Source organism: Pseudoalteromonas sp. ABV4_021 (assembly GCF_056159365.1).
This window is the reverse complement of the sequence record NZ_JBSWVB010000001.1, coordinates 258,014-315,684: the sequence shown is the minus strand read 5'-3', so window position 1 is coordinate 315,684 and position 57,671 is coordinate 258,014. Positions and strand designations below refer to the sequence as shown.

At 40.9% G+C, this 57,671-nt stretch carries 54 protein-coding genes (2 of these 54 running past the window's edge); 11 read left to right on the top strand and 43 right to left on the bottom strand.

Going from position 1 to position 57,671, the window contains the following annotated elements; all coding sequences use genetic code 11:
* The 8 genes in view from ACXAFE_RS01505 to ACXAFE_RS01470 are tightly spaced (each overlapping or abutting the next) and all read right to left on the bottom strand, a layout consistent with a single transcriptional unit that may run on beyond the window.
* A protein-coding gene (locus ACXAFE_RS01505; RefSeq protein ID WP_100912513.1) for a GspE/PulE family protein crosses the window boundary here: on the bottom strand, positions 1 to 919 show its 5' portion. Its footprint begins 791 nt before the window's first position; only the first 919 of its 1,710 coding nucleotides appear in the window; its start codon is at positions 917 to 919; the stop codon falls past the left edge of the window.
* Positions 909 to 2,075: a tetratricopeptide repeat protein gene (locus tag ACXAFE_RS01500; protein ID WP_475147558.1), complete on the bottom strand. Its 1,167-nt coding sequence runs from the start codon at positions 2,073 to 2,075 to the stop codon at positions 909 to 911. The genes ACXAFE_RS01505 and ACXAFE_RS01500 overlap by 11 nt, the downstream gene beginning before the upstream one ends.
* Positions 2,072 to 2,974 carry an ExeA family protein gene (locus tag ACXAFE_RS01495; RefSeq protein WP_475147556.1) on the bottom strand — a complete coding sequence of 301 codons (903 nt, stop codon included), beginning with the start codon at positions 2,972 to 2,974 and terminating at the stop codon, positions 2,072 to 2,074. The genes ACXAFE_RS01500 and ACXAFE_RS01495 overlap by 4 nt, the downstream gene beginning before the upstream one ends.
* On the bottom strand, positions 2,974 to 4,647 hold the full coding sequence (mshL, locus tag ACXAFE_RS01490) for a pilus (MSHA type) biogenesis protein MshL (RefSeq protein ID WP_475147553.1): 1,674 nt from the start codon (positions 4,645 to 4,647) through the stop codon (positions 2,974 to 2,976). The genes ACXAFE_RS01495 and mshL overlap by 1 nt, the downstream gene beginning before the upstream one ends.
* Entirely contained in the window at positions 4,631 to 4,963 is a 333-nt protein-coding gene (locus ACXAFE_RS01485; RefSeq protein ID WP_475147550.1) for a hypothetical protein, read from the bottom strand. Before ACXAFE_RS01485 ends, mshL begins: the two co-directional genes overlap by 17 nt.
* Positions 4,941 to 5,633: a hypothetical protein gene (locus ACXAFE_RS01480; RefSeq protein ID WP_475147547.1), complete on the bottom strand. Its 693-nt coding sequence runs from the start codon at positions 5,631 to 5,633 to the stop codon at positions 4,941 to 4,943. Before ACXAFE_RS01480 ends, ACXAFE_RS01485 begins: the two co-directional genes overlap by 23 nt.
* On the bottom strand, positions 5,633 to 6,229 hold the full coding sequence (locus ACXAFE_RS01475) for a PilN domain-containing protein (protein WP_475147543.1): 597 nt from the start codon (positions 6,227 to 6,229) through the stop codon (positions 5,633 to 5,635). Before ACXAFE_RS01475 ends, ACXAFE_RS01480 begins: the two co-directional genes overlap by 1 nt.
* On the bottom strand, positions 6,213 to 7,154 hold the full coding sequence (locus ACXAFE_RS01470; protein ID WP_475147541.1) for a hypothetical protein: 942 nt from the start codon (positions 7,152 to 7,154) through the stop codon (positions 6,213 to 6,215). The genes ACXAFE_RS01475 and ACXAFE_RS01470 overlap by 17 nt, the downstream gene beginning before the upstream one ends.
* A gap of 88 nt (positions 7,155 to 7,242) precedes the next feature.
* On the opposite strand from ACXAFE_RS01470, the gene ACXAFE_RS01465 reads away from it, so the two are divergent.
* Positions 7,243 to 8,148: a 1-aminocyclopropane-1-carboxylate deaminase/D-cysteine desulfhydrase gene (locus ACXAFE_RS01465; RefSeq protein WP_475147536.1), complete on the top strand. Its 906-nt coding sequence runs from the start codon at positions 7,243 to 7,245 to the stop codon at positions 8,146 to 8,148.
* 18 nt (positions 8,149 to 8,166) lie between these two features.
* Here ACXAFE_RS01465 and ACXAFE_RS01460 read toward each other — a convergent pair whose 3' ends face one another.
* Positions 8,167 to 9,486 carry an EAL domain-containing protein gene (locus ACXAFE_RS01460; RefSeq protein WP_475147532.1) on the bottom strand — a complete coding sequence of 440 codons (1,320 nt, stop codon included), beginning with the start codon at positions 9,484 to 9,486 and terminating at the stop codon, positions 8,167 to 8,169.
* A 75-nt stretch (positions 9,487 to 9,561) separates the two neighbouring features.
* On the bottom strand, positions 9,562 to 10,371 hold the full coding sequence (locus ACXAFE_RS01455) for an ion transporter (RefSeq protein WP_475147528.1): 810 nt from the start codon (positions 10,369 to 10,371) through the stop codon (positions 9,562 to 9,564).
* Between the two features lie 205 nt (positions 10,372 to 10,576).
* Between ACXAFE_RS01455 and sbcD the strand changes: the two genes are divergently transcribed.
* From sbcD to ACXAFE_RS01440, 3 genes are read left to right on the top strand one after another with little or no spacing between them, the layout of a single operon-like run.
* Positions 10,577 to 11,788, top strand: coding sequence for an exonuclease subunit SbcD (gene sbcD / locus ACXAFE_RS01450; protein ID WP_475147525.1), 1,212 nt, complete (start codon positions 10,577 to 10,579; stop codon positions 11,786 to 11,788).
* A complete protein-coding gene (locus ACXAFE_RS01445) occupies positions 11,785 to 15,456 on the top strand; it encodes an AAA family ATPase (protein WP_475147521.1) in 3,672 nt (1,223 codons plus the stop codon). The genes sbcD and ACXAFE_RS01445 overlap by 4 nt, the downstream gene beginning before the upstream one ends.
* Positions 15,457 to 15,467: 11 nt before the next feature.
* Positions 15,468 to 15,932, top strand: a complete 465-nt coding sequence (locus ACXAFE_RS01440) for an RNA-binding S4 domain-containing protein (RefSeq protein WP_475147518.1) — start codon at positions 15,468 to 15,470, stop codon at positions 15,930 to 15,932.
* Positions 15,933 to 16,118: 186 nt separating this feature from the next.
* Here ACXAFE_RS01440 and ACXAFE_RS01435 read toward each other — a convergent pair whose 3' ends face one another.
* On the bottom strand, positions 16,119 to 17,273 hold the full coding sequence (locus ACXAFE_RS01435) for an IS30 family transposase (RefSeq protein ID WP_475146905.1): 1,155 nt from the start codon (positions 17,271 to 17,273) through the stop codon (positions 16,119 to 16,121).
* A 434-nt stretch (positions 17,274 to 17,707) separates the two neighbouring features.
* On the opposite strand from ACXAFE_RS01435, the gene ACXAFE_RS01430 reads away from it, so the two are divergent.
* On the top strand, positions 17,708 to 18,328 hold the full coding sequence (locus ACXAFE_RS01430) for a hypothetical protein (protein WP_475147516.1): 621 nt from the start codon (positions 17,708 to 17,710) through the stop codon (positions 18,326 to 18,328).
* 365 nt (positions 18,329 to 18,693) lie between these two features.
* Here ACXAFE_RS01430 and ACXAFE_RS01425 read toward each other — a convergent pair whose 3' ends face one another.
* The 5 genes from ACXAFE_RS01425 to ACXAFE_RS01405 all read right to left on the bottom strand — a co-directional run bounded on the left by ACXAFE_RS01425 (position 18,694) and on the right by ACXAFE_RS01405 (position 23,097).
* The gene (locus ACXAFE_RS01425; RefSeq protein ID WP_475147513.1) at positions 18,694 to 19,485 is read right to left on the bottom strand and encodes a CLCA_X family protein; all 792 of its coding nucleotides are present in this window, start codon (positions 19,483 to 19,485) and stop codon (positions 18,694 to 18,696) included.
* A gap of 110 nt (positions 19,486 to 19,595) precedes the next feature.
* Complete coding sequence (locus ACXAFE_RS01420) at positions 19,596 to 20,831, bottom strand: cysteine desulfurase-like protein (RefSeq protein ID WP_475147511.1); 1,236 nt, start codon at positions 20,829 to 20,831, stop codon at positions 19,596 to 19,598.
* A gap of 9 nt (positions 20,832 to 20,840) precedes the next feature.
* Positions 20,841 to 21,473 (bottom strand): 2OG-Fe dioxygenase family protein, encoded by a 633-nt coding sequence (locus tag ACXAFE_RS01415; protein WP_010561220.1) that lies wholly within the window; start codon positions 21,471 to 21,473, stop codon positions 20,841 to 20,843.
* A gap of 150 nt (positions 21,474 to 21,623) precedes the next feature.
* The gene (locus tag ACXAFE_RS01410; protein WP_475147508.1) at positions 21,624 to 21,995 is read right to left on the bottom strand and encodes a hypothetical protein; all 372 of its coding nucleotides are present in this window, start codon (positions 21,993 to 21,995) and stop codon (positions 21,624 to 21,626) included.
* Entirely contained in the window at positions 21,982 to 23,097 is a 1,116-nt protein-coding gene (locus tag ACXAFE_RS01405) for a hemolysin family protein (protein ID WP_336434341.1), read from the bottom strand. Before ACXAFE_RS01405 ends, ACXAFE_RS01410 begins: the two co-directional genes overlap by 14 nt.
* Positions 23,098 to 23,355: 258 nt before the next feature.
* On the opposite strand from ACXAFE_RS01405, the gene ACXAFE_RS01400 reads away from it, so the two are divergent.
* Positions 23,356 to 25,821: an alpha/beta hydrolase family protein gene (locus ACXAFE_RS01400; protein WP_475147504.1), complete on the top strand. Its 2,466-nt coding sequence runs from the start codon at positions 23,356 to 23,358 to the stop codon at positions 25,819 to 25,821.
* A 149-nt stretch (positions 25,822 to 25,970) separates the two neighbouring features.
* Positions 25,971 to 26,657, top strand: coding sequence for a response regulator transcription factor (locus ACXAFE_RS01395; protein ID WP_475147502.1), 687 nt, complete (start codon positions 25,971 to 25,973; stop codon positions 26,655 to 26,657).
* A gap of 81 nt (positions 26,658 to 26,738) precedes the next feature.
* On the opposite strand, the gene ACXAFE_RS01390 is transcribed toward ACXAFE_RS01395, so the two are convergent.
* From ACXAFE_RS01390 to ccoG, 13 genes are all read right to left on the bottom strand, one after another.
* Entirely contained in the window at positions 26,739 to 28,451 is a 1,713-nt protein-coding gene (locus ACXAFE_RS01390; RefSeq protein ID WP_475147496.1) for a hypothetical protein, read from the bottom strand.
* A gap of 84 nt (positions 28,452 to 28,535) precedes the next feature.
* Complete coding sequence (locus tag ACXAFE_RS01385; protein ID WP_475147491.1) at positions 28,536 to 30,050, bottom strand: YifB family Mg chelatase-like AAA ATPase; 1,515 nt, start codon at positions 30,048 to 30,050, stop codon at positions 28,536 to 28,538.
* Between the two features lie 59 nt (positions 30,051 to 30,109).
* Positions 30,110 to 30,730: a trimeric intracellular cation channel family protein gene (locus ACXAFE_RS01380; protein WP_054978970.1), complete on the bottom strand. Its 621-nt coding sequence runs from the start codon at positions 30,728 to 30,730 to the stop codon at positions 30,110 to 30,112.
* 2 nt (positions 30,731 to 30,732) lie between these two features.
* On the bottom strand, positions 30,733 to 31,134 hold the full coding sequence (locus tag ACXAFE_RS01375) for an ACT domain-containing protein (protein ID WP_336434337.1): 402 nt from the start codon (positions 31,132 to 31,134) through the stop codon (positions 30,733 to 30,735).
* Between the two features lie 65 nt (positions 31,135 to 31,199).
* Positions 31,200 to 31,799: a 3-isopropylmalate dehydratase small subunit gene (gene leuD / locus ACXAFE_RS01370; RefSeq protein ID WP_475147486.1), complete on the bottom strand. Its 600-nt coding sequence runs from the start codon at positions 31,797 to 31,799 to the stop codon at positions 31,200 to 31,202.
* Positions 31,799 to 33,199: a 3-isopropylmalate dehydratase large subunit gene (gene leuC / locus ACXAFE_RS01365; protein WP_475147484.1), complete on the bottom strand. Its 1,401-nt coding sequence runs from the start codon at positions 33,197 to 33,199 to the stop codon at positions 31,799 to 31,801. The genes leuD and leuC overlap by 1 nt, the downstream gene beginning before the upstream one ends.
* Before the next feature lie 61 nt (positions 33,200 to 33,260).
* Positions 33,261 to 34,340, bottom strand: a complete 1,080-nt coding sequence (leuB, locus tag ACXAFE_RS01360; protein ID WP_475147479.1) for a 3-isopropylmalate dehydrogenase — start codon at positions 34,338 to 34,340, stop codon at positions 33,261 to 33,263.
* A complete protein-coding gene (leuA, locus tag ACXAFE_RS01355) occupies positions 34,337 to 35,884 on the bottom strand; it encodes a 2-isopropylmalate synthase (RefSeq protein ID WP_105171116.1) in 1,548 nt (515 codons plus the stop codon). The genes leuB and leuA overlap by 4 nt, the downstream gene beginning before the upstream one ends.
* Before the next feature lie 366 nt (positions 35,885 to 36,250).
* Positions 36,251 to 37,357, bottom strand: coding sequence for an EAL domain-containing protein (locus tag ACXAFE_RS01350; protein ID WP_475147473.1), 1,107 nt, complete (start codon positions 37,355 to 37,357; stop codon positions 36,251 to 36,253).
* A gap of 242 nt (positions 37,358 to 37,599) precedes the next feature.
* Positions 37,600 to 38,232 (bottom strand): thiol:disulfide interchange protein DsbA/DsbL, encoded by a 633-nt coding sequence (locus tag ACXAFE_RS01345; RefSeq protein ID WP_054978977.1) that lies wholly within the window; start codon positions 38,230 to 38,232, stop codon positions 37,600 to 37,602.
* A gap of 10 nt (positions 38,233 to 38,242) precedes the next feature.
* Positions 38,243 to 38,869, bottom strand: a complete 627-nt coding sequence (locus ACXAFE_RS01340; RefSeq protein WP_475147471.1) for a thiol:disulfide interchange protein DsbA/DsbL — start codon at positions 38,867 to 38,869, stop codon at positions 38,243 to 38,245.
* 9 nt (positions 38,870 to 38,878) lie between these two features.
* A complete protein-coding gene (locus tag ACXAFE_RS01335; protein ID WP_475147466.1) occupies positions 38,879 to 39,853 on the bottom strand; it encodes a serine/threonine protein kinase in 975 nt (324 codons plus the stop codon).
* A complete protein-coding gene (ccoG, locus tag ACXAFE_RS01330; protein ID WP_475147460.1) occupies positions 39,854 to 41,278 on the bottom strand; it encodes a cytochrome c oxidase accessory protein CcoG in 1,425 nt (474 codons plus the stop codon).
* Positions 41,279 to 41,405: 127 nt separating this feature from the next.
* On the opposite strand from ccoG, the gene ACXAFE_RS01325 reads away from it, so the two are divergent.
* On the top strand, positions 41,406 to 41,753 hold the full coding sequence (locus tag ACXAFE_RS01325) for a hypothetical protein (RefSeq protein ID WP_475147457.1): 348 nt from the start codon (positions 41,406 to 41,408) through the stop codon (positions 41,751 to 41,753).
* 253 nt (positions 41,754 to 42,006) lie between these two features.
* Here the strand turns inward: ACXAFE_RS01325 and ACXAFE_RS01320 are convergent, their stop codons facing one another.
* From ACXAFE_RS01320 to gspC, 13 genes are read right to left on the bottom strand one after another with little or no spacing between them, the layout of a single operon-like run.
* Positions 42,007 to 42,600 (bottom strand): UPF0149 family protein, encoded by a 594-nt coding sequence (locus ACXAFE_RS01320; RefSeq protein WP_475147449.1) that lies wholly within the window; start codon positions 42,598 to 42,600, stop codon positions 42,007 to 42,009.
* A gap of 9 nt (positions 42,601 to 42,609) precedes the next feature.
* Positions 42,610 to 43,377 (bottom strand): type II secretion system protein N, encoded by a 768-nt coding sequence (locus tag ACXAFE_RS01315; protein WP_475147442.1) that lies wholly within the window; start codon positions 43,375 to 43,377, stop codon positions 42,610 to 42,612.
* A 1-nt stretch (position 43,378) separates the two neighbouring features.
* Positions 43,379 to 43,849: a type II secretion system protein GspM gene (gspM, locus tag ACXAFE_RS01310; protein ID WP_100912482.1), complete on the bottom strand. Its 471-nt coding sequence runs from the start codon at positions 43,847 to 43,849 to the stop codon at positions 43,379 to 43,381.
* Positions 43,846 to 45,042, bottom strand: coding sequence for a type II secretion system protein GspL (gene gspL / locus ACXAFE_RS01305; RefSeq protein ID WP_475147434.1), 1,197 nt, complete (start codon positions 45,040 to 45,042; stop codon positions 43,846 to 43,848). Before gspL ends, gspM begins: the two co-directional genes overlap by 4 nt.
* A complete protein-coding gene (gspK, locus tag ACXAFE_RS01300) occupies positions 45,039 to 46,022 on the bottom strand; it encodes a type II secretion system minor pseudopilin GspK (RefSeq protein ID WP_475147430.1) in 984 nt (327 codons plus the stop codon). Before gspK ends, gspL begins: the two co-directional genes overlap by 4 nt.
* A complete protein-coding gene (gene gspJ / locus ACXAFE_RS01295) occupies positions 46,022 to 46,642 on the bottom strand; it encodes a type II secretion system minor pseudopilin GspJ (RefSeq protein WP_475147424.1) in 621 nt (206 codons plus the stop codon). Before gspJ ends, gspK begins: the two co-directional genes overlap by 1 nt.
* On the bottom strand, positions 46,643 to 47,017 hold the full coding sequence (gene gspI, locus ACXAFE_RS01290) for a type II secretion system minor pseudopilin GspI (RefSeq protein ID WP_054978989.1): 375 nt from the start codon (positions 47,015 to 47,017) through the stop codon (positions 46,643 to 46,645).
* Positions 47,010 to 47,594: a prepilin-type N-terminal cleavage/methylation domain-containing protein gene (locus ACXAFE_RS01285; RefSeq protein ID WP_475147416.1), complete on the bottom strand. Its 585-nt coding sequence runs from the start codon at positions 47,592 to 47,594 to the stop codon at positions 47,010 to 47,012. Before ACXAFE_RS01285 ends, gspI begins: the two co-directional genes overlap by 8 nt.
* 21 nt (positions 47,595 to 47,615) lie before the next feature.
* Complete coding sequence (gene gspG / locus ACXAFE_RS01280; protein WP_010561248.1) at positions 47,616 to 48,041, bottom strand: type II secretion system major pseudopilin GspG; 426 nt, start codon at positions 48,039 to 48,041, stop codon at positions 47,616 to 47,618.
* A gap of 25 nt (positions 48,042 to 48,066) precedes the next feature.
* Positions 48,067 to 49,287, bottom strand: coding sequence for a type II secretion system inner membrane protein GspF (gspF, locus tag ACXAFE_RS01275; RefSeq protein ID WP_394228362.1), 1,221 nt, complete (start codon positions 49,285 to 49,287; stop codon positions 48,067 to 48,069).
* A 2-nt stretch (positions 49,288 to 49,289) separates the two neighbouring features.
* A complete protein-coding gene (gene gspE, locus ACXAFE_RS01270) occupies positions 49,290 to 50,798 on the bottom strand; it encodes a type II secretion system ATPase GspE (RefSeq protein ID WP_475147409.1) in 1,509 nt (502 codons plus the stop codon).
* Positions 50,791 to 52,860: a type II secretion system secretin GspD gene (gene gspD / locus ACXAFE_RS01265; protein WP_475147404.1), complete on the bottom strand. Its 2,070-nt coding sequence runs from the start codon at positions 52,858 to 52,860 to the stop codon at positions 50,791 to 50,793. The genes gspE and gspD overlap by 8 nt, the downstream gene beginning before the upstream one ends.
* Positions 52,861 to 52,882: 22 nt before the next feature.
* The gene (gspC, locus tag ACXAFE_RS01260) at positions 52,883 to 53,815 is read right to left on the bottom strand and encodes a type II secretion system protein GspC (RefSeq protein WP_475147401.1); all 933 of its coding nucleotides are present in this window, start codon (positions 53,813 to 53,815) and stop codon (positions 52,883 to 52,885) included.
* A 230-nt stretch (positions 53,816 to 54,045) separates the two neighbouring features.
* On the opposite strand from gspC, the gene hslR reads away from it, so the two are divergent.
* The 3 genes from hslR (at position 54,046) to pckA (ending at position 57,310) form a co-directional block, all read left to right on the top strand.
* Entirely contained in the window at positions 54,046 to 54,468 is a 423-nt protein-coding gene (gene hslR, locus ACXAFE_RS01255; RefSeq protein WP_475147398.1) for a ribosome-associated heat shock protein Hsp15, read from the top strand.
* A 40-nt stretch (positions 54,469 to 54,508) separates the two neighbouring features.
* Positions 54,509 to 55,348, top strand: coding sequence for an Hsp33 family molecular chaperone HslO (gene hslO, locus ACXAFE_RS01250; RefSeq protein ID WP_475147397.1), 840 nt, complete (start codon positions 54,509 to 54,511; stop codon positions 55,346 to 55,348).
* Positions 55,349 to 55,699: 351 nt separating this feature from the next.
* On the top strand, positions 55,700 to 57,310 hold the full coding sequence (gene pckA, locus ACXAFE_RS01245) for a phosphoenolpyruvate carboxykinase (ATP) (protein WP_010561255.1): 1,611 nt from the start codon (positions 55,700 to 55,702) through the stop codon (positions 57,308 to 57,310).
* A gap of 144 nt (positions 57,311 to 57,454) precedes the next feature.
* Here the strand turns inward: pckA and ACXAFE_RS01240 are convergent, their stop codons facing one another.
* Positions 57,455 to 57,671: the 3' portion of a DUF6768 family protein gene (locus ACXAFE_RS01240; protein WP_475147393.1), read on the bottom strand. Its footprint extends 164 nt past the window's final position; only the last 217 of its 381 coding nucleotides appear in the window; its start codon lies beyond the right edge, outside the window; the stop codon is at positions 57,455 to 57,457.

Here is a 57,671-nt window from a genome sequence, read left to right as displayed (position 1 = left end):
TTTTATTGAGTACTTTTAGAGGCATACCGGTTTCATCTAACGTTAATAGACCCGCCGACTGATCGAGCAAACGCATTACCACTGACTCACCATGCTGTACCGGCATGGTTGAAACACGCACATCAATATTGTGACCTTTGATGGTGATATTAAAGCGACCATCTTGCGGTAAACGCTTCTCTGAAATATCAAGGCCCGACATTAACTTAAGGCGCAATACCAATGCCGCTGAAATAGCTACTTGATCAAGGGTGTTTTCATGCAAAATGCCATCTATACGCTGACGAATGCGTAAAATTCCTTCATCAGGTTCAATATGAATATCCGACGCACGCATTTGCACTGCATCTTCAAAAATCGATTGCAGTAATTTTACAACCGTGGCATCTGAGGTGTTTTCGTCAAGCGCGTTAAGCTCAAACTCTTCGGTTTCTTGATACTCTTCTTGCAGCTGAGATGCAAAGCTTTCAATGTCTTGCGTGCGGCGATATAAATTATCGAACGCATTAAGAATTTGCTTCTCTTGTGCTACAACGATTTCAATTTGTTTTGGTGCAACAATAGGCGCTAGCTGATCTAAACTCGATAAATCAGCCGGATCACTCATCGCAATTTGAATCGACTCACCAAGGTCTGCTAATGCCAGCGCTCTAAAACGACGAGCGTAAACCTCAGGGATCAGCTTAACCACCTTTGGATCGAGCTTTTCATTGTCTAAGTTTACAAACGCAACATTAAGTTGCTGCGCTAAAAAGCGTAGTAACTGAGTTTCTTCAATCACTTGCTGTTCAATCAATGTAGCACCGAGCTTTCGCCCCGTTATTTTTTGTGCTTGAAGCGCATCGTTGAGTTGTTGTTCCGAGATGATATGTTCATGAACCAACAAATCACCTAATCGCATTTTTAACCTAGGACGCATCGAGTCGACCTCTTATAAACTGTAAACGCTCAACAGCATAACGCTGTGATGCAGGCGACAAATTGCCAATTTGCGTCGCTGTTGTGTAATATTGCATCGCATTTTGCCACTGTTGTAGAAATTCAGCGGAACGCGCCATTGCTAACCACCACTTACCTTGTTCTGGCTGTGATAGTGTTAATTTTTTAAAACTGCGCAAAGCCACTTCGTGTTGCTCTAATTGCTGCGCAGCTAAGCCTTTTAATATCCAAAAATCTTTATCACCTTGGCTTTCATAGCGCTGCGGCAATACACTCAGTACTTCGCTATATTGTTTATTGTCCGCGTAAATGCGCGCCAGCAGAGTTCGCCACTCCATACTGTCGGGTTTTAAACTTAAACCTTGTTCCAGTACATTACTGGCTTTCACGGTGTCTTGGCGGCCGTAAAACGCTGCGGCCAATAGGCTACGACACTCAATATGTTCATTTAGTACTGCAATACACTGCTCTAACGCAGCAATTGCTTCACCTACCAAACCAAACGTGAAGGCTTTTTTTCCGGCTTGAAAATGCTCATTTGCCTGTTGCGTTGCTGTTATCTTAGTAACTTGCTTCATCGTCGCCTGACGTTCAGTTGGTCGCGCTTTTTCGCGCTCTACAAGCTGAACGGGTGATGCTTCTTCTGCAGCTGGCACCACTTTTTGTGGCGCTAAGCGGGTAGCTTGTGTCGCAGTTGTATCATTACCCACCTCGATAGTTTGTATTACTTTCTCTGCTTGCGGTAATGATTGAGACGTTAACGATTTAGATTGGTCAGTTACTTGCTCGTTTCCTTGCTGATTTGCTTGTTCATTTTCCTGTTCAAGCATGCGATTTGTCGTTTCACTTGTTGGCTCATTTACAGCTGGTTTGTCGTTATTAGCAGTAGCCACAGGAACATTTTCAGTAGGATTTGGCGATTTTACAAAAAAATGCTGCACCAAATCTTTTGAATAAACCACATAAGCAACAAGCGATAATGCCACCACAGCTAACACTGGAATCGCTAACTTATGCAATTTTTCACCGATATCTGAGATTGGTGTTACGCGTACTGTTTGTTCTCGCTCTGCGCTCGATGCAGCTTCTGTTTGCCTTTGCTCTAACCCCTTGAGCGTTTTATTCAGTACACTCATAGTTGTTCCTTAACAATTAACCATGTCGCCGTACCGATTACTAGCAACAAAGCTAAGTACATTGGCCAAATACGTGAACGGGATAAACGGCAATCTTCTGTATCTTGCGCGGCGCTATACACATAAGCTACTTTGGCTTTTTGAATACCTTCACCATAGCCTTGAATAAGCACTTTATGACTTAACAAATTAACTAAACGCGGAATACCACGACTCGCTTTTGCAATAAGCAAACACACCTTATTGGAAAAAAGCTCTTTGGGCTGCTCAACTCCAGCAAGTTCTAATCGATGACGAATGTAATAAGCCACTTCAGCATTAGTCATAGGGCGCAAAGTGTATGAAAAACTAATTCGCTGCCTTAACTGACGCACTTTTTGATTCGCTAAGCGGCTATCGAGCTCAGGCTGGCCAAATAACACAACCTGAATTAACTTACGTGTTTCGGTTTCTAAATTAGTAAATAAGCGCACTGCTTCCAACGCATCCCAACTTAAGCACTGTGCTTCATCAATAATTAAAACAACGCGTTTACCTTGATGATTTAATGCTAACAGTTGGTCTTGAATTTTCTGGCTAAGCGATTGCTGATCTAAATCGCTGCTAATATCAATTTGTAATTCGTTAGCAATCGCATAACGCAACTCATCGGGGCTTAAATACGAATTGGCGATATACGCGACTATGGTTGAGTCATCAAAGCTGTTTAGCAGCTTTCGGCATAACAATGTTTTTCCGGTACCTACTTCACCCGTAACTTTTATAAAGCCCTCACCCATATTGAGCGCAGTAATCAGTACATCCATGGCTTCATTATGAGGAGCTAACGCGCAATAAAACTGCGTATTGGGCGTTAACGAAAAGGGTAACTCGGTCAAACCGAAGTGCGATAAATACATTACTTACCGTACCAAGAATTCAACAATTTAAGGCTACGTTGCTGCTGTTGTTGCCAAGTATCTGCCATCACCACGGTTGGGCGAATAAGAATGACAAGCTCTTTTTTATTTTGCACACGACGCACGCTTTTGAATAGATTTCCTAAAATTGGCATATCGCCTAAAACTGGCGTTTTCGATTCTTGATCTGTGGTTAAAGTTTGCATTAAGCCACCAATAATCACAATTTCGCCACTACCTGCGCGGATCACGGTATCGGATTCACGAATATTACTTTGCGCAAGCGGTAAAACATAGTCTTGGTCGTTTAGTGTCACGACTTTGTTTTGCTCTTCGGTTTCGGTCACCGATGGGTGAACATGTAAAATAACCGAGCCAAACTCATCAATTTGCGGAGTTACATCAAGCGCAATACCTGAGAAAAACGGCGTTAGTTCAATTTCTGGTGACGTGGTTGTCGCATTGCCCGTTACCGTAGTGCTCGATACTTCCGTAACAAAATACTCGTCTTCACCCACTTTAATCACTGCTTTTTGATTATTCGTTGCAGTTACACGTGGGTTAGATAGCATTTGCACATCACCCTGTGTCTCAAGCAAGTTAATCACACCGCTAAAATCAGCATTTTTAAAGACTAAGTTAGTCACACCACCTAATTGAGATGAGATAGTATTGCCAACTTGCGCTGCAGCAGTGGTTGAGAAAGTTAGATCAGTCGCGCCAATATGGCCTAACACTTCGGACCAATTAACCCCTTGCTGATATTCATCGTTTAAGGTTACTTCAATTATTTTAGCTTCAAGCACAACTTGGCGCTGCAAGCTGTCTTCACTGGCTTTTAAAAACTCTTTTAGCGCGGCAATTTCACTTGGTAACGCATTAACAGTTACTAAGCTTGCTTGCGGACTAACAATAACAAAACGGCCACTGCCCTTACCAATTAAGGATTCCATCGCCAGCTTCAGATCTTTCCAAAAGTCAGTTTCACTGCTGGTTTGAATGCTTGCACCATTAATTTGCATATTAGAGCCACCACCAAAGGTGTTATTACCACCCATATTTTGGTTATTGCTCGAATTATTGTTACCTGAATTACCATTACCGCCCGAGCCACCTTGATCAAACTGGCTCACGCCACCAGCAACAACGCTTACCGTAGATAATCCGCTACGCTTCATCATTAAATAGTTTACCGGGATCGACTCAGTACGCATTTTCGCCGGTAATACTTGCACCACTTTGCCTTCGCGAAATACATCAATACCGTATAAACGCGATACAATTTTTGTCACTTCATCCATAGTGACATCTTTTAACGTAAGTGAAATTTCACCTTCCACCTCTGGGTGTAAAGCAACACTATACGGCGTATCGGCAACCAATCCCGCGAAGAATTCATTAATAGACACTTTATTGGCATTTACATCAAAACGTGTCATTTCAAACTCTTTCGGTAATGAAACGCTGGTTCCTACGGAGGCCAGTAATTCATCTTCAAAACCTTCAGGTGCTTGTTCGGTAGGTAACTGCTCGTTTGCAGTACTTTGCGGTTTCGCATTGAGTTCTTGTTGAATATGCGGCTTTAATGTTGGCTCTGACGTAAGCTCACAACCAGACACCAATAACGCTGAAACTGCCAGCCAACTTTTTAGAATGTTATTTTTTAATTTCATGCTGATAAAGTCTCAATACCTTGTTAGTTTGACCTTGCTCTAGTGTCACCGAGTCCGGTGTTATTTTTATCACTTTATAGCCTTGAACTTGGTCACCAATTCTTACCATTTTCCCAGCAACAACCGCAAGGTTGCCTGAATCTTTTACAAACACCGATTGCAGCACCAGTGCGTTATCTGCTTGCGTACTGTTAGCAACCACACTACTCTCTTCAAGTGTTTTTGGTCGTGTTGGATCTTGCAGGCTTTTTGCCGACAGCGAAAAGCCACAACACGTGCAGATTAAAATAAGGTTATAACGCAATAAATTTATCATTCGCACTTACAGTAGCAATGGTTAATGTCAATTTACCTGTCGGATACTCGTCCACTTGGTAATCAAATTCTTGAATAAATAACTTTTCTTCAATCTTCTTAATTTGTTTTAAATAACTTAATAGCGCGAAATATTCACCCTCTAGCTCTATCAACATAGTGTGTTGATAAAACGCGACTTCTCGCGGCGCTAGAGGCTCTTCCCCCTGAGGGTCTTGTGCCGTAGCAGGAGTGCTTGAAGTGACATAAATCGCTTCTACTGGGTTTATTTTAAAACGCGAAAGTTGAATATTTTTATGCTTACGCAGAATTTTTTGCAATACCAATGCCATATCTTCAGGCGAGATGTAGGTAAGGCTAAAATCAGCCAGTTGCTGATTAATTTGCCGCAATTCACTTTCAAGAGATTGCTCTTGTTGCAACAACTCTTGCACATAACTTTTGCTAAGCGCATCTTTCAGCACCACTAATTGTCGCTCGCTGTTTTGCTGTTGATTAGTTAAATTAGTAATTCGCTGCTGATTGTTTGAATATGCAGTTTGCAGCGGCGAAATTACAAACCAAATGGTTAAGTAACCAATCAAAAACAAGCCAACTGAAAATACCAGCACCTTTTCACGTTGCTCTAGCGTGCTGAGTTTTTCTGACCACTGCTGCCAAGTATCCTTCATTATTGCACTCCTTGGCCGCTATATTGGGTGGCAATTTGAAACTCAACACCGGTTTCTTGCTTATCAAATTCAAGTAACGAAAAGGTTTTTGCCTCAAAATATTCTGAGCGCTTCAGGCCATTCAACCATTCAGGAATAGCCGAGCCATGTGTCGCCTCGCCAATTAATTGAATATCGTTACCAACAAAATGGAACGATTTAAGCCATATTTCGTTGTGCGTATTACTGGCTAAATCGACCATCACTTGTGCGTAGTCAAATTCAGCTTGCTTTGATTTCGCTTGCATAAAATGCAGCAACTTTTGCATTTCAAGTTTGTCGTGTTTTTTCTTATCAATACGGCGTAATACTGGCGATTTATCTTGTTTTCGTTCTAGCTCTCGCTGCACTTGAGTAAGCTCAGCTTTAGTGCGGTCTAATTCGCTTTGAAGCGATAATAGCTGTTGTTTAGATGTATGTTCAAAACGCGCGAATAATATACTAACAAGCACCAACACAATAATTAGAGCCCCCCAGCACATCACAATATTATTAAGCGTAAAAAACTCACGCTTCGGTTTTAGCTCATCTAAGTATAAGTTAATGCGAGTCTTCATTGTCACCTCGCAAGTCCTGAGATAATGCCGCCGCAATCGCTAGCTGCACTTCAGTATTTTGCTGTAAACAGAGCGCTAAGCGTGGTTCAAACGCGAGTACTTTTGCTGGAAAAAACTGACTCAACTCTTGCGCTATGCCGTTAATTTCAAAATTTGGAATTGCCAACTGCAAACTTTTGATTGGAGGTTGCTTTAGCTGGCTTTCAAAATAATCGAGTGAGCGCTGTAATTCCAACCCTAGTGCATCAAGTAGCCCGAGTTTCAATTGATTTAATGGTTGCTCAGCCAGTGGAATTAAGCCTCGCAGCTTACGCGATAACAATAGCTCGCCATCACGAATAATATGAATGCTTGGCTCGTTGCCCAATTGCTGCGAAACCAACATATGCGCTGCGTTGTCTTGCGTTACTAAGTCGCAAAACATCATTTCTGGAGTGGTAATAGTGTGCAGGTCAATATCGTTGTCGTTAATTAATTTAAGCATTGGCATTAACAAGGTGCGGCTTGTTACCACCACATTAATTTTATTTTGCCCACCTTGTTTTAACGATGCATCATAATAATCGGCGATAATATCGGAAGGCTCTAAACTAACTAGCTCTTTAATCGTCCAAGGTAACGATGTCACGATATCTTGTTCTGGTAAGTTGGGCTTTTCAATCTGCACCCACTGGTATGCGCTTTCGGGCATAGCTAAACACACTTGCGCACCCGTGGGGAGTTTTTCCAATACTCGGTTAAATGCCGGAAGTTTTTCCGTTTCACTTTGAAACGCCTCAACCACTGTATGCTTGATTTCGAAACTATCTGAAACGCGATGCAGAATAACAGATACAACTTTATCGCTCGCAATATAGATGCCAGCTAACAGTGAGCCATCATTATTCTTATTAAACCACGGAATTCGAGCCAATAAATTCTTCATATTTGTTATTATTTAATATGTTATCTATCAAACGCGCTATTGCTCTTAGTGTAGCAAGCAAACCAACCTAAGCAAGGAGTTTCGTGCTTTGAGCATTGATTTCCAACTAAATATTGATCAAACACCGGTGCAAAAAATTGCGCATCCCATATTAGCTGAAAATAACATCACTCTATTTGTGAAGCGCGATGATCTTACACACCCACTGATCAGCGGCAATAAATGGCGCAAACTTAAATACAATCTTCACTATGCCCACCAAAACAAAGTTAAAAATTTACTGAGTTTTTCAGGGGCTTTTTCAAACCATTTATATGCGTTAGCGGGCGCGTCGCGCTTATTTGGGTTTAACACAGAAGTAATTGTACGCGGGCCAGAACTTGATGCTAGCAACCCCTGTTTAAAATTTGCCAGCGCTTGTGGCGTAACACTAACACCTGTTAATCGTATAACTTACCGAAAACGCTATGAGCAAGACTATTTATCTGAATTACAAACACAACGTCCACACAGCCTAATAATCCCAGAAGGTGGCAGCAACCAACTCGCAATGAAAGGCGTTATAGAACTCGCACAAAGCTTGCCACCCACAGATCAAGTTTGGTGTGCTGTTGGTAGTGGCGGAACCTTAGCAGGATTGATTGAAGGCCTGCCTAATAGCACTCAAATTTATGGTGTTGCGGTATTAAAACAAGCAAATTATTTAACCGATGAAATCCAAAAGCTTAGTCTTAAAGCTAACCAACAAGATAATTGGCATTTATTCACCGAATATCACTATGGAGGCTACGGTAAATTTACAGATGAATTGTGGCAGTGTTGCCAAAGCATGCGCGCGCAGTTGCCACTTGAGCCCATTTATACTGGAAAATTACTATTCACAATTTTCAGCCGAATAAAGCAAGGTAGTATTAAACCAAACACCCGTATCATGGCGATTCACACCGGTGGCTTACAAGGATTAACAGGACTAAAATACCGAAAGCTAATTTAACAACCTCAATTAGGGGATTTAGTTTAATCCCAGCGCAATATTGCTTTCGCCTTGCTGAAAGTAACGCCCACTAGCACCGGAAAAATGATGTTCTGCAAGTAAGTTAAGTTGGTATTTATTTGCTACGCCATTTGCGTATAACTGCAACTGGTATTGATTGGCAAAATGGGCAACGGCGGTCAGTAAGCTCTCTTGTTGTTCATGCAGCAGCTGAAAGCAATCGCTATCTAAACTTATTCCTGTTAAATAGTTAACGCCTTTTTGCACCGCTAATAATGCGCCATGACAATGCTCCAGCAAAATAGCAATATTATGCTTTTTAACAAATTTAAATTGTGCTGAGATTTTCTCAAATTCGTTAACAAATACGCTTTCAGGTAATGAAAAACGGATCACTTGGGTAAACCCCGCTTGCTCAACAAGTTCCACTAGCTCATTTACTGCTGTATAACTTTGCCAGGTAGAGAGATCTAAACACAAAGAGACAGGTTCGCTCCCTGGGTCTTGTGCAAGTGTTTTAATTAGCTGCTGCATTAAATGCAAATCGAGCGCAATTAACTTATCTGGCTCAATACAGCCTAATAGACACTGTTTTGCATCACACAATCCGATTTTTTGATGGCGAATGGTGATACCAACTTGATGAAATAACAAAGCTTCACCATGCACGCTAAACACCGGCTCAAAAACCAATAAAAACTGCTTATTTAACAAGTCACTCAGCATATCTGGCAGCGAATATTGCAACAGCGCAAGATTAGTTTGATTGAGCTTTAAGGTGTGGCAAAGGTCGTGCTGTTTTGTTTTCGCGATAGCTAATGCAAGCTCTGCTAGTTGATATACATTCAGCTGCTGACACGGCTCGCGATACAAACAAGCGCCAAATGCAATGTCGGTATGCTGCGCCATAACCTCACTAAAAAGTGTATTAAATCGCCTTTCATCGCACACATTTGGGCATTTAATAGTAATACTGATACGTTCGCCTTTAAGTTGCTTGCAAGATACAAAGTCACTAGCAAATGCTTTTTTTAAGCGAACAACTAGCCCCTGCAAATTATCAATAGGCGCACCACTTACCAACACAAATACATCAAACGCATTGCTGTTTAATGCATAAACAGGTGCAGCTTGACGTTTAAATGAAATATGCGGGGGCAGTTTTAATAGTGCGCCGGATGACGCGCGATGGATAAATAACAGAAGTAATATGGCGGCAATTGCACCGCACACAATAACAGCGGTAAGACTTTCTAACAACCAATAAGCAACAAAACACGCCCAAAGCGCACAAACAACGTAGAGTATATTAAGAATACGACTAAAGTTGTTCCACATTGCACATCCGCCACACCTACTCACTATACATAAGTGTTAACGAGGTTAGCGAGATGCGCAAGTGAGCAGTGGCGGTTACTTCAGCCGTTCACTGAGTATTTTATTAAGCTCAACAATTTGCGCTTTTAACTCAAGCACTTCACCTTTGGTCGCAGGCTCATCTAATTCATCAGTATTTTCTTTAACAAAGTTATCGTGCTCTTGCGTCATCACTTCAAGCACCACACCCACCATCATATTTAAGAAAATAAACGCAGTTAAAAAGATAAACGACAAATAGTAAATCCAACTAAGTGGGTGCACCGCCATGGTTTCATACATTACATCTGTCCAATCTTCAAAGGTTGCTACACGGAACAGCGTCAACATTGAAATTGATACATCGCGCCAAAGCGTTGGGTTAATTTCGCTAAACATCATGCTGCCAACCGCGGCATAAATGTAGAAAATCACAAACATGAGTAGTGCGATGTAGCCCATGCGCGGAATCGCTTTAATCAGCGCATTCACCAGCATACGTAGTTCAGGCACCATAGAAACCAAACGCAGCACACGGAAAATACGCAGTAAACGCGCAATAAACACCGTTGAACCCGCAACCGGTAATAAGCTACCAATCACAATTATGGTGTCGAAAATATTCCAACCCTTAGAGAAAAACGCTTTAGGCCCTTTCGAAGCAATAAAACGAATTGCAATTTCTACCGCAAAAAATACTGTAATGCCTTTATCCAACAGCAGTAAGAGATTTTCCATCCACACAGGCAAGGCGTAAGTATGCGCACCAACACTCAGTGCTGATATCACAATGACAAAAATAACAAAGGCTTGAAACGCTTTACTGTCGTCGATTCGTTGAAATTGGCTTTGCAAGGCCGTGAACATACTGAATTACTCTTACTGGTTAGCAAAATAAAAAACGCATTATAACCATCCATTAAGCGAAGATCTAACGGATAAATTAGCGCACTGTAACAACATGTTATGCGTTGAAAGCAGCTGTTATAAATTATGCTTAATGCAACTTATTGCCCTTTATGAGTTTAATTAAAAAGTGATAAAGTGAGTTTTTTTGCTATCAAGAACTCTTATGCGCATTATTCACACATCTGACTGGCATCTCGGCCAGAGCTTTTTTAATCAGTCTCGGCAAAAAGAGCACCATTTATTAATAAAATGGCTAGCTGAGCAAGTTAAAACGCAGCAAGTAGATGCGGTGATTATCGCAGGCGATATTTTTGATACTGGCACGCCACCAAGTTATGCTCGCAGCCTCTACAGTGAGCTTATTTTGGCAATGCAAGCGGCAAATTGTCAGTTGATTGTTACCGCAGGCAATCACGATTCTGTCGCCACCCTTAACGAGATTAAAAGCTTAGTAAAAGCGCTAAACTGCCATGTGGTATCGCAAGCAAGTGAAAATGTCGCAGAGCAAGTCGTCGCTATCACTAAAGCCGAAAAAACACTAGGTTATGTTTGTGCCATTCCATTTTTACGCAGTAAAGACATTATCACCAGCCGCGCCGACGAAAGTATAAAAGAAAAACAAGACAACCTTGCCAAAGGCATTTACGAGCACTTTGAAAACACCTTTCAAGCCGCGCAAACATTAAAAGCAAAGCAAGATATACCGATTATTATGACGGGCCATTTAACTGCGGTAGGCGCATCTAGCTCAGAGTCAGTGCGCGATATTTATATCGGCCATCTTTCGGGCATAAACGCACATCAACTGCCAAACGCAGATTACATCGCCCTTGGTCATATTCATGGCGCTCAAAAGGTTGGCAAAGAAGGTAATGTGTTTTATAGCGGCTCACCAATCGCCCTTAGTTTTGATGAATTAAAACACGCAAAATCGGTCAACTTAGTTGAATTTGAAGGGCAAAATGTTAAGCAAATTAGTCAACTTGAAATCCCGTGCTTTCAAGCAATGCACACCATAAAAGGCAACCTCGCTGAAATTAAAAACGCATTAACCGTATTTGCAGAGCAAACTGACACTACCTGGCTGAGCATTGAAGTTAGCACCGACGACTACATTAGCGACCTGCAAAATACCGTGTTAGATCTCACCAAAGATCTACCAGTTGAAGTATTACAACTAAAACGTGCACGCAAACAAGTGGCTAAACTTAGCCAACAAAAGCAAGAAAACCTGTCTGAAATAACCCCTTTAGAGGTTTTTGAGAAAAGATTAGCACTTGAAGAGTTTACGACGGACGACGAGCTTGCTCGCAAGGAGCGCCTAACCCAGCACTTTACATCTTTGCTTAATACGGCAAAAGGAGCACAGTCATGAAAATATTGTCGCTGCGTTTTGCCAATTTAAACTCGCTTAAAGGCGAATGGAAAATCGACTTTAGCAAAGCACCGTTTTCCGAAAGTGGTATTTTTGCAATCACTGGGCCTACTGGCGCCGGTAAAAGCACTATTTTAGATGCCATTTGCTTAGCGCTTTATAACAGCACACCAAGGCTTGGTGCAATCACGGCAAGTAGCAATGAAATAATGACCCGTGGCACCAGTTATTGTTTAGCGGAAGTTGAATTTGCCGTAAACCAAGGTGTGTATCGTGCCTTTTGGTCAATGCGCCGCGCCCGCAATAAGCCAGACGGTAACTTACAACCAGCGGAAGTAGAGCTGGTTGAAGTGACGAGCAACAAACCTATTGCTTCGCAAATTAAAAAGAAAGATCAGCTAATCGAGTCGCTAACTGGCCTTAACTTTGCCCGCTTCACAAAATCCATGATGTTGTCGCAAGGGCAGTTTGCCGCATTTTTACAAGCCAAAGAAGCTGACCGCGCCGAATTATTAGAAGAGCTTACAGGTACCGAAATTTACGGACAAATTTCACAATTAGTACACCAACGTTTTGGTGAAGCGCGCGATGCGCTTAATGTACTAAACGCTAAAACAGAATCGCTCGAACTGTTACCTGAAGAACGCATAAATGAAATAAACCAGCAAATTGGCGAACTACAAACACAACAAACTAATTTAAAAAGCGAACTTACAAGTCTACAAGCAAAACGCGATTGGCATAACCAGCTTATACAAAATCAACATCGTTTAGAAAAGCTGCAAAAGCAAAAAATTCAGCTTGAAAATGAACTTGCTGAAAAACAACCAGCGCTAACGCGCCTTGAAACTGCCCTGCCCGCACAAAAACTCGCGGTTGATTTAGATAAACTCTCATCGTTAAACGCCGCCAAGCAAAACCAAATTGCCAATATTAAAAGCTATCAACAGCAAGCAAACTTGCGTGCAAGCGAGCAAGCAAAAGTAGTTGAGTTAAATTATTCCCTCGCCACTAAACTCGATACTGCCAAGCAAGCGCAAAAAGAATTATTTGAGCTTATTGATAACCAAGTAACGCCTCTCGATAACCAACTTTCACATAGCAAAAGCAAATTAAGCGAGTTAAATCAGCAGCTAGAAAACTTGTATATACAAGAGAAGGAGCAAACTGAAGCGCTACAACAAAGTGAAAGTAACCTTCATAACCTAGAAGCTGAAAAGCAGCAGCTGGCTGCAAGTTTTGATCAAACCATCAATATAGAGCAATTTGAACATCAGCTTTCAACATGGCTTGATGAGCACGCAAAACTGCAACTAAACGCACAGTCTTTGCAGCAGCAACAAAACCAGTTAACCGAGTTAGCCGAAAGCAAAACCGCCTTAAACCAAGCAATTAGCGAGCAACAAACAGGTATCGCAAAAGAGCAAGCAAAGCGTGAACAGCATCAACTACAGATTACTCAGTTACAAACACAACTAAGCAAATTGGGTGATAACAGTGATATTGATGTGTGTGAAAACACAATCGAGTCGCTTAAACAAGCGGTAGATAAAGCCAAAACGGCAAAGCACCAGCAAACTCAATGGCAGCAAATAACAAACGAAATCTTTGCGGATAAAACCCAGATTCAAGTTTTACAAAATGCCCAGCCTGAATTAGAAGCCGAGCTTGCTTCACAAAATGCACTACTGAAAGCGCAGCAGCAAAGCTTAGATACCTCACTTCGCTTACAAGATGCCGAAGCACAATTAGTACTGCTAAGACAAGATTTAGAAGAAGATACCCCTTGCCCGCTTTGCGGTAGTGCTCAGCACGACTTAAGTCATTTTGAGGTTGGCCACACGTCAGGTACTGAGAACACACAAATCGCGACGCTTAAACAAGAGATAAGTGACTTACAACAAAACATAATTAAACTTTCCGCAACACTTAGCAGCAACGCCCAGCAAATTGATGCATTAAATAGCGCAATCGCGATAAAAACTAAGCAACTAGATTCAATCGCGACAACTTGGGCGATTGAGCATGTTGATATTAGTGATGAAACCGCTTTGCTAACGCTTATTGCAGAAACAGAGCAACATCTTGCAACCGCGTTACAAAACCATGAGCAAGTTAAAGCAATAAATACTCAGTTAACCGAGGCGCAACACGCTGAGCGCGAGTTAAACCATCAAATACAATTGCTGAGCGAAAAACTTAATAGCACGACAGAACAATTACAAAACGTAACTGACAAAGATAAAAAGCTATTAACAACCTTTAGTGAGCAGCAAGAGCTATATAAATCAGCACTTACAGAGCTTGTATATACAATTAATAACAATGGTTATTCATGCCAAGAAGCCGATTTAGCCAACTGGTTTAACGAACAGAAACAGCAATTAAATACACTTAAAACACAGCATAAGAAATATCAACAAGTACAACAGCAACTCGCTCTAGCACAGCAGGCTCGCAACCATTTAACACAGCAACAAATGGATATTGCAAAACAGCTGAGTGAATTAAAAAATCAATATGAAACCACACAGCAGGAAGTTGCAGAGCAAGCACACACACGCCAACAGCTGTTTGGAGATAAATCAACCGCAACTGAAAAGCAAATATCACAAGCGCACTTAGAAGCGCTTCATACTGAAGTAAAAACAGCCGAAGCAAATGCTCAGCAGTTACACGCTGCACTGACTAAGCTCAATGGTCAACTGAGTGAAAAGCAAGATCAACTTAATGATACCAATGTGCAATTGAATGAAGTGCAAACCAAGCTAAGCCAATTATTGGAGCTAACGCCTTATGCGACCATTGAGGAGGCGCAACAAGCACGTTTACCAGTTGATGAGTTTGAGAAATTAGCCGAGCTTAAACGCCAATTAGATGCTGCACTTACACTTAATAACGAGCAAATAAATACTGTTTCAAATGAATTGAAAGCCCAACAAGCACACGAATTTAATACGCTAAACTTAAATAGCCAACAACTACAAAGTGCCTTTGACGAACTAAACGAAACACTTGGTCAAACCAACCAACAACTAGGGTTACTGAGCAATCAAATAAATGAAAATGCAGCGCGACAAGACAAGCTAAAAGATTTAAAACACGAGCTCGATTTACTTAACCGCGAGTACCAAGATTGGCATTATTTACACGGTTTAATTGGCTCGCAAAAAGGCGATAAATTTAGAAAATTTGCCCAAGGCCTAACGCTTGATAATTTGATTTACCTTGCCAATCGACAACTTGAAAAGCTCACTGGCCGCTACCTATTAAAACGCAAAGAAGATCAATCATTAGAAATGCAGATCATTGACCTTTGGCAGGGCGAGCAAGTACGCGATACCAATACCCTGTCTGGCGGTGAAAGCTTTTTAGTTAGCCTTGCTTTGGCGCTCGCGCTTTCTGATTTGGTTAGTCATAAAGTGAGTATTGACTCACTGTTTCTAGATGAAGGTTTTGGCACACTTGATAAAGAAACACTCGATATTGCCCTTGATGCGCTCGATAACCTACATGCCAGCGGCAAAACCATTGGCGTAATAAGCCATATTGATGCGATGAAAGAACGCATTCCTGTGCAAATTAAAGTGCGTAAAAAATCCGGTTTAGGCATCAGCGAACTCGACCGCACCTATAAGTTTGATACAATAGCCAGCGAAACCAGTTAAGAGATTTATCCATGTCACAAGCTTTTGTTGTAGAACTTGAAGAGCAACCGATTGAATTATGTAACTTACTAAAGCTACTCGATCTTGTTGAGTCTGGCGGCCAAGCAAAAATGCTAATTGCCGACGGCTATGTTGCTCTTAATGGTGAAATTTGCCTACAAAAACGCAAAAAAGTATACGCTGGTGACACGGTAGAATTCGACGGTCAACTATTCCAAGTTGCCGAATTTTCAGGTGAAAGCCCTGAAAGTCACTACCAAGAAAACGAGTCATTTGAAGACGACGTTCAAGATGATGACGCAGCTGAATATCAGCCAGTAACTGAAGCGCCTGAAGTAGTTGAAGAGCCAAAAGCAACAACACCTACAAATAACAAAGCTTCGTCAAAAGCGAAAAAAGCGGATAAAAAACCAGCCGCTAAAAACGCGAAAACCAAAGATAAAAAGACTGGCAGAAAACCAATCTCGTTTGGGTAAAGATAAAGGGTTCGATTTTAAGTGTCATTTGCTTGGTTATTTATTTACTCTTAGCCTTAGAGTGAATTGATAGCCTAGTGATCGTGCTAGCAACATCATCTTTGAATTGCGATTAAAGCGTTGCCTCCCTGCATTTATCTTGCGTCATCCATGACGCACTCGTTCATTCTTTTTAAACGTGTGTGATCAATCAGTCAATGCAACACACTCTTTAAATTTGTCTAACGGTGTACAAAATCCAAGAGTTTTTCTCGGTCGACTATTAAGTGCTTGTGCTACATCATCTAATTCCTCCTGAGAATATATTGATAAATTTGTACCCTTCGGGAAGTATTGTCTTAACAATCTATTAGTATTCTCATTTGAGCCTCGTTGCCAAGGACTTTGAGGATCGCAAAAGTACACATCAATATTTGTTTGTTCTGAAAACGTTTTATGACCTTTGAGCTCTGTACCTCGATCCCAAGTCAACGATTTATATAAACTACTAGGTAATTTTTGAGCATGCTTTATTAGTTGAGGAATGACATTATGCGTGCTTTTATTTTTTACTTTAACAAGACATACATACCTAGTTTGCCTTTCAACTAATGTTGCTATATAGCTTTTTTGACTACCTTCAATAAGGTCACCTTCCCAATGACCTGGTATAGCCCTATCTTCAATCGAAGCGGGGCGTTCACTAATTGAAATTAGCTCTTGAATATGACCTCTTTGGTTTTTTTCTTTAGTTCTAGCTCCTCTTATTCTTGGCTTGGAGCGAAGGCATTTAAGTAACTCTTTTTTCAATACTCCCCTAGTTTGGATATATAAGCTTTTATAGATTGTTTCGTGAGACACGTGCCAACTCTTATCATTTGGGTATTGTAACTTTAGCCAACCAGCTATTTGTTCAGGTGACCACAAATTTTTTAACTTATCAGCTATTAATAATGCGAGTTCTTGATTTAATTTTAGTTTACAAAGTTTAGGTCTTTTAGCACGTTTCCAAGCTTTATCGTCAGCGGCACAAGCCCTGTATTTATGAATACCGCCGTTACGTGATACTTCTCTACTTATAGACGAAGGCGCTCGTTTGAGTTCTTTAGCAATTACCCTAAAAGACTTATTTTGAGCTATACCTCGTGATATTTCTTCTCGTTCATTTAAAGACAGATGATTCTTAGAGCGTTTTCGTTTAAACCGTTTTACACCACCATATTTAGATAAAACATGATAAATTGAAGGCGCTTTGCGTCCCAATATATTGCCGATAGCACTCAAAGATTCACCAGACTTCCATCTTCGCCAAACTTCATCTTTTTCTTTATCGGTAAAACGAACAGCTGAACTATTACTCATTAACAGGCTCCACTTTTATGAATAAATAAAGTGTTGCACTGATTAATTGAATCTACACGGCCAAAAAGAACGAACCAAGAAAAAGCCGCCCCAAAATCAAACTAATCTTCAAAAGAAATTTAAATGTGAACATAAACGCCATGAAGCAACATCCCTGTTGTACATGGCTTGCTCGACCGCTTCGCTCCCTGTCTCGCATTATTCATTTAAATCCCTTTTTCAGGTTTGATTAAAAGGGAAATAGAATTAATCCAAACTATAGAGCTCCTCATTTACTAATCGTGATAGCTCATACTTAAAAACAATCTATTTATTTCACTTACCATCTGATTTAATATGAGTTTTCACTTTTAAAACGACGAAAATGAGTTACCACAACCTTACAAAGTAAGCGACCTTGTAATGTCTCACTAAAAGTTGTTATAGGTACATGAATGATTGAGCAATATGTAAATTTCAGAATGGTTCAAAGTGATCTTAACTGTATAAGTGAATCTTTTAAGGGACACCCTACTCTGGCAAGCAGGGTACTGCTTATTAAATCTAGCTTAACCTGTTTAACAAATTTACTTGATAGCGCATCTAAAATAAGGCTTGCTTATAAAGAAAGTGGCATGCTTTCGAAAAAGTTTAGTGAGATAAAAAAAGGCTTACAGTTTTGTAAATATTTAAGAAATGTATTTGCAGCGCATATAGATAAAGATTTACTTTCACTCGCACTACAATGGAAACCAGAACTAAAAGTTATGTTAGCTGAATTTGGTTCTGAAGCTGAGAGCTACCTAATAAGCGTTTTCGTTTTAGAAACTGCAATTAATTCATATTCTGATGAGAGTGGTCATCGTTTTTTTAGTTCTGAAATTGATTTGGTTTTCGATCATCACCAGTTTTCTAATTTCTTAATCGACCTGATTAATAGCTCATTAGATTATTTAGAGTCATTGATAGTCATTTTACGAGATTTATCTGAAATTGGTAAATTCCAAGATTTAACAATGGAGTGTTTTACTAGAGCAGCAGAAGTCGAATTCAAAAAAATCAAGAAAGGGCGATAGTACGAAGGATAACACTGGCGTCATCAGAGACATTGAAACTACATGAGTAATTTTTTTATTAAAAATACACTTTCGAGTATCACTCCCTCCCCTTAAATCAAACCTGAAAACGATTTTTTAAATGAATAATGCGAGACAGGGAGCGAAGCCGTCGAGCAAGCCATGTAGCGACATGGATGTTGCTTGATGGCGTTTATGTTCACATTTAAAAATACGTTTGAAGATTAGTTTGATTTCGGGGCGCCGAGGGATTCCAAAGGGAGGCCGGCGTTAGCCTCCCTTTGGCTGCTGTCGCCAGCGCGACATACAATCTATCTGCAATCTTTAATGCTAAGATTAAACTCTCATCTCAATCATCAACCAACTCACTTACTCAATGCCATCCCCAATGGCTTAAAATACGCCAGCAACGCCTCATAAATTCTTTGCCGATGGGTTAAGTCAGGAAAAACCGGCATTACATCAGGGTTTGTTGTGCCCGCAACCAAATAACTGTTTTCAATATCAGGGCAAGCCTCAACCGCGGCTTCAAAAGCCCGAGCCATCATTTCGGTGGGTAGTGAAAAGTAGTTTCTTGATAAGGCTAAGTCGGCTTTTACACTGCGGGCAACAAAGTCGTTTTTATCTTGGCCGTCGTCACTTAACAGCATGGCGCTAAAAATATTTATCAGACGATCATTTAACGGGTGGGCAACTTGTGATTTGTTTTTCAGCCAGCAGTCACTGGCAAATAAAATGCGGTTTGGAAAAATTTCTGCATCATTAATATCAAAAGCTTTGTCGGCGATGTAATGATCAAAGGCATGCCAAAACTCATGGGCAAGTGCCCCTGCTCCCGCGTTTTTAGCCAGTGCCAGCTCGCGATAATGAGGTGCGTAATGCGCTTGCACGCCCTTTCGCCCGCCGCTACCAAAGGCAAGGTTTAAGTTGCCACGCAGCCCTATTGCTTGTGGCGGTAATGCCAAGATGTATGCTAAATCGGCCAGTGCATCGAATACTAAATTAGCGGCAAGGTCTTTTTCTTCACGCGTTACCCAGCTACCCACACGAATATTACCCATGCCAAAGGTGTGTTTTATATCTAAAAACGACACTTGTTCACCATGACGATAGTCTGGCCCTTTGCGAGTTTTGTATTTAAAGCTGGTTAACTTCAAGTTGGCTCTAATCTATTTAATCCGAATTCGGCTTATTTACTTTGATGCTGCCATTATCCAATAAAAAAGGGTAACTCAGTTACCCTTTTTCAAATTCATGTATTGTGAGCTTATGCAAGTAGCGGCTCTAATACATCAAAAAAGCGTTCTAGCTCTTCGATTGTATTGTAGTGCATACAACCAATGCGAATAACACCGCCGTTATCTAACACATTAAGCTGCTGGCATAAGCCTTTAGCGTAGAAGTTACCGTCCCACACACAGATATGCTCTTTACCTAAGTGCTCAGACACCTGGCGTGGCGTTACGCCCGCAATAGTAATTGCAAAGGTAGGTGTACGCTCAGCTAAGCGAGACAGATCAGAAATACCGTATAAGGTTACTGATTTATACTTTGCGATACGCTCAAGGAAATATTTCGAAAGCGCATCTTCATGCTGTTTAGCATTGGCAAAAGCAGCTTCTAAACGTTTGCGCAGTGGCTCACTTTCATCAAGTTCGCTTAGGCTTGCAATGTATTCAACGGCTTGAATAAAACCTGCCATAGCTTCAAAACTTTGCGTACCCGTTTCCCAACGACCTGGAATTAAATCGGTTGCTGGCTCTACTTTATATGGCGTAAAACCTTCTAGGTGTTCACGTTTACCGTAAACCATACCTAAATGTGGGCCAAAGAATTTATACGCAGAGCACGCTAAAAAGTCACAATCAAGTGCTTGTACATCCACCAGCATGTGCGGTGCATAATGCACAGCATCTACATACACTAGCGCACCTACTTGGTGTGCCATATCAACAATCGCTTTAATATCGTTGATAGTACCAGTAGTGTTTGATGCGTAAGTTACTGCAACAAGCTTAGTGTTTTCATTAAGTAATGATTTTAACTGCACTAAATCAAGGCTACAGTCTGCTGTATCCACTTCTAATGCGTGAACTTTTACGCCTTTATCGTCTGCCGCTTGCTGCCAGCTAGATACGTTTGAGAAGTGATCTGCATTAGTTACGATAATTTCGTCGCCCGCTTGCCAATCACGGCTAACCGCACGGCTAAAGCTAAAGGTTAGACTGGTCATATTCGGACCAAACACAATTTGCTCTTTGCTTGGTGCATTTAACAATGTTGCGGCACTTTCGCGTGCTTTATTTACTAGGTCAACCGTTTGGTGGCTTGAGAAAAATGCGCCACCTAAGTTTGAATTATAACGACCTAAATAAGCTGACATGGCAGTTAAAACACTTTGCGGTACTTGTGAGCCACCAGGGCCATCTAAAAATACCGGTGATTTACCTGCTACTTCCTGCATTAACGCTGGAAACTGCTTACGGATTTTAGTTAATTGCATTATCAGTTCCTACGCTGTTAATACAAAGCAGTCTAGGTAGCCTACTTTATCGTTGTCGATTTTGTTCATTGGTGTCGCGTTGTGCCATACCTGACGGTCATTCACCATGGCAAACATGCCGTCTTTAATTTCCATTTTGAAACATGGCTCTGCATCGCGTGATTCGTAAACTAGTAGCTCACCACCTTCAATATTACTGTGCGACACACCTGCAACACAAACATGGTCAAAACCATCTTGATGCACACCTTCTGGTGCTGGTGGTGTATCTGCATCAATCGCTAACATACGGAATTGGTGAATTTCGATATCAGTATCGCTAGCAATGCCTGACATTTCGATAAATTGGTTAACTAAATGCTGCATACCGTCAGTCGCTAACAGCGACTCTTCAAGATTTTCGTAAGTACGCTCAATGTTACCTTGGAATTGGTTAATTGAGTCATCTTGAACAAATGCTTTAGTTGGTTGCAGGCTTAATTTGCCATCAACAAGTTTAATTACAGAGTAACGGCGTAAACGAAATGCACCGTCGGCATATGGGTTTGCCGGTAAGTTATCAAAAGAAGGTTTTAGCTGCTCGATAAATGCTTGCTCAATAAAACGCAATTGCAGCAGATTCTGGTTGTTTACTTTCGTCATAACACGCTCGCAGATGATGAATTATAAATCGCGGAGATCTTAGACGGTTTTAACAGGTTTTTTGTGGTTTATATTTCATGAATGAAGGACTAATTGGATTAAAAAATCCAATTTAAGCGTAGAAATTAAATATTACATTCAATTTAAAATTTAACTACTGAAAACGCTTATTAAGCGAAGCGTTAAATATAGGGTAACAGCGACCATTAATACAAAAATTAGAGTAAGAATTCTAATAAAAATCTTAGCTAATTTATGTTTAACACGTGAGAACCATGATGCATTGGCGGGAATATGCCCATCATACAAGCTAAAGCTGGCGATAAAAAAATAACCGAGCAAACTCCAGCCAAGTAGCAAAATAAAGCCCACTTGGTAGTTGTTCATTTGTGGATTGTCTATTAGCAGCGAAGCACCTAACAAGGCGCCACTAATAAAAGCTAATAACACCATAATACCTCGCCAAGCATTTAAACGCTTAGCGAGGTTTACAAAATGATGCTGTAGCTTAGTTACACTCATCGCTGAGCGACTTTTTGTCAACTTCAGGTGTTTTGCTATCTACGCCGTGTTCATCGTTCTTAATCAGGTTTTCATGATTATCAACACGTTGCTGCCACTTTTCCTTAGCCATGGTCTGCATATTAAAGGTTTGGTCGCGCTCATCCACAATTTCCATACCCATTAGGCTTTCAATCATGTCTTCTAACGTCACAATACCTTGTACATCACCGTATTCATCTACGATTAGGCTGATATGAATGCGTTTTTCTAATAACGTGTGTAGCAAAGTGTGAACGTGCAAGGTTTCAGGCACGGTATAAATTGGTTTTACCAGCTTGGCAATTTTGTAGTCTTCACCTAAACGGTGGTACGCCAGCATGATGTCATTTTTGTGCACAAAACCAATAATGTCGTCTGAGTCTTGGTCAAACACGAGTACGCGTGAAAACGCCACGCTACCGTGTTGTTTAAGATACTCATCTACTGTTAAGTCTTTGTGTACTTTAAATAATACTGTGCGCGGGGTTAATAAGGTGTCCAACTTTAAATGACGGAATTTTAACAGGCTGCGAATCAGCTCGCTTTCTTCTTGATGAAGTGCGCCAGCTTCGCTACCCATTTCAGCCATCGCTTCAATTTCAGCACGGATATAGTGGCTTTCGCTTTGCTTGCTGCCGAGCATTTTCGTAATGATGTCTGAAAGCCAAATAAACGGCTTTAATAAGCGAACCATTACAACAAGTGACGACGATACAATTGGCGTAAGCTGACGCCAATAGTTTGCACCTAACGTTTTAGGAATAATTTCAGACAACACTAACACCAGTAGTGTCATTACCGCAGAAGCAATACCAATTGCCGCATCACCAAATACCGCGGCAGCTTGTGCACCAACACCTGCAGCACCGGCTGTGTGTGCAACCGTATTTAAAGTTAGGATCGCTGCTAACGGCTGATCTACTTTTTCTTTTAATGAGTTAATGCGCGCAGCCAATTTTGGTTTTTGCTTTTTTAAACTGGCGACATAGCTTGGGGTAATACTTAGTAATACCGCTTCCATTATTGAACATACAAACGAAATGCCTATAGCTAACAGCATATAGGTAATTAACAAAGCCACAGTAACCTCTCGAATCATGGCGAATAATAATTTCAGTCACTAGTTTACCCAATTAAACCAGTGCTGCGTACAACAACCGCATTTTAATTGTATTAATTTATAAACAGCGATAAACCATCACAATTAAAGCCCGTTACAAAATCAATTAACAATCGTTTTCGTTGTTCACCATAATTGGGCTGCAACTCAACGAGTTCAAGCATACATTCATACTTTTTTTCGCTATGATTTCGTCACGCATTTTCATAAGGACTCACAATGAAAAAATCATTTTTAGCAGCAATGCTCGGCGCTTATTTTATTTCTCCTGTGGCGCATGCTGAAGCAATTGATGCAAGCAAGATTAATTACTTAGGCCCAATTGCGCCGCAAAACGCACTCAAGCCATTTGAAACAAACCGTAAAAACGCCATTTTAACCAACCTAAAGCAAAGCTTAACAGCCGACCAAAAGTCAGTTTCGTTTTTTGGTAATACACTAAAATGGCAAAGCTTAAGCAAGGTAAATGCATTAACTGAACCTGGCCTACAAGCCCTTAAGTTCACATTAACAACAACGCGCTTTACACCTGCAACACTTAAGTTAGATGGTGTTAAAGAGGCGAGTTTTTATCTTAATGGCGAGTTGCTCTCTAAAAAAGGCGACGCTTATAAACTACCGCTAACAACAGGACAACACCAAGTAATCATTATTACTGAAAGTGTTGAAGATTGGGGCAAGGTAGCTTTAGATTTAACCAGCGAAATTGAAGAGAGCAAAATAGGCGTTTCTAGTGATGCGCCAAACACGCTAAGCGCAAAACAATTATTTGATAGCAAAACCGTTAGTAACCTAAGCATTTCACCAAACGGTAAGCACTTAATTTGGCAAACGCGCAGCTATAACGATAAAAATGCAAATAAGGCTATTAGAGAAACTGTTATCAAGTCGGTTAAAGACAACGAGATTGTTTACTCATTACCAGCTAACGCCAGCAATTTTGCTTGGTCAGACGATAACACTTATCTTGTATACACAAGCAATAAAGTGCTATATAAACTATACCTTAAAACGCTAACCACCAGCGCATTAAGTGAAGATCTATTTGGCATCAGCAATGTTGATTTTTATGATAATTACACGCTTATTTTTACTTGGGTAAAGCGCCCTGAAAAGTCGACATCGCTTACGAAGTATTATCATGGTTTAGAAGATCGCTGGTCGTATGCACGCAATAAAACCAGTGTTTACTTATACGATGTTAATTCAGGCTTAATGCGCCAAGTAAGTCCTGCTGAATTTAGTGTTAGCTTACAGGATTTTGATAGCAAACGCGGAACGCTGTTATTAAGCCGTTCTATTTCAGATTATGCTGCACCGCCACATATGCTAACAGAACTGCTGGAATACAACTTAAAAGACAATAGCCAAACAACTATTGGTAAGTACCGTACTTTTAATAGTGCGCAGTATTCTAGTGATGGTTTATATATTACCGCTGGCCCTGAATTCGGTGAAAAAGCAGGAAAAACGGTTGCAGACTCTCAGCTTAGTAACAATTACGACACGCAACTGTATTCAGTAAGCTACGATGGTAAAAACATCACTGCGTTATCAAAAACATTTGATCCAAGCATTGGTCAATTTAGCGTATTAAAAAATGACGATGTGATTTTAAATGTGGGTGAAGAAGACAAACGCCAGCTATATGTATTTGATGAAAGTAAAAAACGCTTTAATAAAGTAAAAACGAATCTTGACGTAATTGAACGCTTTAGTGTTTCTAATGAGAAGTCACCTACCCTTGTTTTCGCTGGCACTGGCGCACAATTACCACAACAAGTGCAGTTAAAAACTAAACTCTCTAATACTAAGTCAAAAACCTTATTTAATAGCAAAAAAGCATTCTACGCTAATACCCAATTGCCAAGTTTAGAAGAATTTAATTTCACTAATGAGCAAGGTACTGAAATTAAAGGGCGCGTTTACCTACCAAGTAACCTTGATAAACAAAAGCAATACCCTGCATTAGTTTACTACTATGGCGGTACTTCACCTGTAAATCGCGCATTTACCGGCCGCTACCCATTTAATTTATGGGCCGAAAATGGCTATGTGGTTTACGTATTACAACCAACCGGTGCAACTGGCTTTGGCCAAGATTTCTCAGCTAAACACGTAAATGCATGGGGTGAATACACAGCAAATGACATTATTAAAGGTACAAACGCATTCTTAAATAAATACAGCTTTGTTGATAAAACTAAAGTAGGTAATTTAGGTGCATCGTACGGTGGCTTTATGACTATGTTGTTGGCAACCAAAACAGATATGTTTAGCGCGTCTATTTCCCATGCAGGTATTTCAAATATTACCTCTTACTGGGGCCAAGGTTGGTGGGGTTATTTATATTCGGGTGAAGCCTCTAAAAACAGCTTTCCTTGGAATAACGCAAAGCTTTATTCAGAGCACAGCCCTGTATTTAACGCTGATAAAGTAAAAACACCGTTATTACTGATCCATGGCGATGCTGATACCAATGTACCTGTGGGCGAAAGCCACACTATGTACACAGCCTTAAAGCTACTAGGTCAAGATGTTGAATTGGTTGAATACAAAGGCGCAGACCACCAAATTTTTGCGCGTGATAAACGCTTCCATTGGTGGAATACCATGCTTGCGTATTTCGACAAACATCTAAAAGAACAACCACAATGGTGGAACGACTTATATACACAAAAATAAGATTTAAGTACTAGTAAATAATAACGGCCCACAATGGGCCGTTATTATTTCTGTACACAAGCATTTTGTGACATAACATTTCTATTTTTCATTCAGTGCAAAATTGGTGATAATATTGCTTCGGGCAGAAAAACACATTAACGAGCATTATGACAATACAAGTACTTCTAGTTGAAGATGACTCCTTGCTAGTAAGGCGCATTCAATCACATTTTAGCAATAGTGATTTTAGTTTTGTGGTAGACGAAACCGGTGCAAATGCAGCTGAAATCATTCGTTCAAACCACGAAATCAAACTAGTGATTGTTGATATTGTACTGCCGCAGGTAGACGGCCTAGTGCTCGCTAAAGAGATAAATCTAATTTCAGATATCGGTGTGGTCGTACTTTCAAGCCGCGATTCGCAAGAAGATCGCATTTTAGGGTTAGCACAAGGTGTAGATGACTACATTTGTAAGCCAGTTGATTTACTTGAGCTAGAGCTAAGATTAAAAGCGCTTGCTAAGCGTCTTAACTTGTTTCAAACCAATGACGAATACATTGAATATTCAGATATCAAAGTGCACCCAGAACATCGCACGCTTATCATTGCCAGTGGCGACGAAATACGCTTAACTGAAGCAGAACATAAAGTACTGATTTCATTAATAGGTAATGCTGGTAAACCAACTAGCCGTGAAAAGCTATCGGAAGAAATCGGTCAATCTGACTGGAGCCCATCAGACAGAACCGTAGATGTATTAGTTGGTCGCCTACGCAAGAAATTAGGCGATGAAAAAGAACAAAAGCGTATTGTTACGGTACGTGGCAAAGGCTATATGATTGCCCTAGGTTAATAATAACAATTTACTTAACTAGCGAATAAACATATAAAAGGCCGCTTTTGCGGCCTTTTTTAATTGATTAATATTAGCTTTTTACCACGTACCTAGCTTTGAATTTTCGTAAGCTGCTAAGCGCGCTTTTGCTGCATCAACAAAGTAATCTTTGTCCCATGCTTCTTCAACTGCTTTTTCTTGCATATCAATGGCTTCTTCAAATTGACCTAATTTAGCATACGCCGCAGCCATATATTCATATGCCCATGGATCATCTTTCTCATCAACCACTTTTTTAGTTAACTCAATCGCGTAATTTAGTTCACCTTGATTATGTGAGTCGCGCGCATAAACGCCGGCAAGTTCACGCATTGCAATATAATCGCCCTGTTCCGAAGCCGCTGTTAGCCACTCTTTCGCTTGATTAAGCTGGTCTTTATTTGCGTTCGTTTTTTGTAAAACACATTTTGCAGCCAAGGTTTGCGCTGGCGTATGGCCAAGATCCGCTGCAGTACCTAAAATACGTAAGTTGCAGCCCGAACCTAACAACATAAGTGATGCAAAATCACCGCCTTGTGCTGCTTTTAAACGCCAGTAACTCGGCATCTCTTCACGCGGCTTGGCAATAATCTTTTTCAATTTTACGTTTTGACGATTAAGGTAGTTTGAGTAAGTACTATTTCGCGCTTCATTGTTATAGAAAAACTCAGCTAAAAATGGACCATATTCGGCTTGCTCATCGCCGCTGACCAATACGTGCCAGTTATTCATAGTTTTAACTGCTAGTTCATCGAGCTCTTTCGGTGCTTTATAATCACCGGTTGCCTCAAAGCGAAGCGTGTTACCTTGCTTATCTAACCATACTAAGTATGCAAAGTTATAAAAATCTTCTTCGAGCTGAATATTATTTGAAAAGTTATCGGCATTGCTCGCTAGTAAGTTCGCCTCACCTTGTGAACTTGAAACCGTGTCGTCTGGTAAATAAGCCACCTTTAACATATTGTCGTCGCTCATTAACTCTAACATATCAGCTAATTCTGCTTGGGCTTTGCTGTTGCCACGCTTTGCTTTAGCAAGTAATTGTTTGTGTTTGCTCGCTAGTTTTTTACGCGTTTCTTCTGGAATATCTGTGCGTTTAAACATGCCGCTAAACTGCGCTTGGCTAAACTTTCGTAACGTACCGCCTACTTTTAAGATTTGGTAACGTGAATTTTCAAGTTTTTCACGAACGCTCTGCGCAAATTCATCTGTAGGATAGCTTTGTAACAACTGCATATCTCGTACAATACCATTGCGGTCGATATCAAATAGATATCGTGCCATACCTGGAATACCCTCTTTAAACAAACTACCTGGGTACTTGGCTTCTGGGTTTTCTGTGCGTTTAGGTGGCGGGTTATACGCACGGCCAAATGGCAATGCATAGCGAATATTCTTGCTACCAGCTTTACCGTAAAAACCGATTAATTCATCTGCTTTCGCTTTTGCTGCTTTGGTTTGTGCTGGGGTTAAACGGCGTTCAACGGTTTTTAAAGCTTGTCTTGCTGTTAGAAAGCCATTTTCAATCGCCACTGCTAAGTAAGCGTATGCTAAAACTGGGTCTTGCGGTACACCTTGCCCGCGTAAGTATTGAACACCCAAATTAAATTGGCTTTTACCATGACCGAGATGAGCTGTTTTTTGAAAAAGTTTAAAGGCTTGCGCGTAGTCTTGATTGAGATAGAGATCCATCGCACGATCAGCATTTGCGCTTGCTGAAAAGCTTTGACCCACCAATAAAATGCCGGCTATTACACTCGCTAACTTTTTCATTTCAACTCCTGTCAATTGCACCAAACTTCATGTTAACAGCTGGTTAATAGTGGTGCAACTGAGGAAACGCCTAAGCTGCAGTATTTATACACGTGTAAGCGTATTTAATAGCCGCTCAAACGCGCGGTAACTAATCGCCTCTTTAATATGATTTAGCGCAACTGTTTTTTCAGAGGCTAAATCAGCAATGGTGCGCGCCACTTTTAGCACACGATGATACGAGCGCGGTGATAAATCGAGCTTATCAGTAACCAGTGCCATAAACGCCAAACTTTCATTATCGAGGGTAACGACTTGGTCAAGTTCGTTATTACTCAGCAATGCATTTAACTTGCCCTGCCTTTGGTATTGCCGCTGCTGCGCTACAACCACTCGATTACGAATAACCTCAGAGCTTTCGCCTTGCTGTGTTGACTGTAATTCGTGGGTTTTTAGTTTAGGTAATTCTACTTGCAAATCGATTCGATCCAGAAATGGTCCTGATACACGACTCAAGTATTTAAGAATTTGTTCTGGCGAGGCGCGATTATCACGATGACACCCTGTCGGGCTGGGGTTTAGCGCACAAATAAGCTGAAAGTTAGCCGGAAACTCTGACTGCCTTGCAGCGCGCGATATCGTGACTTTTCGTGTTTCTAATGGTTCGCGCAAACTGTCTAATACTTTGCGTTCGAACTCAGTAAGTTCATCCAAAAATAACACGCCATTATGCGCGAGACTAATTTCACCTGGTTTAGGGTTTGAAGAGCCGCCAACTAAAGCAACCGCTGAGCAAGTATGATGGGGCGCGCGAAACGGTCTTACTTGCCACTCGCTGTTGTTGATGGTTTTACCGATAATTGAATAGACAGTAGCGGTTTCAAGCGCCTCAGACTCGGTAAGTGGCGGCATAATGGTCGCCATTCGTGCTGCCAACATGGATTTTCCTGTGCCAGGCGGGCCAAGAAACATTACATTGTGTTTTCCTGCTGCGGCTATTTCCAGTGCGCGCTTAGCTTGAGCTTGACCTTTTACTTCTGCCATATCAATTGTGTAGCGTGAAGTTAACGCTTCAGCTTGTGGGCTGTTTAAAGTATATTCAATCGCTTGCTGGCCCGTTAAGTCTTGGCAAACCTGATTTAAACTACTGGCATGCTTGGTATTACAGTTTGTTACCAACGCAGCTTCACTGGCATTGAACGCTGAAATATAAACCGTTTTGCCACTATTAACGTTAGCGATTAACGACGATAGCAGCCCCTGCACCGGACGAATTTCTCCACTTAAAGAAAGTTCGCCAAAAAATTCGAGTTGTCGTAAATCGAGCTGGCCCAATTGATTAGAAGCCAACAAAATACCAACTGCAATGGCTAAATCGAAACGGCCACCTTCCTTCGGTAAGTCGGCAGGCGCTAAATTTACAGTGATGCGTTCTTGCGGAAACTTAAATTGGCTGTTGATAATTGCGCTGCGCACACGATCTTTAGCTTCTTTAACTGATGCCTCAGGCAAACCGACTATGGTAAATTTAGGTAGGCCACTGGTGATATGTATTTCTATGGTAACAAGCGGGGCATCCATCGCGACTTGTGCACGAGAATAAACACAGGCAAAAGACATTCCATTGTCCTTAATTTATTTCTTTCTTTTAGTGTAGCGTATATTTAGCGCTCAGCTGCTTACTTTTCTTTATTGTATTTGAACACGTGTAGGCTCCAGCCCCACTTTATTGCGCCCATACGTAAGCTTAATGTACCTAGCATTCCCACCAACATGGCAAGATTGGTTGGTACGCCTAAATTCAAACTTTGAGTATACAAAATACCACCGAAAATACAGGTAGTTGCGTACAACTCACTTTTTAAAACCATAGGTGTGGTACGCGCCAGTACGTCACGGATCATGCCGCCAAAACAGCCGGTAATTGTGCCCATTACAATTGCGGTTAAGTCTGGCATACCTAAACTTAAGGCTTTTTGCACCCCCATCACCACAAAAAATGCCAACCCTAATGCATCTGCTATTTCAAGCAATACCTGTGGAAATCCGCGTTGACGATTAAGCCATACAATAGTGATGGCGCTAGCGATAAAAATCGAAATCAAATACGTAGGATCTTTTAACCAAAAAACCGGCACATCTAAAATCACATCGCGCGTTGTACCACCGCCTATTGCAGTCGCAGATGCTAAAACCACTACGCCAAAGCCATCTAGTTTCTTTTTATAAGCGACAAGTGCACCAGAGATCGCAAACACGGCAACACCAAATAAATCAATCCAGTGGAATAACGAATCCATAATTAACCTGCTTGCTGCGCTAATGTTTCAAGCACATCGATAGCTTTGTTTGCATCTTGCTTGGCAACTAAAACATGGTCATGGTAAAAGCCTGCAATCACATTTGCGCTAATCCCATGCTTTGCTAACGCACTTGAAAATGCTGCCGTTAATCCTACCGCATCAAGGCTTGAGTGAATTCGCAGGGTTATTAACGAAAACTCTGAAACATATTCTAACTGCCATTCAACGGCTTGTTGTTTGGTGAGAATCAAGGTCGCCCCTTCTGGCTCGTTGATGCGCGCAAATACCTTATCCATATCAAACGCTTCAACATTTGATACAGACACAAATACATAGCTTTGCGGCTGTAACAGCGGTCGCATATTTTTTATCAGTAGTTGTAAATTCGTTTCGCCAAACATAATTATTTTCCTGTATAAAAAAAGGCTGTTAACACAGCCTTTTTCATTCTAATTTCATCTGGCAGTTATTGCCAAGCCCTTTGGCTTGTAAGTTGTTGTTCAAAGGCATCAATCTTATCGTTTAGTGTTTCTGTAACACCAATAAAATCTAATCCTGATAACAAGCGCTGTTTAATATCGGGACGAATATCAAACTTAATATCATCAAAGTCATTGCTTTTAATAACCTGATTTTGCAAATCAATTTCAACATTTACTTGAGAAATTTGCTCTGTTACGTGAAATAGATGATCGAGTGTTTCGCTCGGTAATGCGATAGCAAGCATCTGATTATTCGTACAGTTATTAAAAAAGATATCGGCAAAGCTCTCAGCTAAGATTACCGTAAAACCATACTGCTTTAATGCCCATGGCGCGTGCTCACGCGATGAACCACAACCAAAATTATCGCGTGTTAACAACACGCTAGCCCCTTGATATCGCGCTTCATTTAAAATGAACTCAGGGTTCGCATCGCCATTATCTAAATAACGCCAATCGTAAAAAAGCGCCTTATCAAAGCCATCACGACTTGTTGACGTTAAGAACTGCTTCGGAATAATTTGGTCTGTATCTACATTATTTTTATCAAGTGGTGCCATTAAGCCGGTGTGATAATTACTCATTAGATGCCTCCTCGAATATCAACAAATCGACCATGAATAGCCGCGGCTGCTGCCATTGCTGGACTTACTAAGTGAGTGCGACCACCTCGGCCTTGGCGACCTTCAAAATTACGGTTAGATGTCGACGCACAGCGTTTGCCCGCGCCTAAGCGATCATCATTCATAGCTAAGCACATTGAACATCCCGGCTCTCGCCATTCAAAGCCTGCTTGCATGAAAATATCAGCAAGGCCTTCGTCTTCCGCTTGTTTTTTAACTAAGCCTGAGCCTGGTACCACTAACGCTTCAACGCCCACCGCGACTTGCTTACCTTTAACGAGCGAGGCTGCCGCACGTAAATCCTCAATACGACTATTTGTGCAACTACCAATAAATACCGTGTCGACCGAAAGATCTGAAATCTTTTGGCCCGGCTTTAAGTCCATATAAGCCAACGCACGACGAATCGCATCAGCTTTAATCAAGTCACTTTGTTCATCTGGGTCAGGGATTAATTGGTCAATACCAATCACTTGCTCTGGACTTGTACCCCAAGTAACCTGTGGTTGAATATCCGCAGCATTCAATACAACGGTGTGATCAAACACTGCATCATCATCGCTCTTTAGGGTTTGCCAATACGCAACTGCTTGCTGCCAATCATCGCCTTTTGGTGCAAACGGACGCCCTTCTAAGTAGTCGTAAGTTGCTTTATCCGGTGCTATTAAGCCTGCTTTAGCACCCATTTCAATGCTCATATTACAAAGTGTCATGCGCGCTTCCATTGAAAGCGCACTAATTGCTTCACCGCAAAACTCTGCAACATAACCTGTACCACCCGCGGTACCTAATTTACCGATAACCGCTAAAATAATGTCTTTTGCGGTAACGCCAAGGTTAATTTGGCCATCAATTTGAATTTTTAAACTCTTGGCTTTTTTCTGCTGTAATGTTTGTGTTGCTAATACATGCTCTACTTCAGAAGTACCAATGCCATGCGCTAGCGCGCCAAACGCACCATGGGTCGAAGTATGGCTATCGCCACATACAATGGTTGTACCTGGCAAGGTAATACCTTGTTCAGGCCCCATTACATGGACAATACCTTGGTTAATTGAATTAAGATCGTAAAGCACAATGCCAAACTCTTCACAGTTTTGCTTTAGTGCAATTAATTGGTTTTTTGAAACTTCACTTGCAGCATCTAATGAGCGGCTTTTTGTCGATACGTTATGGTCCATTGTTGCAAACGTTTTTTCAGGACAACGTACTTTACGGTTTGCTTCACGCAGGCCTGCAAATGCCTGTGGTGATGTAACTTCGTGTACTAAGTGTCGATCAATGTAAAGTAAATCACTTTCTTCATTAATGGCAGTAACTTTGTGAGCCTGCCAAATTTTATCGTATAAGGTCTGAGCCACGTCATTCCCCTTGCTATTATCGGTGACGGAGGCCTGTTAAATTCAGGCCTAAAATTTAAAATTAAATACGCGCAATAATTTCTTTTGCAACGTCTAACGTGGTGTAACCCGCGGTAGGGAAAATATCTGGTGTTCCCACTCCGGCAGCTACAGCTTCTGCCACTGCCTTTTCAATCGTGCGTGCGGCTTCATCTTGCTTAAGTGAGTAACGCAGCATTAAGGCCGCACTTAGAATTTGTGCGATTGGGTTAGCAATGCCTTTTCCAGCAATATCCGGTGCAGAGCCACCAGCAGGTTCATACAAGCCAAAACCAGTTTGATTTAAGCTTGCCGATGGTAATAGCCCCATCGATCCTGTGATCATTGCGCATTCGTCAGATAAAATATCGCCAAATAAGTTATCGCATAGCAATACATCAAATTGGCTTGGTTCTTTTACAAGCTGCATCGTTGCGTTATCGATATAAATATAATCAAGTGCCACGTCTGGATAATCTTTACTTACTTCAGTTACCACTTCACGCCACAACACGCTCGATGCCAACACATTTGCTTTATCAACCGAAGTAACTTTATTTGCACGCAACTTAGCGGCTTCAAACGCAAAGCGCGCAATGCGTTCAATTTCTTTACGTGAATATCTTTGCGTATCGAATGCGTATTCATCAGCACCTTCTCCGCTACGGCCTTTATCGCCAAAATAAATACCACCGGTAAGTTCACGTACACATAAAATATCAAAGCCTTTTGAACTAATATCTGCACGCAGTGGCGATGCAGCACTCAATGCAGGTAATAATTGTGCTGGGCGCAAGTTGCAAAACAAGCCAAAATGTTTACGAAGTGGCAATAACGACGCACGCTCAGGCTGCTCTGATGGTGGTAAGCCTTCCCATTTCGGACCGCCAACTGAACCGAACAAAATAGCATCAGCTTGTTCGCACGCGGCTAGCGTAGTATCTGGCAGTGCCTTGCCAAATTGATCAATCGCTGCACCACCAATAGCGTGATGATTTAAGCTCAATGAAAAATTAAACTTTTCACTAACCGCATTTAATACGTCGATTGCGGCGCTCATCACCTCAGGTCCAATACCGTCGCCGGCTAATACTGCGATGTCGTAATTTGACTGGCTGCTCATACTGCTTTCCTTTGTAGTTTTAGATCAGACACTTGCTGCGCCCGATAAATTAAATTGTGAACTCGAACCAAAGCGCGTACCGACGCTTCTACTATATCTGCTGCCAAACCTGCGCCGTGATACTGACGTCCGTCAAACTTAGCAATAATATCAACCTGACCAAGCGACCCCTCGCCTTGCCCTGTTGCGTCTAAATTATATTCAATTATTTCAACATCCATATTAGTCATACGTTTAATAGCTTTGAATGATGCTTCAACCGGACCGTTACCCGTAGCAGCTTCAGTTACTTCTTTACCGCCTATGGTCATGCCAATACTGCTGCTAGCGATTGACTGAGAATTTGATGTTGAATGAACAAATGACAATTGATAGAAATCGCTTTCATCCGATTGATTATTAAAATAAATCATCGCTTCAAGGTCATAGTCATAAACCGTGCCTTTCTGATCGGCTAACGCTAAGAAGCTTTTGTATAACGCATCCATATCGTAATCTTCAGCTTGATACCCTAATTCGCTTAAACGATGCTGGATAACATGACGACCTGAACGCGAAGTCATATTTAACTGGTTGTTTGGTACACCGACTGTTTCTGGCGCCATAATTTCGTAAGTGTTTTGCGCCTTTAATACGCCGTCTTGGTGAATGCCCGAACTGTGGGCAAACGCATTTTCACCAACAATGGCTTTATTTGGTTGCACTGGCATATTGCAAATTTGACTGACTTGTCGTGATGCTCGATAAATTTCTTCGCTGACAATATCGGTATGTAATTTAAGGTGATCTTCACGCATTTTTAAGATCATCGACACTTCTTCAAGAGAGCAATTACCCGCGCGTTCACCTATACCATTAACCGTACACTCGATTTGACGCGCGCCCGCTTGCACTGCGGCAATTGAGTTAGCAACGGCTAAACCTAAGTCATTGTGACAGTGCACACTTAAACGTGCTTTATCGATATTTGGCACGTTATTCATTAAATGTGTGATCATTGCGGCATATTCATCTGGCGTTACATAACCAACGGTATCAGGCAAGTTAATAGTTGACGCTCCTGCATTAATCGCAGCTTCAACAATACGGCATAAATCGCTATGCGGTGTACGCCCTGCATCTTCACAAGAAAACTCTACGTCATCAGTGTAGTTTCGCGCTTGCTTAATCGAACGCACCGCCATTGCTGTTGCGTCATCAAGACTCATGCGTAATTTATGCTCAAGATGCAATGGACTGGTTGCGATAAAGGTATGAATACGACTTTTTTCAGCTGGTCTTAATGCTAAACCGCATGCTTCAATGTCTTTTTCAACGGCACGCGCTAAACCACAAATTGATGGTCCTTTAACTTCACGGGCGATGCGTTCTACGGCTCTAAAATCAGCTGGACTAGAAACCGGAAACCCAACTTCCATAACATCAACGTTTAGTCGACTTATTGCATGAGCCAGCTGAAGCTTATCGTCCTCTGTAAGGCTTGCTTTTAATGCTTGCTCACCATCGCGTAACGTCGTATCAAATATCCAAATTTTATCGCTCATACCTGCACCTTTGCCCTAATATAAAAAAACCCCGCATTTAGCGGGGTTTTTGCAAACTTTTCAGTCAAATACACTAAGCCCCGCTTCTGCAATTACGCAGTAAGAGGTTGTTTAGAAGTAGGCTAATCGTGTTTTTTGACATTTTTATTTAGTTTCCATCATTAACTAAGGCAATTTAACCATTAGCAAAAGAACAAAACAAGCATAAAAAATCCAAAAAATCGGTATCAAAGGCAATCAAAAAGGAATTTAAATACCAAAAAGCAATATTTATTGAAATATATTTTCACTTTTGACGGATTTAGAAAAATATTAGTCAATCGTGATAAGTGTTATGCATAAAAAATAAAATTAAAAATGAGCAAATTAAATACGATTATTTTTTAACATCTCAAAAACTTGGTTTACAGGGATCGGTGGCGCTAAATAATATCCTTGCATAAAACTACATGAGAAATTGTTTTGCACGAGCTTCTGCTGTTGGTAACTTTCAATGCGCGCAAATATGTAATTAATTGAATGGTAGTGATAGGCTTGCGATACCTTATCCATTTGCTGTTTATCTAAATGCTGAAGTTGCGCAACTGGTACTTTTACTTCATCAATCACTAATGGCAACTTTTCAATATTACTAAGCACATCATCATCGCCATCAATCGCTAAACTAAAACCCAATTCTTTAAGCCCAGTTAATAATTCAATGACCTTAGCATTTGAGCTATAGAACGCATCCAGCGGGAACTCAAAAACGATTTGTTCAGGATTAATACCCGCGATATCTAGGTGCTGGCTCATCACTTTGAGTAAGTCATACTGTTCAAGATCGATAAGCGATAGATTAATCGCAAGACGCACGCTGCTAAATGCGGGTAATACTTCGGCAATGCGCTTAAAGAATACGTCGCTAAAGGTCGCGATCATCTGATGATTTTCGATAGCGTTCATTACTTCGCGCGTGCTCAACTGAATACCGTTTTCTTGAAAACGCACAAGACATTCAAACCCTGATAGTTTTTCGTTTTGGCTGCGAAATTCCGGCTGAAAATCGAGATTAATACAATCTCGTCGTGAGAGAAGTGAAACCAGTATGTCTTTATCGATGATTTTTTCAGTCACCGAACGCTGACTAAACACTTGGTTAAAATCGCTTAATTTTACCGGTTTATTAATTTGTGCGACGAGTTCACAAGGTAAAAATAATGGCACCGCATCTTCATCATTCAGCAGTAAGACTAAACGACCTTTAAAACCTGTGCCAAGCAACCAGCTCGACATATCAACATCAGTAAACTCGCTAACCGTGATAACTAAAGTGTCGTCACTGGTACCCTGTACGACTTCACTTTGTAAACTAGCGAGATTACCAGTAGTGAAAATTCTGCCAGCCCATAGGTATTCTATACACTTTTGTGTAGCAGCCCGTTGTTCTTCACTACTATCAAATATGTATACGGTTTGTTCTTTTAATTCCATGATAAAAACCATTTAAATGTGTAATTTAAGTCAAGCATAAAAAAATTAATTTACCAGTTGCACGAAGTCAGCAAATTGCGCGAATTAATCTCAACCGCAACTTAAAACAATGCTTACTCGTACTCATATTTGAGCTTAAATTACTGAGTTAAAATTATGGTTTATGCAACCATCCCTGAGATAAAGCAAAATTTAAACACAAAAAAAGCGCCTAAACAGCGCTTTTTAACTAATTGCGTAAGTTATTTTTGAGCAAGGTAATTGATAAGGTTCGCCATATCTTCAGCACTTGAAATGCCTGACTTACGGCCAAAGTTAACTTTGTACTTACCATTAACGATAAAGGTTGGTACTGAGCCTAATGCACCTTTGCTCTTAAAGAATTCTTGTTCTTTGCTCATTTTCTTCGCTTTAGTGCGTACGCCGAAGCTCTTGTAATATTTATCGAATGTTGCAGCCTCAACACCTTTAGCTACAAATACATCTTTTACGTCTGCAACTTCATTAAAGCTTTTACGCTCACCGTGAATATGGTTAAAAATACCTGCAATCACTTGGTCTTTTTGCGGCAGCGCTTCGGCTGTTGCTAACGCTTGTGACAACATTTCTTGATTTTCTTTTGAACGACCGCCCATAAAGTTAACGTGCGCTTTTTTAAATGCCACGCCATCTTTTAGTAAAGGTTTAATGTCGTAAATCACGTTTTCCATGTTGTTACATGCTGGGCAGTAGAATGAGAAAAACTCAGTTACTTCCGGCTTTTTAGTTGCGCGATCTGAGATCACTTCATAGTGCACGCCTTCTTCAAACTGGTTGGCAATTGCCACAACAGGCAGTGCTAAAGCTAAAAGAGCAGCTTTAAAAAATGCTTTCATTATTACTCCGTTATTTTTCTAATAGATAGTCAACGAGCGCTTTTAGCTCATCGTATGATTTGATACTGGTTAATTCGATACGGTAAATATCGTTAACAATAAATGTTGGTACGCCAGTCAACGCGCGCAGTTCTGAAAAACGCTTTTGCTGTTCAACCATGTACTGTTCTTGCGCAGCAATTGCCATGCTGCCGGCTAGCTGGTCAAATTTTTCTTCTGTTACAATATCGTTTAATACAAATAAGCGACGCACATCACCGATTGTTGCGAAGCTGCCGCGATTACGATGAATAAATGAGAAGATAGCGTCGCTCGCTTCACTCGCTTTACCTGCTTGTTTTGCAACTAAGTAACCAACAGAAAGTAACGATTGAGTTTTTGGGTCAATGCCGTTTAAAAAGTTTACATGACTTTTAACAAAAGTATCTGCTGGTAGCTCTTTATTTAATCGCTGGGCGATCATTTCAAAATTGTAGCAATGCGGGCAGTAGTATGAGAAAAACTCGGTTACTTGTGGTTTTTCAGATTTTTCAGTTTCAATACGCGAAAAGTGCTTCCCCTCTTCAAACGTAAACTCCTTAGCAAATAGTGCTAACGGAAAAATTAATGCAACAATTAAAAATAACTTCTTAGTCATAGGGTTCTCTTATGGCAAAAGCTTTAGCGGTGCTTCGTGCAACGCAGCCAATTGCTCCTTTAAACTTAATATTTGTTGTTCCCAGTATTTGTCTGATGCAAACCACGAAAAGTTCCGTTGAAATGCTAAATCATTCCAACGTTTTGCAAGCCAGCCCATATAATTAATCATACGTAAGGCGCGCAAAGGTTCGATCAGCTTCAGTTCTTGTAAATCCAGTGATGAGAATTCGTCATATGCACACAATAATGTATCCATTTGCATGCGTTGTTCACTTTCATCACCGCTTAACATCATCCATAAGTCTTGAACTGCTGGCCCCTGACGAGCGTCATCTAAATCAACGAAAGTCAGTTCATTGCCTGTCCACAGAATATTGCCAATATGGCAATCACCATGCAAGCGGATCTCGTTAATTGGCGAATATTTCTCTTCAGTTAACGTTATAACCTGTTGCAAAACAGTCATAAATGGCGTTTCTAAACTTGGCGATATTAAATTACTATCTATTAGAGAACGTTTGGCGTCGTGCAAAAACTCTTGGCAACTAATTGTTGGCCTAACGGCAAACTGTTTAGTTTTAGCCACATTATGTAAACGACCGATAAAACGACCTAAAACTTCCAGGTGATCGTAATTATCTGCTTCAAACGTTCTACCACCTACGCTCGGAAACAACGCAAAACGGTAACCTTGGTATTCAAATAAACTAGTATTGTCGCGTTTTATTGGCGCGACAACAGGCACTTCACCGTCAACCAGTTCATAACTAAAATCATGCTCTTCTTGTATTTGCAATGAGCTCCAACGCTCTGGGCGATAAAACTTCACTACATAACGTTTGTTATCCTCCGCCACAAACTGATAAACGCGGTTTTCATAGCTGTTTAGCGCTAAAAGCCCTGATATAGGGTAAATACCAATGCTTTCAACTGCGTCTAAAATACGTTCAGGCGTTAAATCACTAAAATCAAAAGTCGACATTTAACGTCCTTTAAAGAACTTACTTGGCTGTGCAAGTTGCGTCTGCGTTTGATCTGCACGCTGCAAGACAAAATTAAATTCGGTAATTGGCGATTTCAAATCATACGGGTCAATTGCAATTGACAACGGCAGGCTATACGACTCACCGGAACGAATATTCACCTGTGTTTTGCCAATAATATTAAAATTATTTAGTCCCTCAACCGCGATGGTGTATTCGTGGTCTTGCTGTGATTTATTAAGAATTTTTAAAGTATATGTGTTTTCAACTAAACCTTCATTAGTTACGCGGTAAAGCTGATTTCGGTCGCGAATAATATCAAGGTCCATAGGAATACGAGTCATCACATCTGCAACAAAAATACCGCAAATAACAAGCATTACAACCAAGTAGCCAATAATTTTCGGACGAAACGCGTGGGTCTTTTTATCAGATGTTAAGTTACGCTCTGTGGTATATGAAATAAGCCCTTTGTCATAATTCATTTTATCCATCACTTCGTCACACGCATCGATACATGCACCACAGTTAATGCATTCGTACTGTAATCCATTACGGATATCAATGCCTGTCGGGCAGACATGCACACACATTTTACAATCAATACAATCGCCTAACCCAAGCTCTTTTGGATCTTGTTTTCTGCCGCGTGGTCCACGGTTTTCACCGCGCTTTTCGTCATAGCTAACAGTGAAGGTATCTTGGTCGAACATCGCTGATTGAAAACGCGAATAAGGACACATATGTAAACACATGATTTCGCGCATCCAGCCTGCATTGCCATAGGTACAAAAAGTAAAAAACAATACGCCACCAACAGCATAGGCCGTTGCTTCAAAAGTGAAAAAATCCACCATGAGTTCACGAATAGGTGTGAAATAACCAACAAAGGTTAACGAGGTAAAAAGTGAGAAACCAACCCAACTTAAATGTTTCGCTGATTTTCGCCAAAACTTATCAAAGTCCATTTTACGCTGATCGAGTTTTTTGCGCTGATTCGCGCTGCCTTCGATTTTTTCTTCAAACCAAATAAAAATAAAAGTCCACACTGTTTGCGGACACATGTAGCCACACCAAACCCGACCATAAAAAGTCGTTACTAAAAACAGAGCAAAAGCGCCAATCATAAAAATCCAGGCAAGAATGGTTAAATCTTGCGGCCATAATGTCATGCCGAAAATATTGAATTTTTGATTGAAGATATCGAAAAGAACCGCTTGATGACCGTTGAAACTCACCCATGGCAGTAACATAAAACTAAGCATGGCAATAAAACCAAGGTACTTACGTAACTTTTGATGTAAACCTGTTACAGCCCGAACATAGATGCGGTTTCGCGGGTTAAAGCGATCAAATTTTTCCGCGTCAGGCTTATGTACCTTTACTTCGGTTGGGATATTTTTTACTTTAATTTGCTTGTCCATGGCGCCCCTAGGTGTGCAAACTTGTAGATAAGTTGCTTAATTATAACAATTGTCTTTGCTAGTGCGATGCATTTTATTAAACTAAATACACAGCAAATTAGTGCTAAATCAAAAAAAAGAAAAGTTTATGAAAAATTACTTCTTATTTGTATTGGTCATTCTTATCTTAGCCAGTGTTGATCACCCAAGCATTGCTAAGCCGCGACAAGAACTTTATGACAAGATTATGGGCGTACTGAGTGATTCGAGCAAAGTAAAAACAGATCAAGAAGCTGCTCGTTCATTAAAGCGTGCCAAAGAAAAACTTCGCTTATCACAAACTGCGGAAGACTATTTAACTAAGCAGCTTGCCACTAACCAAAAAATGTCATCGTTTAAAACCCGTTACTGTGTACAAAAAGAGCTTAACTCTTACTTTTACGGGGATGATTTAAGACAAATTTGTAAGATTATTGCGGAAGAATCTAAACGTTAATTATGGATTTTTCACAGCTTAATAAAAAGTTTGCCAAAAACTTTAATGATCAAAAAGCCGTTTTAAAAAAGCTCTTAAAAGGCGGTACAGTTAATTGTGATACGTGTAACAAACCTCTTAGCGTAACACTTAACGACAAAGATGATGAGTTTATTATAAGTTGCGGATCTGGCTGTACTCAGATCACCCTTGAGATAGATTAGTTACCTCAAGCTAACAAAAGCAAACTTTAGTTGTGAGTATTTAGATGATCTCATTCGAGATCATCTAAATCATCTTCTTCAATTAGTCCTGCATCCAGCACACATGCTTCAATAAGCTCTGCATACCCCTCAGCAAATGGTTCAAGCAAGCTGATAACATCATCACACAATGAAGCGTCGTTATTTAGATCTGCAAAAAAGCATAAATAACCTAACGTCATTGCCAGTGCTTCGCTTAGTTCCCCATTGAGATTATTCGCCGATACAATTGGCTCTATATAATGCTTAATGCCTTGAGTAAAACCTAGCGCCCATAAATGAAGCTCGCCGTTTTTTGATAAATTAGCAGCGCTCGGTTGCATCATGCTGATGCGAGAAGATAGCGCATAGCCTTTTTCAAAAACATGATCGCTAACATCATTGTGAAAGGCCATAAGTGCAAACAGGTTATCGTCGGCTAGTTCCTCGCTTTTATTACCGAGCGCTTCATTTACCCAAATATCTTCAATGATCGGAGCTGGCGCCGCTATAAGCGCAAATAAATACCCTTCCAGCTGGGAGAGTGGCATCGCATAAGGTGCCATTTCACTGCTTGCTAACCAGCTCGCCAACGCGTGCTTATCTGTTTGTGTAAATTCAATCATGTTTTGTACTTAGAATTTAAACGGGTAGCGCCCGCTATTGTCAGGCTTGCCCAAAAACTTAACGGCGTCATGAACTTGCTTTGGTAAACTTGCATCTGGCTTAACAAAGCCACTAACACTCATTAAGCGCAAACCATATTGCGCTTCTAGCTGCAGCCCAAGTTGATTTTCTTCGCTAATATTTAAACTTAGCGACCCATTGTCACACCCAAGCTTACCCTTGATAGTGTCAAACTCAATCCAACCTTGTAGACCTTGCACCGATAAATTGTGCGTTTCAGCATTACCAGCTAAAACATGACATAACTTATCTTTTGCTACTAATGGCAATTCAGCGTTACTCACTTTTACTTTTAAATTACCTTTAGTTGGCAACGCCATTGGCAATTTAACATTATCCATAATATTTGATGTCGCAACGCGGATATTAGCACGGCTTAACTGTACCGTTTCCGCTGAAAATGGCAAAGAAACTGACGCTTTGCCATACGGCGTATCAAACCCGCGTAAGCTACCAAATTTAATATCAGCACTCACCTTGCCAGTTAACAGACTAGCTGGTTTTAACTGCCACTCTAGCTTATCGATAAGCTGTTGATTAATTTGAGCCTGAGCGATGCGACCTTGCCAAATCGTGCCAGACACACCTACAACTTTAATATTTTTTGGTAAGTGACTTTGTGCAAAGCCAAGCACAACCGAGGCTGGTGCAAGGTAAATAACAAATGCAATAAATGCGACAATAAATAACAAGATAAGAGATATCGTTTTTTTCATATTACTTCTCAACCACCAAACGACTTATGCTTACCATGCCAGGCTCGGCACCTCGATTAATATCAATCGCAGAGATCGTTAAACCACTTTCTTCCACAAGTGATTCAAGCCAAATAAGTAGTTTATTAAATTCAACTGATTCGATGGTAAGACGCAGTGTCTCATCTTTTGGCTGCATTTTGCTGATGCTGATTTGCGCACGACGGCTCGACACATTAATAATCTGACTTAAGCTGCCACTCACTGCGCGTTTGCCTTGTCCGCTGCCATTAATTTTTGCTGCGCTTTGTTTTACAAATTGCGCTAATTCTTGCTGTTGCTGCAAGGTTTTTTCCGCTTTTTCAATTTTATTGTTTAGTGGACGAATAATTAACATCACAATAATAAACAAGGTAAAAATTACCGCAGCGCATTTCAGCAGTAGCTGTTCATTTGGTTTAAGATTCTGCCAATATGTTTCTAACTGGTTCATGAACCCGCCTTAATTTTTATTTCGCCTACCACCAAATTACCTGAGTTGCTAAGTGATCCTTGCTCGACTTGCAACGCTGAACGTTCCAGACGTTGTTTTACTACATTAAAACTTTGGAAATCTTTTGCACTGGCGCGTAAGCGTAGCTCACCGCGTTTACTGTCAAAACGCAATGTTTCAGGTGTAAAACCTTCAACATCTTTAAATACAGGCGTTAGGTGGTGCAGTAAAAACAAAAAGCCCGCTTCGCCACCAGACGATACTTGTGACAATTTAGACTGAATTTGACGGCGAATTAGATTTGGTCGCACTTTTGAACCAGGAAACGCTTGTTGATACGCTTCAATTGTCTCAGCTTTTGCAACAGCAACTTTCTGCTCCAATTGGTACGCGGTTACCGCTTTCAAAACAAGGCCAAACATTAAAGCTACACCTGCGGCAATAGCAGGCACTTGCCATACAGGCCACACACCTTTACTTTGTTTTTTAACCTGAAATGCACCTTGCAACATATTAAATGGTTGCGTCGCAAGCTGTTTGGTAAAAATCGCTAGCGGTAAGTCATAGTGTTCTAATTTTTTTACCGCGTTGTCATATCCAAACCCTAAATCGCTTAGATGCGCGAGCGATTGTGCATCTAGGGTTGCAGTAAATTCGTTTATCCAACTTGTTTCCACCTCGGCAATGCGCCAAGCATCAAGCCTAAACAACCAGTTGTTTTCAAGCGCTGTTACGGTTACATCGGCGTCATCAAATTGCGGTAGTAACAGCGCATCAGGCAGCGCACGCGTTGGCGATAGCTCTGCTGTTTTTAAAATATCCAACCAGTTTTCAAACCACGCTCGCTGACAAACAGCCACTTGTAATGCGTGCTTTTCGCCCAACATGCAAGGTTCACCGATACTGATCTGTACATCGTCCAACTCACACGCAAGTTCTTCTTCTAGCATAAATGGCAATGCTGACTCTAACTTACGGTTGTATTTAGTCGGCAAAACCACCGTTTTAAGCTGTACTTTACTAGCAGGAAATAGCGCGATAACTTCCCGTGATTGCGCTTTTTCAGCTAATTCTTCAAGTACCAAGCTATTATCAATTCGGCCACTTGCTATGGTTTCATTCGCATTGCTTATAAGCCAATGAATTGGATCATTAACCGATTGCCCTAAGCGAATAATTAAGGTTTCTTTCACTGTACGCCTCCAAATCTACGCGCCAGTACACTAACTTTTTGATTATCTGTTATATGTATTATGGATTTCATCGCAAAATTCGTTTCAAAGAAGCTTGCCTTTATTTGCGCTTCAAAATAATTACTGTTTATCACAAAGCGTTTATCTTTATCGTCTAACGATTTAGCGCCATTTTGTTTGGCATCATTAATGAATTTATTAAGGTCATCCCAGCCCTCATTCGGACGCTGACTTATTATTGTTTCTGCTTGGCTCTCTGAAATATCCAGCATTGCAGCCAATAACAAACTCTGTTCAGGTTGCAGTGTATTCACATTCACTTTAAATTCGTCATATTGGGGAATAACGCAAACATAGGGCTTTAATTTTTCCATGACGATCGGATTAAAGCCACGAATTAACCGCAGTTCCGATACGCTAGCAAATAAGTTATTGGCTGTCATATAGGGAATACTGTAAGACATATACTCCCCTTCCTCGACACCCTGCCTTTTTGGCATGCTATCTTCATCCAGCCAATCAAATACGCTATCTGCAAGTGCTTCTTTCGATTCTTCCATCGGTAAATCAGGAATAATATCGAGTAACGCTTCTAATGTTTTATGTGCTTCATTAAAATTTCGAGTACTGGCATTATTGGGATCAACAAACCGCAGTGCATTAAGGTTTAAACACGCCTGTAAATCAATAATTTTACCTTCAACCGTACCATCTTCAACAGGGTAAGGCGGTGTTTCAACAGCCCACTTTTGCGATAAATCGATACGGTCTTTATCTTGTTTTTTTACATCAATCAGCAATCGTTTTGCCAGAGCTTCACCCGCCATGGCATACCAACGTGCTTGCTGCTGTAATACGAGATTACTTGAACGCTGTACTTCCACCATCAAGCGCGCATTCATTTTAACTGCCAAAGATGCTGCTAGTGCCACGACAAACAGCACGATAATTAACGCTGCGCCCTTTTGCTTTTGCATCATCAGGTCGCCTCACTCTCTGGCAGCAGTAAAATGCGACTTACGATCATTTCATCGGCTAACGCAATTTCTACTTTGATGGCTTTAGGCAAACTAGGATTAGTCCAATTTTCTTCCCATTTGTCATTTTCGCCACGAAAGCTAATGGTGAAGTCTTTAATGTCTTCCAGTAAAACTTGGCTTTTAGGTTCAGTGCCATCAAGCGAATCGACATAAATGCGATATTTACGCACTAAGTTATCTTCTTCGACAACATAACTGAATAACTGTAATTCACTGCGCGGCAATAAGTTAACTGGGTTACTCCAACCATCTCGCACGCCGGCAACACCATGATATTGACTATCAAACAAAAAACGGTCGGCAATTAAAAACTGCTCTAAACTATCACCCGATTCATTGCGCGTGTTACGTAGCGCTAATTGGGTAAAATCTTGCTGCATCATACGGAAAACCGTATTCATAGCGCCTATTTCAGCTACTTTTTGTTTTGAATTTTGATTGGCATTAATCGCGGTCGATAAAATTTGATGACTTGCCAGCGTTACCATTGCTAATACCGCGAGTGCCACCAGCACCTCAATTAAAGTAAACCCTAGATAATCATTACGCTGAGTGACCACTTACTTACCCTCATTTTTGGCAATGTAAGTAATTAGCTCATACACATCGTGTTTACGTGCTTCATCTGAATAAACTAACACTCTTGCTTCAAGCAAGTCGGGGCTTTCGGTTTTGGTAATTTTGTGACGCCAGTAAAACTTAATTCCCGCCTGCTCTTCATCACCAGTTTTATTATCCGCTGGCGGCCAATTGGTAGTAAGCGTTAATTCAGCTAATTGATTCTCAGCAACCCAGCTTGCAAGCTGTTGCTCTTCGATATTAGATAGGTGATTAATGTGATCACCAACCGCTTTCATTGCGGCAATGCCTGCAAGTGCACAAATGGCCATTGCAATCATCACTTCTAATAACGTAAAACCGCGTACTCTAGGCATCGTCATCCAATTCCTGAGACAATTCAACCGGCGCCATTAACTCACCCTTAATGTAATAAGGACGCGCCTTTTCGTTATCAGTTAGTGTTAGTACAAGTTGAAAAGGACTCACTTCACCGGAAGACAGCAATAAAACCTGTGGAATTTTCATTTTCTCAAGTTCCAATAAGCTTTCTTCATCTTCACTGTTAAGAAGCTGGCGCCAATCGACTTGCTGCAACAAGTTTTCCTCACCCCACGGCAAATCTTCAAGTGCCATTTCAACATTAATAAATTCACTGAACTGATGTGGTTTAAATACTTCAGGTTCTGTAATTGCAACCCACTTTTCGCTATCAAACGCCAGCAGCTCAAAGGTATTAGTATTTTTATCAATATGAAAGCCCAGCTCAAGCTGGTTCATAACGGCAAATTCAGAGGCAAGATTAATCATGGTGTGAAGCTTAAGTGCTTCGGTTTCAAGTTGTTCTTCTTGCTGATCATTAAGCGTAAGAACAACAAGGTTCATGGCAAAGCCGATAATTACCAATACCGCTAAAATTTCGAGTAAGCTAAATCCGCTTTGCCACTTTTTCATAATTTAAACTAACGTTAACGATTAACGCTCGTCTTCGTCATCCCAGTTACCAATATCATCTTCTGTACCAGCAACACCGTCTGGACCCATTGAGAAAATATCAATTTTGCTAAATTCGCCAGGGCTTACTAGCTGATATGGGCTTTCCCATGGATCAACTGGTAGCTTTTCAATAAAACCACCTTCAGGAAAGCGTTTTGGTAACGGCTCAATCGTTGTTTCTTCAACTAACGCCTCAAGGCCTTGTTCTGTTGTTGGGTAACGATTGTTACGCAGCTTGTACATATTCATAGCATCTTCTAATGCGCTGATATCAATACGTGCTTTGTCAATTTTTGCTTCTTCTTGTTGACCCATAATATTCGGCGCAACTATGGCCATGATCATGCCAATAATTACCAGAACTACCATGATTTCAAGTAATGAAAATCCACTTTGCTTTTTCATTTAACACCTCTATAAAACTTAACGCTTATCCGATCGCGTTATTCATCGCCATAATTGGCTGTAAAATTGCCATTACAATAAACATGACAATGATTGCCATAAGCGCAATCATTAATGGCTCTAGTAGCTTTAGTGAAATATTCACTAACGCTTCAAACTCTTTATCTTGGTTATCAGCCGAGCGCTCTAACATTTGTTCAAGCTCACCTGACTTTTCACCACTGGCTATCATATGCAGCATCATAGGTGGGAACAGTTTAGTTTGATCAAGTGACGCTTTCAGGCTGGCACCTTCACTGACTTTTACTGCTGCCTCAGCGACTGCTGCTTTCATTTTTTCATTTGCTAAAACTTCGCCCGAAATTCGCATGCCTTCTAACAGCGGCACAGAGCTCGATGACAAAATACTTAGCGTTCTTGCAAATCGTGCTGTATTAAGACCACGCGCTACTTTACCGATAAATGGAAACTGCAATACACGGGCATCGAACCAAAAACGTATTTTCGGTTTTTTTAACGCATTCTTAATGGCAAAGATACTGCCAAAAATGGCTATTAATGAAAACAGCCAATAATTTTGAATAAAGTTACTTGCCGCTATTACTGTTTCAGTGGTCCAAGGCAATGCCAGCTTTGAACTTTGAAACGACTTAACGATGGTCGGTACTACCGTGCCCAGTAAAATAGACACAATTGCAACAGCAAATACCACAAGAATAATTGGATAAACCATAGCTTGCGTTATTTGACTGCGCATATGCTGTCTTTGTTCAGTGTAATCAGCCAAACGCACCAGTACTTGATCAAGGTGCCCCGACTTTTCGCCTGCGGCAACCATAGCGCGATATAGATGGTCAAAAATATGCGGAAACTCAGCAAGACCTTCAGCCAAACTGTAACCTTCTACCACTTTTGAACGCACTGACATCAACATGCTTTTTAAACGTGGCTTTTCGCACTGCTCTGCCACAGCAAGAACTGCCGCTTCAACAGGCAACGCCGATTGCACAAGTGTTGCTAATTGACGCGTGATCAGTGATAACTCATGAGCCGATATTTTGGCTTTAAACAATCCGCCGCTATTTTTAACTTGCTGCTTTTCTTTATCTGCAGCTTGCACCACCTCTAGCGGCGTAAGCCCTTTTTCCCGCAGCATTTGGCGAATTTGCTTTGCGGTATCAGCCTCTAAAATACCTTTTTTATTTTTACCGCGACCATCGAGCGCTTTATATTCAAACGCAGCCACGATTAACTTTCCTCACGCGTCACGCGAAGCACTTCTTCAAGTGACGTTTGCCCCGCAAGTACTCGGTTACAACCGTCTTGGCGAATACTCGGTGTGGTTTTACGTACGTATTTTTCAACCGCTTGTTCGCCTTTGCCATCGTGAATAAGTTCGCGTACAGCTTCATCAACCACCAGCAATTCATGAATACCAGTACGGCCTTTATAACCGTTGTGATTACATTCGCTACAGCCGACAGGGCGACAAATTTCTACACCTTTACCGTGTTCTATACCAAGCAATTCACATTCTCTTTCATCGGCTACATGCGACTCTTTACAGTCACATAACGTTCTAACTAGGCGTTGCGATAGTACGCCAAGTAGTGACGAAGAAAGTAAGAATGGTTCAACACCCATATCTTCCATACGAGTAATCGCACCGGCTGCCGTGTTAGTGTGCAGCGTTGATAATACTAAGTGACCGGTTAATGACGCTTGTACACCAATTTGTGCGGTTTCTAAATCTCGAATTTCACCAACCATCACCACATCAGGGTCTTGACGTAAGATAGCGCGTAAACCGCGGGCAAAAGTCATATCTACTTTAGGGTTAACCTGCGTTTGACCTATACCAGGGATTTCATATTCAATTGGGTCTTCAACCGTTAGGATATTACGGTCTCGGGTATTAATTTCGGTCATGCCTGCATACAAGGTGGTACTTTTACCTGAACCTGTTGGGCCTGTAACCAAAATAATGCCATGCGGTTTACGAATTAATTCGGCGAATGTTCTGCGGTTGTGCTCTGACATACCGAGATCTTCCAAATCCAAACGTGCATTGTTTTTATCAAGTAAACGTAATACAACACGTTCACCAAAGCTTGATGGCATAGTTGAAACACGCACATCAACCGCGCGCCCTGCAATACGTAAACTAATACGACCATCTTGCGGAACACGTTTTTCCGCGATGTCGAGCTTTGCCATTACTTTAATACGTGAGACAAGTAATGATGCGAGTTTACGATTTGGCTCTAAAACTTCTTTTAAAACACCATCAACACGGAAACGAATCACCAAGTTTTGCTCGAACGTTTCAATGTGAATATCCGATGCACCTTCTTTAATCGCTTCACCTAACATGGCGTTGATTAGTTTGATAATTGGCGCATCATCTTCCGAGGCAAGTAAGTCTTCTGTTTGCGGTAACTCTTCTGCCAGCGAGAACAAATCGACCTCATTGCCGATATCTTCCATAATCTGCTGTGTTTCTGAGCTATCGCGTTGGTAAGCCACCTCTAACAGTAACTCAAACTCATCTTTAGTCACTTGCTTAAGCGAAAAGGTGCTTGCAACAACACGCCTTACTTCAAGTAATGCCTGTTGGTTTAAATCGCCCGCGTAACTTACTACTAACTCGTTGTTTTGTGTTTGCATCAAGATGCTGTAGCGCTTAGCAAAACTGAATGGTAAACGCTTAACAGGCACTACGGGTGCAACACTAACCTCAGAAACTATCTCAGTCATCTTGCTGATTCTTTTTGTTTTCGCCGTGTAAGAACTCTTGATACGTTGGTGGTAACACAAGCGCATCGTTCCACTCAGGTAGTACTGGTGGTACTTCGTTTGGCATTAAGTTAATGCCATCGTCTTTGCGTTTTACCTGCTCGCCACGAATAAAGTTATACTTACCATGACTTAGCTTGTTCATGCTTACACTGTCACGCAAAATAGTTGGACGAATAAATACTAATAAGTTACGTTTTTGCTTGGTTGACGACGTTGATTTAAATAAGTGACCAAGCACTGGAATATCACCTAGCAATGGTACTTTTTGCACGCTTTCTTGTACATTTTCGTCAATTAAACCACCGAGAATCACCATGCTACCGTCATCGGCCAGTACAGTGTTGCTAATCGAACGCTTATTAATTGAGATATCAACCGCTGTTGCACCTGATACACTTGAGACTTCTTGTTCGATTTTTAATTGAACCGCTGTACCTTCGTTGATTTGTGGCGTTACTTTTAGTTTTACACCCACTTCTTTACGTTCTACCGTTTGGAATGGGTTAGTATTGTTACTGCTTGACGTTGAACCTGTAAGAATTGGCACTTCTTGACCAACTAGCATCGACGCTTCTTCGTTATCCATAGTGGTTACAGAAGGTGTTGCTAGAATATTTGAGTTAGTATCTGATGATACTGCCTGCACAATCGCAGCCCAATCGTTTTTCGCGATACCCACCGCTAAGCCGCTAATACTGCTAAGTAGACCAGCTAACGGCTCAATATTACCTTCAACGGTTTCATCGTACTGTGTGCCTGTGCCCGTTTCTGAACCAATTACATTTTTCTTAACGGTTTTATCACGAGCTAACTCTGCCGCCGCAGCAATAGAACCAATTGGTGCGCTGCTACCGTTGTTAAACTGTACCATGCCGCCTTGTTCTGAAATCCACTGCAGACCAAAGTTAACGCCATCACCTTCAAGTACTTCAACAATAATTGCTTCAACCAGTACTTGTGCACGGCGCACATCAAGATCTTTGATCACTTTTTCAAGCGAACGCATCACATCGGGATTTGCTGTTATAACAACTGAGTTTGTGTCTTCGTGCGCTTCAATACTAATTTGATCTTTGTTAGCTGAACGACCAGATGTTTTGCCTTGGTTCTTTTCGTCATTAATTGACTTACTCACACCTTGTAGCACTTTCACTAAGTCTTCTGCTTTAGCGTAACTTAGGTAAAACACTTTGGTGTTACCTTGTGTTTCAAGCTCGTTATCAAGACGCTTAATTAGGGTAATCGCTCTGTCGCGCGCTTCCCCTTCGCCACTTACGATGACACTATTCGTGCGCTCATCGGCAACTACTTTAGGAATAAGGAAAGCTGGAATGTTGTTTTTTCCACCTGACGCAGGCTTGTAGATAGTTTCAACTACAGAAACAACATCTGACGCTGTTGCATAGCTCAGTTTAACAATATCAACTGATTGATCACCTGCGCGGTCAACTTGTTTAATTACCTGTACAAGGCGATTAACCGTTGCCGCGTGACCCGTTAACATCATTACATTTGATGCCGTATATTGTGCCACGTGGCTACCGCCTTTTTGGTCACTAAACTGACGAACAACTGGACCAAGCTCTTGTACGCTGACGTTTTTTACACGCACAACGCGGGTGATCATTACATCGCCGGTCACTTCTTCATCGTCATCCAGTACGGGAACATTCTTTTTACGACCGTCGGCACTTTTATCAATTTTGATAAAACCGGTTTCCATTTCAATTGCGGTATAGCCGTATACTTCTAGTACATTTAAAAAGAACTCGTAATACAGCTCTTCATCCATCGCCTCATAACTGCGCACATTAATTTTGCCGCGCACGTTAGGGTTAATGATGATGGTTTTCTTTAAGTCTTTACCAACAACATTAATGAATTCAGTGATTTCTGTATTTTTAAAACTAGGTGAATACTCCACCGCAAGTGCAGAATAGGAAACACCTACAGCAACTAATAATGCTGCATATTTACGTAATCCTTTGTAAACCTTACTTAGGTTTAACACGCTTTTCATTTAGTTACTCCGAGTCGTATTCTTATTCTAGGCTAAATAGCACGTCGAGAATTTGCCCTTGGCGCTCGATAACTATTGTCGCTGATGATGCATTTCTAAGCTCACCAATCGCTGCCATAGCCTGTTTCATATCGGTTAGCTGATAGCCATTAATTGAAGTCGCGAGATCCCCACTTTTAAGCCCCATTTGTGAAAACAGTTTAGGGTCTTTGCCTGGACTAAGGTTATATCCAACAATTTGTCCATCAACCCGTTTAGGTGAGATGCGAATATAATCAAAAAGTTTCCCAGGTTCTTCAAGTAATTCTCTGCGCTTAGCTTTTAGTTCTTGTTTAAGGTCTGCATTTTTCGTTGCATTTATTGCAGGAGCCGGAGACTCATTTGCCGAACGAAGTTGGTTAAATGACTTGCCTTGTTTTTTGGTAGGTTGCTTAACGGTTTTTGAGTAATCAATACCATCGAGCATTAAGGTTTCAAAACGACCGCTTACTTTAATAATAACGCGATCCGCAAAAATGGTTTCGATTTGTGCACGAGTGCCTTTAACCAATTCGCCTACTGAATAGGTTTCTTGCCTATTTTGGCTTTCAATAATGGCATGACCGGCTTTCTCATCGCCAGCAATCGCCACTACACCCGTTAATTTTATATTTAACGTTGTTTCAGGTGCATCACTGATAATTTCTTGTGTTTTCTGCTCTGCTTGTTGCGTTGCATTACCAAAAATATTTTGCGATACCAGCTCTTTACTGCTGTAGTTGAACGCGCTACCCGAATCACTGTTATTCACAGTAATAAATGCAGCTTGCTGAGTTGGCTTTGGCCATAACATCCAAGTTAATTGCGCAGCTAAAAATGCGACATAAATAACCACAACAACAAGTACAATATTGCTTGCTTTTTTATGTGGAAATTTTGCTATAACCTGTTCGATTTGCGCTTGGTTTATCTGCATTATTATAATTTGTTTGCTTATTTTTGAACGACCATCTTAACCTGTCAGCTTTTCTACAACAAGCAGGTAATCTGGAAAGTGGCTGGAATTTACACTGTAAATATGACAATTCTGTGTCAGGGCTTGATTCCCTTTGTCTCTATTTTTGGTAAATAAATGTATCAACTTTGTCTATATTGGCATTTATGGTATATTTCACGTACTTTTCAGTGCAATTATTCACTCACTCCATGAGTAAAAAGCAGAATTCAACACACACTTCAGATCACGAAGACAGTCTGAGCGTAAGATTAGACAAATGGCTTTGGGCTGCACGCTTTTACAAAACACGTGCGATTGCTCGCGAAATGATTCTCGGGGGCAAAGTTCACTACAATGGCCAACGATGCAAACCTAGCAAAACCGTTGAGTTAGGTGCGACAATTAAATTCTCGCAAGGATTTGATGAAAAAATTGTCACCATTGAAAAAATTAGCGATCAAAGACGCGGTGCGCCAATTGCGCAAACGTTGTATCAGGAAACACAAGAGAGCGAGAAAAAGCGTGAAGAAAACGCTTGGGCACGTAAAAACAATGCCTTTTTCTCTCCTAGCCCTGAACAACGCCCTGATAAAAAGCAGCGTCGTGAGCTTATAAAATTTAAACATAGTTAACATTTATCAAGCAGTACGCTTGAAACAAGGTATCTGACCAATGCAGCAAGATCTATTACACAGATATATTTTTGAAAACCATGATGTACGTGGTGAGTTAGTACAACTTGATCAAACGTTTTCAGAGATAATCGAAAACCACAATTACCCAACGGAAGTGAAGCAGTTGATCGGTGAGCTATTAGTAGCAACCTGCTTACTTACAGCAACGTTGAAGTTTGAAGGCGAAATTGCCGTTCAACTACAAGGTAACGGGCCTGTAAAATATGCCGTGATTAATGGTAACCACCAGCAAACTATGCGTGGTATTGCCCGAATTCAAGGTGAGATTACAGATACTGGCGTGTTAAACCTAATTGGTAAAGGTCATATGGTTATTACCATTACCCCACTTAAAGGCGAGCGCTACCAAGGTATTGTACCTTTAGTGTCAAACAGTCTGGCTGAATGTTTAGAGCAGTACTTTCAACAGTCTGAACAGCTGCGTACACGTATGTGGATTAGCACAGATGCTGAACAAGAAAAATGTTCAGGTATGTTGCTACAAGTATTACCTGTGAACAAAGAAAAAGCGGAAGAAGATTTTACGCATTTAGAAGCGTTAACAAATACCATTAAAGATGAAGAGTTATTAAATCTTGATGGTCATACAGTGTTAACGCGCCTTTATCATGAAGATAACCCGCGTTTATTTGATCCTCAGCCAGTAAGCTTCCGCTGTGGCTGTAGCCGCGATAAAATTGCAGATGCGATTGTTAATGTTGGTAAAGATGCATTGCTTGAAGATGCGAAAGAACAAGGCGCTATTAAAATTAACTGCCAATATTGTTTAAAAGAATACCAATTTAACAAACGTGATATTGAAAACATTTTTAACTAATAAAAAATGTTTTTTATTGAAAAAGCAGGCTAAATGCCTGCTTTTTTGTTATCTGAATTCGTTTAGCGTTTCACCCATACTAAGAACATCATAATTGCAATTAACTTGCCGCTAATTCCCTGCACAAAAAGTCTATAAAAAGTACAAAAACAAAATGACAACGGTGTCATAAGATCGATGCATATTGGGTATTTTAAAATGACACCGGTATCATGAAAAAAAATACATAAATCCCAGAAAAATCGCGGGTTTCAGCTTTGGTTTTACTCTAGTATTAAGATAGAATTGACGCTCGAATTTTATTCGATTTTATTTTACTACCCGTTCAAAACCCCTAGGAGTGTTTAAACTATGTCAGCTTTAGAAAACTCGATTGATTTGTCGCAATATGGCATTCACGATGTTTCAGAAATTGTTCACAATCCATCTTACGAGTTACTTTTTGCGGAAGAAACTAAAGCGGGCCTTGAAGGTTATGACAAAGGTGTCGAAACTGAATTAGGCGCAGTTAACGTGAAAACTGGTATCTTTACCGGTCGCTCACCAAAAGATAAGTACATCGTACGTGATGAAACCTCAGCTGACACTGTGTGGTGGTCTGATCAAGGTAAAAACGACAACAAACCAATGACTCCTGAAACTTGGTCACACCTAAAAGGTTTAGTGACTAAGCAGCTTTCAGGCAAGCGTCTTTTCGTAGTTGACACATTCTGTGGTGCGAACGAAGACACACGCCTTAAAGTACGTTTTGTTACTGAAGTAGCATGGCAAGCACATTTCGTTAAAAACATGTTCATTCGTCCTTCTGAAGAAGAGCTAAAAGATTACGAGCCTGACTTCATCGTAATGAATGGTGCGAAAACCACGAATGACAAATGGCAAGAACAGGGTCTTAACTCTGAAAACTTCGTTGCATTTAACCTAACTGAGAAAATCCAATTAATTGGTGGCACTTGGTACGGCGGTGAAATGAAAAAAGGTATGTTCTCAATGATGAACTACTACCTACCACTTAAAGGCATCGCGTCAATGCACTGTAGTGCAAACGTTGGTAAAGATGGCGACGTTGCTATTTTCTTCGGCCTTTCAGGTACTGGTAAAACAACACTTTCAACCGATCCTAAGCGTGAGCTAATTGGTGATGACGAACACGGTTGGGATGACAACGGCGTATTTAACTTTGAAGGTGGTTGTTACGCAAAAACAATTAACCTAAGCAAAGAAAATGAACCAGACATCTACAATGCAATCCGTCGCGATGCATTATTAGAAAACGTATCAGTTGATGAAAACGGCAAAATTGATTTTGACGATAACTCAACAACTGAAAACACACGTGTTTCTTACCCAATTCACCACATTGACAACATTGTTAAGCCAGTGTCTAAAGCAGGTCACGCGAAGAAAGTTATCTTCCTAACTGCTGACGCGTTTGGTGTATTACCACCAGTTGCTAAATTAACACCAGAACAAACACAATATTACTTCCTATCAGGCTTCACAGCGAAGCTAGCAGGTACTGAGCGTGGTATTACTGAACCAACTCCTACGTTCTCAAGCTGTTTTGGTGCTGCGTTCTTATCACTTCACCCAACACAATACGCTGAAGTACTGCAAAAGCGTATGGAAGCTGCTGGCGCTGAAGCTTACCTAGTAAATACAGGTTGGAACGGCACAGGTAAACGTATTTCAATTAAAGCAACACGCGCAATCATTGATGCAATCTTAGATGGCTCTATCGATAACGCAGAAACTGAAATCGTGCCACTATTTAACCTTGAAGTACCTAAGTCACTTGAAGGTGTCGAAGGTGATATTCTTGATCCTCGTAACACTTACGAAGATGCAAGCGTATGGACTGACAAAGCAACAGACCTAGCTAAGCGTTTTGTTGATAACTTTGACAAGTTCACTGACACAGAAAACGGCAAGGCGCTTGTAGCGGCAGGCCCAAAACTTTAATTAAGTCATTCTCCTTAATTAAAAAAGCCAGCATTTAGCTGGCTTTTTGTTTTATATATCTATCTGTTATGACTGTAAAAACTGAAGAATAAATAGCAGCGTTTGCAGCAATATTAAAACAACTGTCTTTAGCTTTTCCATCAATTACTCCGACTTACTGGTTGAAACTTTTAAGTCATTAACAGCAACTTCAAGGCGCTTTATTTCACGCATTAAACTACTTCGATTCATTTCGTTATAAAGCCAACTTTTAGCTGCAATATGAAATTGAAAACTGAAAATCGCGAGTACCCCCCAAAATATTTGCGTATCTGCTGTTTGCGTAAAAAATTGATAGACAAGGTAAGCGAGCCCGAGAAAA

Bases quoted from the DNA above. Each gene is read 5' to 3' on its own strand.
- ACXAFE_RS01500 (WP_475147558.1), bottom strand. From the start codon at position 2,075: ATGAGTGTACTGAATAAAACGCTCAAGGGGTTAGAGCAAAGGCAAACA.
- ACXAFE_RS01495 (WP_475147556.1), bottom strand. From the start codon at position 2,974: ATGTATTTATCGCACTTCGGTTTGACCGAGTTACCCTTTTCGTTAACG.
- mshL (WP_475147553.1), bottom strand. From the start codon at position 4,647: ATGAAATTAAAAAATAACATTCTAAAAAGTTGGCTGGCAGTTTCAGCG.
- ACXAFE_RS01485 (WP_475147550.1), bottom strand. From the start codon at position 4,963: ATGATAAATTTATTGCGTTATAACCTTATTTTAATCTGCACGTGTTGT.
- ACXAFE_RS01480 (WP_475147547.1), bottom strand. From the start codon at position 5,633: ATGAAGGATACTTGGCAGCAGTGGTCAGAAAAACTCAGCACGCTAGAG.
- ACXAFE_RS01475 (WP_475147543.1), bottom strand. From the start codon at position 6,229: ATGAAGACTCGCATTAACTTATACTTAGATGAGCTAAAACCGAAGCGT.
- ACXAFE_RS01470 (WP_475147541.1), bottom strand. From the start codon at position 7,154: ATGAAGAATTTATTGGCTCGAATTCCGTGGTTTAATAAGAATAATGAT.
- ACXAFE_RS01460 (WP_475147532.1), bottom strand. From the start codon at position 9,486: ATGTGGAACAACTTTAGTCGTATTCTTAATATACTCTACGTTGTTTGT.
- ACXAFE_RS01455 (WP_475147528.1), bottom strand. From the start codon at position 10,371: ATGTTCACGGCCTTGCAAAGCCAATTTCAACGAATCGACGACAGTAAA.
- sbcD (WP_475147525.1), top strand. From the start codon at position 10,577: ATGCGCATTATTCACACATCTGACTGGCATCTCGGCCAGAGCTTTTTT.
- ACXAFE_RS01445 (WP_475147521.1), top strand. From the start codon at position 11,785: ATGAAAATATTGTCGCTGCGTTTTGCCAATTTAAACTCGCTTAAAGGC.
- ACXAFE_RS01440 (WP_475147518.1), top strand. From the start codon at position 15,468: ATGTCACAAGCTTTTGTTGTAGAACTTGAAGAGCAACCGATTGAATTA.
- ACXAFE_RS01435 (WP_475146905.1), bottom strand. From the start codon at position 17,273: ATGAGTAATAGTTCAGCTGTTCGTTTTACCGATAAAGAAAAAGATGAA.
- ACXAFE_RS01430 (WP_475147516.1), top strand. From the start codon at position 17,708: ATGATTGAGCAATATGTAAATTTCAGAATGGTTCAAAGTGATCTTAAC.
- ACXAFE_RS01420 (WP_475147511.1), bottom strand. From the start codon at position 20,831: ATGCAATTAACTAAAATCCGTAAGCAGTTTCCAGCGTTAATGCAGGAA.
- ACXAFE_RS01415 (WP_010561220.1), bottom strand. From the start codon at position 21,473: ATGACGAAAGTAAACAACCAGAATCTGCTGCAATTGCGTTTTATTGAG.
- ACXAFE_RS01410 (WP_475147508.1), bottom strand. From the start codon at position 21,995: ATGAGTGTAACTAAGCTACAGCATCATTTTGTAAACCTCGCTAAGCGT.
- ACXAFE_RS01400 (WP_475147504.1), top strand. From the start codon at position 23,356: ATGAAAAAATCATTTTTAGCAGCAATGCTCGGCGCTTATTTTATTTCT.
- ACXAFE_RS01395 (WP_475147502.1), top strand. From the start codon at position 25,971: ATGACAATACAAGTACTTCTAGTTGAAGATGACTCCTTGCTAGTAAGG.
- ACXAFE_RS01390 (WP_475147496.1), bottom strand. From the start codon at position 28,451: ATGAAAAAGTTAGCGAGTGTAATAGCCGGCATTTTATTGGTGGGTCAA.
- ACXAFE_RS01385 (WP_475147491.1), bottom strand. From the start codon at position 30,050: ATGTCTTTTGCCTGTGTTTATTCTCGTGCACAAGTCGCGATGGATGCC.
- ACXAFE_RS01380 (WP_054978970.1), bottom strand. From the start codon at position 30,730: ATGGATTCGTTATTCCACTGGATTGATTTATTTGGTGTTGCCGTGTTT.
- ACXAFE_RS01375 (WP_336434337.1), bottom strand. From the start codon at position 31,134: ATGTTTGGCGAAACGAATTTACAACTACTGATAAAAAATATGCGACCG.
- leuD (WP_475147486.1), bottom strand. From the start codon at position 31,799: ATGAGTAATTATCACACCGGCTTAATGGCACCACTTGATAAAAATAAT.
- leuB (WP_475147479.1), bottom strand. From the start codon at position 34,340: ATGAGCAGCCAGTCAAATTACGACATCGCAGTATTAGCCGGCGACGGT.
- leuA (WP_105171116.1), bottom strand. From the start codon at position 35,884: ATGAGCGATAAAATTTGGATATTTGATACGACGTTACGCGATGGTGAG.
- ACXAFE_RS01350 (WP_475147473.1), bottom strand. From the start codon at position 37,357: ATGGAATTAAAAGAACAAACCGTATACATATTTGATAGTAGTGAAGAA.
- ACXAFE_RS01345 (WP_054978977.1), bottom strand. From the start codon at position 38,232: ATGAAAGCATTTTTTAAAGCTGCTCTTTTAGCTTTAGCACTGCCTGTT.
- ACXAFE_RS01340 (WP_475147471.1), bottom strand. From the start codon at position 38,869: ATGACTAAGAAGTTATTTTTAATTGTTGCATTAATTTTTCCGTTAGCA.
- ACXAFE_RS01335 (WP_475147466.1), bottom strand. From the start codon at position 39,853: ATGTCGACTTTTGATTTTAGTGATTTAACGCCTGAACGTATTTTAGAC.
- ccoG (WP_475147460.1), bottom strand. From the start codon at position 41,278: ATGGACAAGCAAATTAAAGTAAAAAATATCCCAACCGAAGTAAAGGTA.
- ACXAFE_RS01325 (WP_475147457.1), top strand. From the start codon at position 41,406: ATGAAAAATTACTTCTTATTTGTATTGGTCATTCTTATCTTAGCCAGT.
- ACXAFE_RS01320 (WP_475147449.1), bottom strand. From the start codon at position 42,600: ATGATTGAATTTACACAAACAGATAAGCACGCGTTGGCGAGCTGGTTA.
- ACXAFE_RS01315 (WP_475147442.1), bottom strand. From the start codon at position 43,377: ATGAAAAAAACGATATCTCTTATCTTGTTATTTATTGTCGCATTTATT.
- gspM (WP_100912482.1), bottom strand. From the start codon at position 43,849: ATGAACCAGTTAGAAACATATTGGCAGAATCTTAAACCAAATGAACAG.
- gspK (WP_475147430.1), bottom strand. From the start codon at position 46,022: ATGATGCAAAAGCAAAAGGGCGCAGCGTTAATTATCGTGCTGTTTGTC.
- gspI (WP_054978989.1), bottom strand. From the start codon at position 47,017: ATGCCTAGAGTACGCGGTTTTACGTTATTAGAAGTGATGATTGCAATG.
- ACXAFE_RS01285 (WP_475147416.1), bottom strand. From the start codon at position 47,594: ATGAAAAAGTGGCAAAGCGGATTTAGCTTACTCGAAATTTTAGCGGTA.
- gspG (WP_010561248.1), bottom strand. From the start codon at position 48,041: ATGAAAAAGCAAAGTGGATTTTCATTACTTGAAATCATGGTAGTTCTG.
- gspE (WP_475147409.1), bottom strand. From the start codon at position 50,798: ATGACTGAGATAGTTTCTGAGGTTAGTGTTGCACCCGTAGTGCCTGTT.
- gspD (WP_475147404.1), bottom strand. From the start codon at position 52,860: ATGAAAAGCGTGTTAAACCTAAGTAAGGTTTACAAAGGATTACGTAAA.
- gspC (WP_475147401.1), bottom strand. From the start codon at position 53,815: ATGCAGATAAACCAAGCGCAAATCGAACAGGTTATAGCAAAATTTCCA.
- hslR (WP_475147398.1), top strand. From the start codon at position 54,046: ATGAGTAAAAAGCAGAATTCAACACACACTTCAGATCACGAAGACAGT.
- hslO (WP_475147397.1), top strand. From the start codon at position 54,509: ATGCAGCAAGATCTATTACACAGATATATTTTTGAAAACCATGATGTA.
- pckA (WP_010561255.1), top strand. From the start codon at position 55,700: ATGTCAGCTTTAGAAAACTCGATTGATTTGTCGCAATATGGCATTCAC.